Here is a 57671-nt window from a genome sequence, read left to right as displayed (position 1 = left end):
AATTAGTGCTAGAGTGTGACGTTGAGAAAAGTGAAAATATTGATTACGTCTTTGAACAACTTGAAAAAGAATGGAAAACAATTGATTTTATTGTCCATGCCATTGGTTTTTCAGATAAAAATCAGCTAAAAGGGCGTTACGTTGATGTCACAACACGTGAAAACTTTCAACGCACGATGGTTATTTCAGCTTATTCCTTTACTGAAATTGCCCAGCGCGCGGGTAAACTTATGCCCAATGGAGGAACACTTTTAACTCTTACCTATGGTGCTTCACAGCAAGTTGTGCCTAATTATAACATCATGGGTGTTGCTAAAGCAGCTTTAGAAGCTATGGTACGTTATTTAGCAGCGGACTTTGGTCCTCAAAATATCCGCGTCAATGCAATTTCCGCTGGTCCTGTTAGAACCTTAGCAGGTAATGGTATTGCAGCTGCACGGGCAATATTTTCACATCAACGCCGTAATGCCCCATTACGTCGTACCGTGAATATTCATGAAATTGGAAAATCTGCTCTTTATCTACTCTCTGACTTATCATCAGGTGTTACAGGTGAAATCCATTATGTTGATTCAGGCTATAACATTATGTCTATGCCAATACTTGAAGAACTAAAAAAAAGTGACGATTCCCAAGAAGGATAATTTTTATTTGCACTAAAAAATAAAATCAATCATGTACATAGTGCTTTAGTCGGGTATTGAGTACGTTCTCAACTATATAAAGTGTATTGACTTATAATAATATGACGTAAGGCATATGTGCAAATGTTTGTAAGAATAAGTGAACACAAAACCAGATGTACTATGCCTTGTTTCGCAAAATATTTTATAAAAGCCGGAATATTTCTTCAATCCATGGTTGATAAAGTGTGTATTTATGACGTTATTTACCTTACTAAAGCATACGCTTTTGCCATTGTTTATAAATCAATATCCAACCCTCATGCCACCCCAGTTTGAAACAGAGATTAGAGAATTATTAAAACCCTTAGTTTCAGCTTTTGTATAGCAAATTGAAAAAAATATTCCTACCGTTTGATTTATTCTTGAAACGCAAATACAATCTAATTTAGGAAGAATATGAAGGCGTAAAGAAATCAATCATTAATCTTACTATTATTCTTTAATGAGGCTTTACGATTTTAAAAGCATCTATATCAATGTTTTTTTAATAATGGAGGTTACGCTTTACCTCACACCTTTATTTTTCTCATTCTTTAATGAAAGCATTTCTCTAATGTATCAGTTAAAATAGAACGCCTAAAAATACTATAGCTGTTGCTCTTTCATGCATTTTTTTTAAAGATATCTCTCAATGCACGCCATTCCATTTCACAATGGTACCTGTAAAACATATAAAAATCCCTGTGAAGTACATAAAATCCTTTTTTCACCACCATTTTAATGTTTATACAGATGACAAACTGACACTGTCATTTTACTTGCCATGTTCTAATGTTGAAACAACCCTTGACACTTGAGATGATTCATTAGAAGTATTTTTAATAATTTTTATCCACATACTAACCCGCTTGTGACAAGCAAACACATATTTTTAATTAACTCAATACAAAAATAAAATGAATTATTCATATAAATCAATTTTTTATCTTTATAATCACATTATTTTTCAGCTTAAATGACAGCCACAAACAAGTACAATAATATTTTTTTCAATCTTAGACTTTCAAAGTTATAATTCCAAAAATCATTTCTTGCATATAAAAAACAAAATTGACATGTGAGAGAATAAAAGGCTTAAATATCTCTACTGAACAGCTTCAAGTGCCAAGAGCTGTCTCAACATTGGGAGGTGTAATGATGCTCGTCTTCCTCCTTCATAAACGTAAAGATGGGGATGCGCACAATAGCTTTATCGTTACACTATTCACGGTCACCGTCGCAAATTGGACTTGGGAATTTTAAGAGAGGTCTCTTTAAAACAAGCACGTGAGTATGCAACAGCAATCGTGTTTTTTTGGCGTTCTATTTTACCTGATACATCAGAGAAATGCTTTCATTAGAAAATGAGAAAATAAAGGTGTGAGATAATCTCCATTATTTAAAAGATATTGCTTTAAGATAGCATAAAACTGAATTTAAAAATGATTGTAGAAATGGGAACTGATTTTCAGCTTTAAAATTTCATCTTCTTCCCAAATTAGATTGTCTTCTTGTTTTAAAAAATTACAAAAACAGAGATTCACAATATCCCTTCCCCAATATTCTTAGCTTATACGTTACATAAATAAGATGCTTCTACCTAATGAGTCTTGTATTATTCTGTTTGCAAATATCATTGTGAGATGAATTTAAGAGACAATAAAAGTATCTTGTTCATTACATTACATAAACATGTGTAAGTGGAAACGATAATTTATCTTAAAAGAGATAGCTCTTAGACAAAAGCAAAAACTTTTATATTTCAGCCATGTTTCATAAAGAATCGAATGATATGAATCTATAATTTGCTGGAATATGACTGCCTTATACAACCATTAATACAATCTATTTTATATGTCTATCATAGCATGTTTCTATTTTTTACGATTGGAATTATTAATAAACAGGATATCATTGTATTTCGTCCTTGAGGGCGCGGCCTAGTAATGTGTTTGCCGCTTCAGTTATGTTTTTACCACAATAGAGAATTTGATAAATTTGTTCTACAATGGGCATTTCTACCCCAATACGCTGCGCCAACGTATGTACTTCCTTGGTATTTAAGTATCCTTCCACAACCTGACCAATTTGTTTTTCTGCTTCTTTTATATCTATTCCTTTACCAAGAAGTATTCCAAAACGGCGATTACGCGACTGATTATCAGTACATGTCAAAACCAGATCACCTAAGCCTGTCATTCCCATAAATGTGGCAAGCTCAGCACCCATAGCCCCCCCTAAACGACTGATTTCAGCTAGTCCTCGTGTGATAAGAGCTATTCGTGCATTTGCCCCAAAACCTATGCCATCTGATATTCCTGCACCAATAGCAATAACATTTTTGACTGCCCCCCCTAATTGAACACCAATCATATCTGAACTTTTATAAACTCTAAAACTTTTGTCACAATGAAAAAGTTGCTGCAATTCTTTACCAAACTCAACATCAGAAGCTGCTATCGTCATTGCAGTAGGCCAACCAATAGCTAGTTCTTGAGCAAAAGTTGGTCCAGAAAAAACAGCTAAAGGAATTTTTTCACCTAAAATCTCACGAGCAACCTCTTGTAAGAAACGTCCAGTCCCATGTTCTAAACCTTTTGTAGCCCAAATAACGCGTGAATGCTGATCTAAATAAGGCTGAATATTATACAAGACTTGATGAAATACATGGCTTGGAACAGCGATTAATATATTGTGACTTGCCGTTATTGCAATTTCAAGGGAAGCTTCAAGTAATAAATTTTCAGGAAATTGAATATCGGGTAAATATACTTGATTACAACGTTGTTCCTGTAATTCTTTGATATGTTGAGGACTATATCCCCAAAGTAAAACATTATGACCATTACGGGCAAGAGCTATCGCTAATGCAGTACCAAAAGAACCAGCACCTATAACTGTCATTGCAACGGTTTTCATTAAATTTTCTAATTATTCTCTAAATTTTTGATTTCAATTGCATATTATTATTACAAATAATTTTAATGCTATCTTTAATATAAATTCTTTAAATCTAAAAATATTACTGCTTCATAGCTTTTTTATCTCACACAATATAAAAACTTGTTGCGCACATTCTCTTTCTTTGTAGTAAAATTTTACAAACATCACTTTTTGTATATTCTACAGATAGCTATTTGTCTCAAAAATTAAAGATTGACTAAATACCCCACAGACTTTCTCTTTTAAATTAAAAGTATATTCAAAATAATAATACTCATTCCACTGATATCTTGTACTTATCTCCTGCTTTATATCCTACGAATTTCTTCTACGGAGCTGATACATGCCGCATCAGCTCCGTAGATATTTCTAACAACTACTCCACAGGAAACTGCTGCGTATTTTGATCTTGCCCCATGGGCATTTCTGAACCAGGTGCTTGATCTACAGGAGTTTGCGTACCTAGACTCTGCCCCGTGGGCATTTCTGAACCAGGTGCTTGATCTACAGGAGTTTGCGTACCTAGACCCTGCCCCATGGGCATTTCTGAACCAGGTGCTTGATCTACAGGAGTTTGCGTACTTAGACCCTGCCCCATGGGCATTTCTGAACCAGGTGCTTGATCTACAGGAGTTTGCGTACTTACACCTTGCTCCATCGAAACCTCTGAGCCCTGTATCTTTTCTGGCTGTTTTCTTACGGATATATCTTTATTTGATAACGGCTCAGATACTGAAGAACCATCTCTACTTGATATTTCCGGTTCAATAACACGTCCTGAGCCACCCATCATATTATAATTCAAATGAGAAATAGCCCACCATGTACCCCCAATAATAATAAAAACACAAATAGCAGCAAACCATAACGCATTTAAATTCCACTTGGCATCTGGACCAGAACTCAAGTGTAAAAAGAAAACAATTTGTACTACAATCTGAATAATCGCCATCCCAATAAGATATGCAACTTTTGTACTGACTGCCCAACTTTCCATCATTCCATACATCACAGGAATAAAAGAACCCAAGGTGAAAAATACAGCCAGAATAAAACCGACCAAATAGGAACCAGTACTGGGACCATGTGTTTCATTTTGCATGCTCATCACAACGCTCCTAATAGATAAACCATGGTGAAAACACCAACCCATACAATATCAAGTAAATGCCAAAAAATGGAAAGGCACGCTAAACGTGTTTTATTATCCTGATCCAAACCATTACGACGAAGATGACAAAACATCACGACCATCCAAAGAAGACCAACACTCACGTGAAGACCATGGGTGCCAACCAAAGCAAAAAATGCTGACCAATAAGCAGAAAGTATCTCCCGTCCAAAAAGCTGTAAACCTGTTGCAGGATCAATACCCGCATAAGCATTTGGATCGAAATAAAAAACCTCACTCAAAAGTTCATGAAATTCGTAAAGTTCCATACCAATGAAGCAACACCCCAATACAAAGGTAATAGCCATCCATAAACGCACACCACTGATGTTATTTTTATGTGCTTGTACCATTGCAAAGCCATAAGTGACGGATGAAAACAACAAGAAAGCAGTCTCAACCAAAACAAACTTTAAATCTATAAACTCACTGCCCGCTTTACCACCACCATAAGAAGCAGAAAAAACAGCAAAACTTGAAAACAGTGTCGAAAACAGGATTAAGTCTGAAAGAATATAGACCCAAAAACCAAACGTCATTACCGAGCTACTATCGTGGTGAAGTTCATCTATAGTACTCGCGTTATTCATTGTTACAGCACTCATACCGTCACTCCTTGTTCTTTAAGAACAGCCGTAAAGGCATCTTCAGTTTTTTGCACTTCTTCAGCTGGAATATAGTAACCATGATGATCACCTGTTAATGAATGACACACAAGCGTTACAATAAAACCAATCAGCCCAACAGCAGCAAGCCACCAAATATGCCAAACAAGTGCAAAACCAACAACTAATAAGAAGAATCCCGCAATAATTCCAGCCGATGTATTCGACGGCATATGAATTTTTGTGAATCCACTTGTCGGACGTTGATAACCACTTTTCTTCATATTCCAATAAGCATCATCAGACTGTATCTTTGGAAGGAGGGCAAAATTGTAGGCAGGAGGCGGTGAAGAGGTAAACCATTCAAGTGTACGTGCATCACCCCAAGAATCATTCAACGTTACCGGTAGGTGACCTTTATGCTTAATACCATACCAAATCGCCAAAACAACCTGTAACACAAAACAAAGGATACCAAGCAAGATAATAAAAGCACCTAGAGCAGCAATAATAAACATCGGCTGCCAACTAGGTTCCATGTAATGCTGGAGACGACGTGTTGCACCCATTAAACCAAGCGCATAAACAGGGAAAAACGCAAGGTAAAAACCAATAAACCAACACCAGAAAGATGCAATACCTAGTATGCGATTTGGTTTATAACCAAAAGCTTTTGGAAACCAAAAAGCAAGCCCTGCTAAATAAGCGAAAACCACACCTCCAATAATTGTATGATGGAAATGCGCTATCAAAAAGAGCGAATTATGAAACTGCCAATCTGCAGGAACAATAGATAATAAAACACCAGTTAACCCACCACCAACAAACGTAAAGATCATTCCCATGCACCAAAGCATTGGAGGCTCAAAGCGAATCCGACCTTTATACATCGTGAGCAGCCAATTAAAGACTTTTACACCTGTTGGAACTGCGATGATCATCGTAGCAATACTAAAGAAGGTATTTACAGCTTCACCACCACCCATTGTAAAGAAATGATGTCCCCAAACAAGAAGCGAAAGAATCAAAATAACCACCATGGCCCATATCATGGAAGTATAACCAAAGAGGCGTTTTGAAGAAAAAGTTGAGACAACTTCAGACACAATGCCAAAAGCAGGAACAACCAAAACATACACTTCAGGGTGACCAAAAACCCAAACATAATTAATCCACACCATTGGATTTCCACCACCAACGTTAGTAAAGAAATTCATGTTCAAATAACGATCACATGCCAAGAGCGCAAAAGCAACAGTTAAGACAGGATAAATAACTACAATAAGAACATTGCTGACAAAAGCGCTCCAACAAAAAATAGGCATTTTCATCATTGTCATTCCAGGAGCACGCATTTTAATCATCGTTGCAATAAAATTCACTGATCCCATTGTTGTTGCAATACCAGAAAGCTGAAGAGACCATAAATAATAATCTACCCCTGTATCTGGACTCGTTTGTAATTCTGTAAAAGGTGGATACATCAACCAACCACCACGACCAAAATTACCAACACCTAGGGATATATTAATCAAAATCGCCCCAGCTGCCGTAATCCAAAAACCCAGATTATTTGCAAAGGGAAAAGCAACATCACGCGCACCAATTTGAAGCGGTATAAGATAATTAAAAAGACCAAATAAAATAGGCGTAGCCATGAAAAAAATCATGATCGTACCATGCGCCGAAAAAATTTGATCAAAATGCTCAGGAGGTAAATAACCTGCTGTTTCACTCCCAAGAGCTAAAGCTTGATGCGTTCGCATCATAAGTGCATCCGCAAAACCGCGAACAAGCATAATAATTCCAAGAACTATATACATTATGCCTATGCGCTTATGGTCAACAGTTGTAATCCAATTTCGCCATAAAATTCCCCACCACCCAAGCGCTGTCAGAGCAACGACAGCAATTAAACCAACCAAAACAATCGCAATACATGTATACAAAACGATCGGTTCATGTGCAAGCGCATGAAAAGCACCTGCCGTAGGATCTGTAAGTCTTCCAAACATTTCTCAACCCATTTCAAATGAAATTTAAGTTTAAAAGAAACCTTATATTAAAAATATTAAAAGGGCTCTTTCTCTATTGACCCTTTAAATAACATCAGGATCAAATACTGAACACAGTGCACCCCATAGCGTCTGAGCAGCAGCACGTTTCATTAAATCTTCATTACACACCGTATTTTCATCGACACATCGATTAACAACACGATAGTAAAGCCGCTTCTCAACAGGTGCAAAATAACGAACTTCAGCATCTTTTTCCTTCGCAGCAATATCACCCATACGAGGCGCAATAGAAAGTTGACGATAAGATGTACGATCAAGTACTCGACCATTAGCCCGAGCTTTTACAATCCAATCCTCAAAATCCCGCGAAGACACAGAATGCCACTTAAACCGCATACCCGAAAAACCATCACCACTGTAATTTGCTGAGGTCCCTTTGAATACCCCTTGTTCTTCAGCGACCAAATGCAACTTAGCATTCATCTGCGGCATAGCGTAAAGAACCGTACCCAATTTGGGAACCCAAAAGGCATTGACAGAATTCTCTGACGTCAATTGCAATAAAACTTGACGTCCTTCAGGCGCGTAAATTTCATTAATCGATGCAACACCATATTCAGGATAAATAAAAAGCCACTTCCAATCAAGAGCTACAGCATCAATCTGCAATGGCTTTCCTTCACCCACCACCTCTACTGGAAGGGGATTTGTAGGCTCAAGCTTATAGGTATAATAAGTTGTTAATGAACCTAAAACCATTATGATTACAATGGGAATACTCCACATCAACGCTTCAATTTTATTTGAATGCGCCCAATCAGGAGAATAGTCCGCTTTCACATTCGATGCACGATATTTTATAGCTAAAAATACCACACTCACCATTACTGGAATGACAACGCAAAGCATAACAGCCACACAAACAACAATCAAAATTAACTGTTGACGTGCAACATAACCTGATGGCTGTATAACATCAATTTTACAACCAGACAAAAGCAGTGCTCCCCCTAAAATCACAAGCATCTCTAATTGTCTAACAAAGCTTTTCATCTTCATTTACCCCCGTCATACGCACTAAAAATTGTCATAATATAACACCTTAATATTGTACAGATTTGAAAATAATTATCAAGTGAATTCAATGCCAATACTACTCTTATCCAACGTTTGCTCTTTACCTATCACAAATTAATTATTTTGCTTAATTGTTTTGCAATATACTCAAGTGCAAACCGATATCCATCACCTCCACACCCAGTTATGATAGCGTCTACACCTGCAGATGTATAAGAATGGTGACGAAAAGCTTCACGCTGATAAATATGAGATAAATGAACTTCTACTTTCGGCCCTGAAAACATTTTTAGGGCATCGAGAAGTGCAACAGATGTATGACTGTAAGCCGCTGGGTTAATGATCAATCCAGAACTTGCCTCTATTGCTTCTTGTATCCATGCTACTAATTGCCCTTCACAGTTACTTTGATAAAAATTTATTATGATATCATTTTTTTTTGCCCATTCTCTGCATCTTTTTTCAATACCTTCTAGAGTTTCAGTTCCATAAATTCCTGGCTCACGTTGACCTAGAAAATTTAAATTAGGACCATTTAAAATCGTTATTATCTCTGACATAGCAAGCCTTTTCTTTCAGAGTCATCACTTATTAGAAAAATATTTAGCATGTTTTTTACAGCAATAAAGCTCCATTCTTAATCTCAAAAAATTCTGCGCGTCCTTTTAAGTCATCAAATAAAACACGATCTGTTCCTGTCATAAATGTTTGTACAGCTAAATCATCAAGAATATCAAATAGAGCAGCACGTCGATGCGAATCAAGATGAGCAGCCATTTCATCAAGAAGAAGAATGGGAGATCTTTCCGACATCATACCTGTTAGACGTGCATGACACAAAACTAAACCTGTTAGCAGCGCTTTTTGTTCACCTGTTGAACACGATGTTGCTGTTCTATTTTTATCAGAATAAAAAACCTGCAAATCTGCACGATGTGGTCCTTCTAACGTCCGACCAGCAGCACGATCCATTGCGCGATTATGCCGTAATCGATCACAAAATTGTTCTTCAACTTCAGTTGCTGATATTTCATTAAGAGCTGTTTCTAAAAAACCATCAATTTGCAAAAAAGCTCGTGGAAAAGGTATATGAGACGGCATTTGTGTAAACATGTCATTTAAAAGCCGAATAACATCAACACGCGCCGCAGAAATAGCTGTCGCCAATTCTGCCATTTGCTTTTCTAAAGCATCAAACCAAACACAATCTTCATTTCCATCTAAAAACAAACGATTTCGTGCGCGCATAGCTCTATCATAATCGGCTATGCGGCGCCTATGCAACGGATCAATCGCCAAAACCATACGGTCCAAAAAATTACGGCGCTCAAGTGAAGGACCTGTAAAAAGACCATCCATAGACGGTGTTAGGACACTAATATGACAATAATCTGTTAAGCAATCACCTGGTTCACTCACACCATTAATATGGACCTTTCGACTGTTATCGCTAACCTCCAAAGCTGTACCAATCTTTACTTCACCATAAAGAGCACATTCAAGACGTGCAAATACAACGAATCCTTCACCTCCGCCCTCTACAAAGCTAACATCAGAATAAGCAGCACGTCGCAAACCACGACCAGGAGAAAGAAAAGATAACGCCTCTAAAAGATTCGTCTTACCAGCACCGTTATGGCCAGTAAAAACCACATGCTGACCCGAAAAATGAATATTAAAAAAAGAATAATTACGATAACGTAAAAGCTTCAGCTGCCTCACTGCCACTTTGTGCACACGACTCGCCATGCATTGCAAAACAATTGCCCCTAAACGCGAATAGGCATCAGTACATAAAGCACATCCGCATCATCATTATCACGAATCAGAGCTGGTGCTCCAGCCTCAGCCAACATAAAAACCATCTCATCACTTGAAAGCTGCCCAGCAATATCCAAAAGATAACGTGAATTAAATCCTATCTCAAGCGGTTCAGATGCATAAGTTACTGATAACTGATCTTCTGCACTGCCCGAATCTGGGCTATTAACAACAAGCCTTAACTGTCCATGCTCAATCGTTAATTTAACTGCACGCCCCCGATCACTTGAAATCGTTGAAACACGATCAACTGCAGAAGAAAAGTCCTGCCTATTAACAATTAATTCTTTATCATTTCCAAGAGGGATAACACGTTGATAATCTGGAAATGTTCCATCAATTAATTTTGATGTAAAAATCACAGAGCCTATAGAAAAACGAATTTTTGTCTCCGAAAGCTCTATACATACATCGCTATCATTTTCTTCTGAAAGAAGTTTTTGCAATTCTCCTACAGCTTTACGGGGAACAATAACTCCAGGCATTCCCTCAACTCCCGAAGGAGCTTCCATCTCAACTTGTGCCAAACGATGACCATCAGTTGCAACCAAACGCAATTTCAAAACACCATCATTAATAATATGGAAATAAATACCATTAAGATAATAACGGGTTTCTTCAGTAGAAATAGCAAATTGTGTACAATCAAGTAAATGTTTTAAGCCTGATGCCGATAGAGAAAAACGATAACCAAATTGCCCAGGAAGCGACTCTGGAAAGTCTGCCTTCGGAAGACATTGAAGCTGAAAATGTGCACAACCCGAAACAACGGACATTGTACCTGCTTGATTCTCATCGAGGGATAATACAACTTCATTGCTATCAGGAAGTTTTCGAATGATATCATAGAGCAAATGTGCCGGAACAGTTGTTGCTCCAGCTTGTTTAACATTAACTGCAAAAGATTCCATAACCTCTAAATCAAGGTCTGTTGCTTTTAACTGTACACGGCCATTTTCTGCATCAATCAACACATTCGATAAAATAGGAACAGTATTACGGCGCTCTACCACACGGTGAACCCGACCAAGAGACTTGAGAAATTGACTGCGATCAACTGTAATACGCATAAAAGCCCCGTATGATTTACTAAAAACTATAAAAATTCCTTAGAATTAAAGAATAGATCCCTTTAGAGAATCGCCTGCTAGAGTTTATTAAACCTCTCTTAAAATGGCAAGTCACTCCTGTATAAGAAAAAATAAATCTTTTCATTAAATTCTTTAAAGTCTCTCCAAAGAAAGAAACGATAAACACTATACAGCCTGTTCTCCAATCAACCGCTTAAGCAACTCAAGTTCCTTAGCCAAGGTCTGATCACCACAAACCAAATCTTCAATTTTACGCACAGCGTGTAAAACTGTTGTATGATCACGCCCACCAAAACGGCGCCCAATTTCTGGTAATGAGCGAGGAGTTAATACTTTTGCTAAATACATCGCAACTTGCCGTGGCTTCACAACCGTACGTGTTCGGCGATTAGACAACAAGTCCTGTTTAGAAACATTATAATGGCGCGCTACCGTACGCTGAATTTCTTCAATCCGAATTCGCTTAGGTTCTCCAGGACGTGTCAAGTGACCTAATAACTCATCAATCCGTTCTAAAGATAAATTAGACTCAAAAGATTGACGAAATAACAACTGATTAAATGCTCCTTCAATATCACGTCCCGACCCTAAAACCGTTTTGGCAATATATTCCAAGATATCATCAGAGATTGATATCATGCCATCATCTTGTTGTGCCACCTTTAACCGCTGGCGCAACATTTGTAAACGCATTTCATAATCTGGTGCTTCAATTTCAAGTGCGACTCCTCCTTGAAGACGAGATCGAACGCGAAGATCAAGCGATTCTAATTCTGCTGGTGGACGATCTGCAGCGACAACAACTTGTTTTGCACTATCAAGCAACATATTAAGCAAATGGCAAAACTCATGTTGTATCGACTTTCCCTGCAAAAACTGCATATCATCAATAATCAAAAGGTCGATATCGCGAAGCTGTTCTTTAAAAGAAAGAGCATCATTATCACGAATAGCTGTTGCAAAACGCCACATAAAGTATTCAGCAGTTAAATAAATAACACGTGCAGATGTTAAACGCTTCAATGCAGAAGCCGCAATCGCTTGAAGCAAATGTGTTTTTCCCAAACCAACAGATGCGTGAATAAAAAGAGGATTAAAACGCAAAGCGCTTTTATGCCCCTCCGCAATTGAACGTGCAGCCGCTAAAGCAACACGATTAGAAGCCCCCTCAACAAAACTTTCAAAAGTATAGCGAGAATCAAGTGGAGATCCAAAAACCCCCGTTTGAGAATTCTTAACTGAATGCTCTGCACAACTCTCAACAAAAGATGAAGCCGCCTGCTCCTCTAGCACAACAGGAGGAACACTTCTTTTACAAACGACATCTCTTGAAACGCGTTCCATACCACGAACAATAACTTCAACACGAATAATTGCTGAATTCTCTTGTTTCCATAAATGAGTCAAAAGAGAACCATAGTGATTATTAATCCATGAACGTAAAAAAGCAGTAGGAACAGAAAGCTTTACAAGAGTATGACTATATTCAGCAAGCTTCACACGTCCAAACCAACTGGTATAAGCCTCAACACCAACCTGCACCTTTAACTGCGCCATAACACGGACAAAAGCCGCCGCACTTTCCTCCTCTGAAACAATAGAATGCCCTATAGAAGCATTTCTACAAACGTTCTCATCACTTTCCGTCATCCTATTCTTTATTATGTTCTCTGCCGACAGGATATTTACCGAAACCCTTTTAAAGGAACTAGCTTTAGAGTTCAATTTATCCACCATCTTCCATCCTGATAAAAATAAAATTTTGTCCTGCCAAACAACTAAAATAAATCTAGCGAAGGCAAAACGCCCTACCCCAAATAAGATTACTCACCCTCCCCTAGGATAGCCTCATCACAACCCCACTAACAAAGATGACCAATAAGATTTATTTGCACTCATGATATGACCCACCCTTCTAAAATGGTAAACATATCCATTAAGAAAACTAAAAAACCGCCAGAAACCTCTCCAACACAAAAGTTTCGAAAAACCTAAATCAAAACATCTTGTATTCAACAAAATACAGAATAATGCGCTGATGTGACCCCTTCATGCTTCTTAGTCTTCATAAGAACCATACAAAACAGCAGAGGTAAAATGCAAGAGGTCAAAATAAAATCAAAAAACCCGAAAAAAATGCTTATATTAATGAGGACTGAAAAAAATATTGATTCAATTCATTTTTTTTCTCTAAATTTACCAATAATTAAAGAATCTCTTCAGATTTAAAAAAAAAAATAAAATGCTTGACAAAAAAGACTCTGTACAAATCCACAAAGCTTGTGGATAACCATACCTCCCCCTATAAACTTTCTCTCCTTTTTCAAGTGGAGAATCATTATCGATTCTTATTTTCAATAGAAACTTTTTGAAATAATAAACAAAAAGCCAGCACCCTCATGGATACTGGCTTTGTTCTCAATTAAAGGAAAAAAAGCTTAAACGCTGAGAGCCTTCAAACGTTTAGCTAAACGTGATACTTTCCTCGCAGCAGCATTTTTATGAAAAACCCCTTTAGAAACTGCACGCATAATTTCAGGCTCAAAATTCTTAAATGCAATCTCTGCAGATGCTTTATCGCCACCCGCTAAAGCATCATCAAACTTACGTATAAAAGTACGAACGCGTGAACGGCGGGCCTTATTAACCTGTGTGCGCGCCGCAACCTTGCGCACCGCTTTTCGAGCAGAAGGTGTATTCGCCATAAATATAATCTCTCTTTCAACACCTTGGTAAAATGAGTCCCAATAACAACTCTACCAATATAAATAAATCCAACCCAAGCAAAACTATAAAGCTGCCTATAACTGTGTGGCTTATAGCGCAATCCCAAAGCTAACGTCAATTAGATTTTCAAAGATAGTCATAAAAAAACGAAGCTAAACTCTTTGATCCGCAACTTTATAGCTTAATAATAGATATTTCTTAACAAACAAAAGAATTTAAACGGCTAACTTACGTAAGACATATTGCAAAATTCCACCATGATGCAAATAATCTAGCTCATCTTCAGTATCAACACGGCACAATAATGGAACGGTTTTTACCGTACCATCAGAAAAAGTAATTTTCGCTACAGTCTTTTGACGAGGTTTCAAGTTATGAATCCCTTCAATTGTCACCTTTTCATCTCCCTTTAAGCCTAAAGATTTCCAACTTAGCCCCTCCTCAAAGACAAAAGGGACAATGCCCATACCAACAAGATTAGAGCGATGTATCCTTTCAAAAGACTGCACAATCACTGCTTTGACACCAAGAAGATTGGTCCCTTTGGCAGCCCAATCGCGTGATGATCCATTGCCATATTCAATACCTGCAAAAACAACGAGCGGAACACCTTCTTGTTTATACGCCATTGCTGCATCGTAAATGGTTTGTTCTACCGCTGACGGATAATGAACCGTATAACCTCCTTCTCGACCATTTTCCCCTAACATGAAATTACGAATGCGAATATTGGCAAAGGTCCCACGCACCATAACTTCATGATTCCCACGACGCGTTCCATACTGATTAAAATCAGCCACTTTAACACCATGATCCATTAAATATTTCCCAGCAGGAGAAGCTGCCTTAATAGAACCAGCAGGAGAAATATGATCCGTCGTGATTTTATCACCAAATAAACCTAAAATCTGTGCATCCTTAATATCTGGTAAGACATCAGGAGTTTTCTGCATAGCATCGAAATAAGGTGGATTGCGTACATAGGTGGATTGCTCATCCCAAGAATAGGTAGAACCTGTAGGAATCCGAACTTTTTGCCAATTTTCATCTCCCTTAAAGACATCTGCATACTTCTCAGCAAAAACTTTACGCGTAACATTTTCTTCGATAAATTCCTGTATTTCTTGAGAAGTTGGCCAAATATCTCTTAAGTAAATCGGTTGACCATCTGAATCTTCACCAAGAGGTTCCTTGGTTAAATCTTTACACACTGTCCCAATGAGCGCATGTGCAACAACTAACGGTGGTGAAGCTAAATAATTCGCTTGCACATCAGGAGAAACGCGCCCTTCAAAATTACGATTTCCTGAAAGAACCGCAGCTGCAATGATACCATTGTCATTAATCGTTTTGGAAATAGCTGGATGCAAAGGGCCAGAATTTCCAATACATGTTGTGCACCCAAATCCTACTAAGTTAAATCCTAACGCATCTAAATCTTTTTGCAGACCTGAATTTTGAAGGTAGGCTTCAACGACTTGTGAACCAGGTGCAAGAGAAGTTTTTACCCATGGTTTACTTTTGAGACCTTTTGCTACAGCATTTCGTGCCAAAAGACCTGCTGCAATGAGAACACTTGGATTTGATGTATTCGTACAAGAAGTAATCGCAGCAATCACCACATCACCGTGACTCAGCGTATATTCTTCACCTTCGACCTGATAGCGCTCACCTTGTCCAGAAGTTTTTTTATAGTCTTCGACCAATACCTTCTCAAAACCCTGCCCAACATTTTCCAATGCAATACGTCCTTCAGGACGTTTAGGACCAGCCATAGAAGGGACAACGGTTCCCATATCTAATTCAATTGTATCACTAAAAATGGGATGAGCCACCATTTCATCATGCCACATCCCTTGTGCTTTGGTATAAGCCTCCACTAAGGCAATCCGATCTTCATCACGCCCTGTCATATTGAGATAACGCACTGTCTCCTTATCAATTGGGAAAAAACCACACGTTGCTCCATATTCAGGAGCCATATTCCCAATCGTTGCCCGATCAGCAAGCGTCATATGCTCCAAACCAGGACCAAAAAACTCAACAAATTTACCAACAACACCCTTTTGGCGTAACACTTGGGTCACCGTCAACACGAGATCGGTGGCGGTTACACCTTCTTTAAGTTTCCCTGTTAGACGAAAACCAATCACTTCAGGTAACAACATAGAAACAGGTTGGCCTAACATTGCTGCTTCTGCTTCAATACCACCAACCCCCCAACCTAAGACCCCTAAACCATTTACCATAGTCGTATGCGAATCAGTTCCCACACAGGTGTCAGGATAAACTGTCTCACATCCCTCTTCCTTCTTCGTCCACACGCATTGTGCTAAATATTCTAGGTTAACCTGATGACAAATCCCTGTTCCTGGAGGAACAACACGAAAATTTTGAAAAGCTTGCTGCCCCCATTTAAGGAAACGATAGCGCTCACCATTGCGATCATATTCATGCTCAACGTTTTCCTTAAAAGCCATGGAATTGCCAAAAGCATCAACAATAACTGAGTGATCAATGACGAGATCAACGGGAATGAGAGGATTGATTTTTTCAGCGTTACCGCCAAGTTTAACCATAGCATCACGCATTGCAGAAAGATCAACAACTGCTGGAACACCTGTAAAATCCTGCATAAGAACACGTGCAGGACGGTAGGCAATTTCTGCCCCGGCACTTCCTTTGTCACTTAACCACTTAGCAACATTGAGGATATCCTCTTTTTTAACCGTGCGACCATCTTCAAATCGCAATAAATTTTCGAGAATAACTTTCATCGAAAACGGTAAACGAGAAACACCTTCAAGTCCGTTCTTCTCCGCTTCGATCAAGCTATAATAAGTATATTCTTTGCCACCAACATTTAATACTCTGCGACAATTAAAGCTATCAATTTGAGTCATGACTGTCCACCCTCATACTATAACCACCCAATTTCCAGGAATGAACAACACAAACTACGAGTCAAGGTCGCAGCTTGAGCGCAGACGCAATTACCTCCGCTATCCATTTCCCCCTCCACCCGCTCATAGGCAAATGCGGAAATCAGCGCCAGAAACCATTTTACACCAGATATTGATGTAAGGTACCCCTTATAGAACTATTTCTAGAACTATTCTAGGTACAATTGCATAAAAAATGTGTTTTTTATTCTATAATGCACTAAAGAATATGAAAATAAAAACAAAATAGGCAATCACATGGTGTTATCAGGCAAAGATCTAGCTGCTTACAGAAACGAGGAAATTCTGTTTCAAGGTCTTTCTTTTTGTTTATTTTCACAGCAACTTATGACAATCACCGGTCCTAATGGTATCGGAAAGTCTACATTACTCCGAATCATTGTCGGTCTTCTTGAAGCTGCTGAAGGTCATATAATCCTTAAAGACCATAATCAAACATACCCTGTTGCAACTGCCTGTCATTACCTTGGTCCTCAAAACGCTATGAAACCTCTCTTATCTGTCATTGATAATTTGCAATTTTGGGCAGAATTTTATGGTCAACATTTACGCTTTGTGCATGAAGCCCTTGCCGATATTGGTCTTTCTGATCTTGAACATTTACCCTTTAACACTCTGTCAACTGGACAACAAAGACGTGTCGCTATTGCCCGTCTTTTACTCTCCTATCGTCCTATTTGGATTTTGGATGAACCAATATCTGGTCTCGATAACCATGCTCAGAAACTCCTTGCCCGTATTTTCCAGCGTCATCTCAATCAAGGTGGTATGATTATCGCCGCGACTCATAATTCCCTAGGTATTCCAGAAAACCATACCATCGCTCTGGAAAAATTTTTACCTCTCTAGGAGAGAATAAAGAGAATAAAATGAAAGCACTGTTCTGGCGTGATCTTAAACTATTATTAGCGCTACAAGCTACTTCACTAACAGGATTATTGTTTTTCATCGCTGTTGTTGTCATAACCCCCTTTGCCATTGGACCAGATCCCAAAACTCTTGCACAAATAGGACCGGGTATATTGTGGTTTGGAGCCCTTCTTGCAGGGCTCCTCAATCTGAACAAACTTTTCCAAATCGATCGCGATGATGGTAATCTCGACCAATTTATCCTTTCAGAACAAAGACAAAGTTTTACACTAATTGTCTTTACCAAATGTCTTGCCCATTGGGTAGGAACAATGCTTCCTCTTATTTTTGCTACACCTATTTTAGCCCTCATGCTTCATTTAGATGTAGTAATAACTTTTACAACAATACTTACCCTTTTATGCGGAACACCAGCTATTATTTTTATTGGTGCTATAGGCGCTGCACTCGCAACCTCATTGTTGCACAGTACTTTGCTTATTTTTATCATTATCTTGCCGTGGATCATTCCAATTATGATTTTTGGTGTTTCCGCTGCTACAGCCCCAATAAACCCAAATACCTCTTTTCTCACTTCCCTAGCTCTTCTCAGCGCTTTTTCACTTCTTTTGAGTCTCTTTAGCTCTTTTGTTGCTGCGATAACGCTTAAACTTTTATCAGAATAATAAAAGTTGATTGCCGCATAGCAAAACTCTGCCTATTATGAATTTTATGAATGAAATAATGCGCACATATAAAATGAGATCACTCCCTATAAGTTTTACCCATTTCATGAAAATAAGCAAAATGATTTTGCCTTGGTTAGCCAGCATAACATTGTGTTTTCTTATCTTTGGATTGATTCTTGTGATGCATTCCCCTGATGACTATCAACAAGGGATTACTGTTAAGATTATGTACCTTCATGTACCCTTTGCGTGGTTGTCTACATTCTGTTATATAACGATGAGTGCCGCGGCATTAGGAAATTTGATTTGGAAATATCATCTTGCTGATGTGGCACTCAAATGTGGGGCGCCCATTGGAGCAATTTTTACCGCCTTGGCTCTCATGACAGGAGCACTTTGGGGGAGACCTACATGGGGAACATGGTGGGTCTGGGATGCTCGGTTAACATCAGTTTTAATTCTACTTTTTATCTATCTTGCTATTATCCTGCTTGGACGAGCTTTCGACAACCCAATAAAAGCCGCGCGCGCTACTGCAATTCTTACACTTGTTGGATTTGTTAATATCCCTATTATTAAATTTTCTGTTAATTGGTGGAATACATTGCATCAACCCGCATCATTGTTACGCACTGGAGGACCAACAATCGACAATGCTATGTTATGGCCCCTTATAACAATGCTCTTTTGTTTCATCTTTATGTTTATTACGCTCTATTTGATGGCTATGCGAAATGAAATCAATCATCGTTATATCCAAATACTTCAGATAAAAAAATCCCGTCGTGCACAACAATAGGCGCTTCATTATGCTCGACCTAAATGGCATCCACGGCGGACTTTTAGGAAATCTATCTCAGAAAATTGATTTTTTCCTGAGCACCCTTAAACACGAGCAAATTGTTGTTTTAAGCTATGTGCTTTCTGCAATATCCCTCTTATGTCTTATTGGATATATTCTTTGCAAAGCTCTCTACCAAAAAAAAATTCTCCAACAGCTAAACAAAAAAGAGCTGTCACAAAAAGATAAAGTATAATGAAAAACATCCCTCCAAAACTTAAAAAAAATATATCTTTGCCTGTTCTGCTTGTTTTTTTTGGACCATTTGTGCTTTTTCTTCTTCTCATGATGTTTTTTTTCAACTTTATGGATAAAAAACACCTTCAAGATTCTTCTCTTCTCCCAAACGCATTAGCTGAAAAACCTGCTCCCAATATTTATCTTCCTCTTCTTGATAAAGAAAGTTATCTCAATTCAAAACAGTTTAAAGGACGTGTCACATTGGTCAATTTTTGGGGTTCTTGGTGTTTACCCTGTCGCGAAGAGCATCCTCTTCTTATGAAAATTGCACAAGATAAACGTTTTGATCTAATTGGCATTAATTATAAAGATAACAAAGCAAATGCCCTGCGCTTTTTAAACAGTTTTGGTAATCCTTTTAAATTTATTGGCTTTGATGATTCAGGATATACAGCTATTGACTGGGGGGTGTATGGACCACCAGAAACCTTTCTCTTGAATAAAGAGAGTATTATTATTGCCAAACATGTTGGTCCCTTAACATGGCAAATTTATCAAAAAAAAATTCTACCAAAAATTGAACAAGCGATTATGACAGAAGAAAAATAATGGAGGTTTGTAAAAACATAACGTTTTATCATGCTATGTATTGCTATTTTATTTATACGGCCACTTATTCTTCTTAGAAAAATTTGACAAGAGTATTATCATTGTTGATTCAAAAACATATGTAAAGAAATATCTGTAGAACAAACCTCCCAAATATGACAAAAATTTTAAGTAGTTTTCATTTTTCCTTAGCGATTAAATATCTGTTTGGGAGCTTTAGTTTTGATTATTTAGACAAAACAATATTGCTATAGAACCATCGTTAGCTTAATGACAGCAACAAACTATTGTTTTCAAAATCATATAGTATTTTTTCTCCGCTTTTTTATCTGAAATACACATTGTTATGAGGGGACTTCACCACTATTCTCATCTTTATAAAATAATAAATCTGCTTTTTTGCAGCGTCATTGTTATATTTATTCCCATTACACTTATCTGTTCGTAATAGACTCCATAAAGCCTATATTGAATCTATACATTCTTATTCTCTCGATAATTTCCCTTATGATTATAACTAATAAGCTTTATTGAGTCTTAATAAGATAAATTCGAGTAAGAAAATATGACTACAATCAAAAAGTCTCATTTAACAGAGAAGATAAGTTATGAGTACATAATCAATTTATCAATGAACATTATAAAAGAATTCATTGTAAGAAATAAACTTTTGAGATGTAAAAAGTACAAAAGAAGCTTTTTCGAGAAGAGGAAATATATTTTACAGAGAACTCTTTTTTAAGCACTCTATGACGTAATTACTGATTTCAACAGAAAGATCACTCGTATACACTAAAAAAACTCTAAAACAAGAAATATTCTAGAAGTTCATATGAGCTTATGCGTAAACTTTTATGACGCAAATAAAATAGGCTTTTGTTGCAATCATCATTTTTTATGAAAAATATTTGATTATGTTTTTTCTTCTAGAAATTCTTGCGGTGTAAAACGATACGTTTTTGAGCAAAATTCACATGTGACTGAAATATAGTTATCTTTAACCATTTTATTGCGTTCATCAATAGGAAATCCTTCTAGGATTCCTTTAATTTTTTCGCATGAACAAGAACATTGATCGACAAGAGAAAAAGAATTAAAAACTCTAACACCTTGTTCATGAAAAAGACGAAACAATAACTGTTTACTACCCACTTGGGGATCTGTTAATTCTGAACTTTCAATCGTTTTCATGAGTATTTTAGCTTCCTGCCATTGGTTATCCAATTGGGTATGAGTTTTCGTTTCTTCTCGCTTTTGATGAGGAGCATCTATTTTATGATGAGACGATTCTTGGGGTAAAAGTTGGGTCAAAATACCTCCAGCTCGCCAACTTTTCTGCGGTTTTCCTTGTTGATCACGATTAATTAATATGGCAACAGCCAAACGAATATCGGTAGGAATTTGCTCTGATTGATCAAAATAAATACGAGAAGCTTCTTGTAAATTTGATCCCTCTAATGCAACTATCCCTTGATAGGGTTGCATGTGGGGACCTTGATCAATTGTGAAAGCTAAAGTGCCTTTTCCTAAAAGTATTTCTGAAAAGGTTTGACCATTGTCTATGGCTTGTTTAAGCTGTTCCTTATCAAAATGAGCATATCCACGTAAACTGGAAGGAGGCGAAAAATCGCACACCAACATATTAACCGGTCCATCGGAATGGGTTTGTAGAATAAATTTTCCCGTAAGTTTTAGAGAAGTTCCAATCAGAACCGTTAAAAGTAAAGCTTCTGCTAGAAGATAAGAAACCGGTTCAGGGTATTGATGTCTTGTGAGAATAGAATTTAAAGTTTCCCCAAGTTGTACGGCACGTCCACGGATATCAAGTTCTTCAACTTGAAAGGGAATAACACTATCATCTTCATGCAAGAAGTTGTTGTTGAGAGAGGCTTCATCCTTAGCTTGTTCACTCATAGCTTTACCTTTTTTATATAATTTGTTGTAGAGAGGCTATTGTGGAGAGAAAAATGCATCTTGTAAACACCAAGAAAGAATTGCTTTTTGAGCATGAAGACGATTTTCAGCCTCATCGAAGACAACGGAGTGCGGTCCATCAATCACAGAATCAACCACTTCTTCACCACGATGAGCAGGAAGACAATGCATAAAAAGAGCATCCGGTTTTGCTAATTTCATGAGAGCTTCATTGACTTGATAAGGCTGAAAAATAGAATGACTGCGAGCACGAAACTCTTGTCCCATGGAGACCCATGTATCGGTCATAATACAATCAGCATCTTGAGCCGCTTCTTGGGGATTATGGGTTAGCATAAGATGCGCTCCCCGCTCACGTGCCCAATGTACAAATTGTTCTTGTGGTTCACTGCCCTTTGGTGTGGCAACACGCAAATGAAAACCAAAAAGAGCTGCAGCTTCAATTAAGGAATGGAGCACATTATTACCATCTCCCATCCATGCAAATATTTTGCCAGCAATTGGCCCTCTATGTTCCTCATAGGTTAAGATATCTGCTAAAATTTGGCAAGGATGTGTATCATCTGTAAGGGCATTAATGACAGGAATTTGTGCATATTGTGCCAATTCGAGCATACGTTGATGTTTTGTTGTTCGTAATATCACGATATCCACAAAACGGGATAAAACTCGAGCCGTGTCAGCTATAGTTTCACTGTGACCAAGCTGCATCTCTGAGCCCGTGAGCATGATTGTATCTCCCCCAAGCTGGCGCATACTGATATCGAATGAAATACGGGTTCGTGTGGATGGTTTTTCAAAAATCATCGCGAGCGTTTTACCTATAAAAGGTTTTGAACCTTTTCCTGCTTTAAAAGATGCTTTAAGGATTTTTGCATAATCGATTAATGCACGTGCCATTGCTGGCGTTAAAATGGATAAATCCGTGAAATGACGAAGAGCATTTGTCATGTGTGTGATATTTGTCTGTCCTTATTTATTTTCGAAAGATAAGAAATTGCTTTTTCAATACGACGCAAACTTTCATCTATTTCTTCTTCCTTGATAATAAGAGGAGGCAATAAGCGCACAACGTTATTGTTGGCAGCAACACTTAAGAGATATTCACTTTCCAAAGCATTAACAACAAGATTTGAAGGCACAACACACTGAATGCCCATCATAAGCCCCATCCCCTGAACAGCGCAGATAATATCAGGATAGATATTGAGAATGTGCAAAAGTCCATTTTTTAATTTATCCCCCATACGCTGAATATGGTTGAGAAAACTTGGCTCTAACAAAATATCAAGAATACTATTTCCTACAGCCATTCCAAGCAAATTGCCTCCAAAGGTTGATCCATGCGTCCCAGGTGTCATACTTTTTGCAACTTTATCCGTTGCAAGGCAAGCACCTAATGGAAATCCACCTCCTAGTCCTTTTGCAAGGGTAAGAATATCAGGCGTGACATCACTCCATTCATAGGCAAAAAGCTTTCCTGTTCGTCCTACACCCGTTTGGACTTCATCTAAAATCAATAACAGACCATTATCATCGCATATTTTGCGCAAAAATCTTAAATATTCATGAGGGACCGTTCGTATTCCTCCTTCTCCTTGAATAGGTTCAATAAGAATAGCGGCGGTATTTTTATTAATAACGTTACGCAAAGCGGTTTCATCACAAAAAGGGACTTGAATAAATCCACCAGCTTTAGGTCCAAAGCCTTCAAGATATTTTTCATGCCCAGTCGCAGCAAGTGCTGCAAGTGTACGTCCATGAAATGCCCCTTCAAAAGTAATTATTTCAATGCGTGTTGAATGACCAGCGGCATAGTAATAATGACGCGCTGTTTTAAATGCGCATTCTAATGCTTCAGTGCCTGAATTGCAGAAAAAAACCTTATCTGCAAAACTATTTGCACAAAGCCGCGTAGCAAGAGCTGCTTGTTCAGGAGATTGAAAAAGATTGGAAACATGCCAAAGCTTTTCAGCTTGTATTTTGAGTGTATCAACCAATTTTGGATGTGAATACCCTAATGCATTAACAGCAATGCCAGATGTGAAATCAAGATAATGTTCTCCTTTATCGGAAATAAGCCATACACCATGCCCTTGTTCAAAATGCAAATTTCGTCGTGCGAAGCATTCATAAAGTGGTTGTACAGAGATGGTGTCCATCATAATTTCCTTTATATTTTAACCTTTTCAATATATATACAAAGCAACACTATAAATAAAACAACATGGTACATTTCGTTACGGTGCTTTCAACTTTCATTGCGATTAATGATTACACCTATGGAATAGATCATTACACCAATTGAAAAAAAGTCAATGAAGGTTCTACAAATAAGCATTTTGGAAAAAACCTTAAACAAAAGTGAAAGTTTAACCTATGATTGATTTGCAAGTTGGGGAAAACATTCTAAATAAACTCTTCAAGAGGTAAAGACTCTTGTCATAGAGTGAGTGCATATTGTAATTTACAATATAATAAGCAAGATGATGTGTTTTGATTTGTAAATCCACAGGTTGGATGATTTTTTTATGCTCACGTAGAGTGTAAAGTTCTTTCATTCAGCGTAATGAAAACATTATTTAAACATTTGAAGATGCAACGGGGGAGAGCATCTTAGTGACGTAATCGGAATGGAGTGCTGGTATGGGTTGGACATGTGAACGCGTTGAGCTTCTTAAAAAGCTTTGGAGTGAAGGATTAAGTGCAAGTCAAATTGCTGCTCAATTAGGTGGGGTCAGCAGAAATGCAGTCATCGGCAAAGTACATCGATTAAAGTTACCAGGACGTGGTAAGACAGCACAAGGAAGTACGCGTGCGCAAAAAACTCCCGTGGGAAGCAGCAGCCCATCATCTCCACGTGTGCGTCGCAACACATCTACGGTATCGCCAATAAACACATCAGCTGTAAGTATTGAAGAAACCGCTTTAAAGACAGAATTTGTAGTGGAAGATGTAAAAGAAGTTGATATGTCCACAAAATCCAATGTAGTTGTGCCTATATCACGTCAACTTAATCTTCTACAATTGAGTGAAAATACATGTAGATGGCCGGTTGGCGATCCATTATCAGCAGATTTTCATTTTTGTGGTGCAGATTCTGATGAAAATAGCCCTTATTGTGCCTTTCACGCTAAGCTAGCATTTCAACCAATATCTGAAAGACGTCGGATAAGAGTGTAATATCCTCCGATTGAATCTCGTATTCTACGTCTCATTATTTTTAATTATTGAATTATTATGAGAAAGAAATTTGTTCTTTAATGAATGAAAAAATTTCTTCATGAAAGCATTCATCGTAAATTGTATCTTTTGATGCGAGTGTGTGGCTACGTGTTGTAAAATGTCTATTGTTGTTTATTTTCACGATTCTCTTTAATTCAGTTATACAGTTTTTAAAACTATCCATAGTAGCAATATCTTTTGAAGAACGTAGTTTCTTAATTTCTCATGTTTTTATTTTTCATATACTTAATAGATTAATGCATTGATTTATAAAACAATTTATCATTTTACATCCTGAATTAGATCCGCAAATATGATAAGACTCTCTCATTTTAAGTCTTCTTATATTGAATTAATAAAAATCTTTCGTTTGCACATCACAAACGAGACGAGAGCCGTGTAGAGTAAAAACACTTAAAGAAAGACACACCGCTTATAAACTTTCTCAAGTACTAAGGAGGATTCAAGGGCTATCGCCATATTGGGAAGTGGTAAATCACGTTAGAATATCCAACCTTGCACTTTATATGTAAGTGTAAAGATGGTGGTGTACAATGAATTTTGTACACCTCATGGAGATTACTTTTTACACGCCCTTCCATAAAATGAATTTGAAAATATTAGGAGATATTTTTTTAATAAGCATGTGAATATGTAGTATAAGTATGTTCTGCCTGAAACATTCTGTTTTTCGTGAGTGCTGTTATCACATTAAATCTGTAAAAACAAAAGCATGAGGCAATGAGAGAGTGTAAAACAATGTCTTTATAAGAAAATTAAAAAATAAGGGAATATTGTATTTAAGGTTTTTGCGCAATATATGGGAAATAATTAATTATCGTTATTAATCAGTATATTATCACATCCTTTCTACAACCTGTAACATACGAGATCTTATAAAATCAATATTGAACCTGAAACGACCTCAATAACATCACATTTCTTTTCCCGATACGAAACGGCGCAACCAAACATAAAGCGCACCTTCTCCGCCATGTTGACGCGCTGCTTTTTCAAACGCATGGACATAATATCGAAAAGCTGGTGTTGATAACCAATACGGAACAAATCTATACAAAGCTCCATCGCTCCCAACGGATCGTCCTTTTCCTGTAATCACAAGAACATAACGCAATCCTCTCTGCTGAGAGGATTGTAGAAATTTTTTTAAGAAAAAATAAGCTTCTTCCTGCATATAACCGTGGAGATCAAGACGCGCCTCAAGAGGATAACGACCTTGGGAAATTTTACGATGTGCAACATGATCAAAGAAATGAACCTTTTGTGCTTGTGTAACTGCCCTCTTTTCTCTTTTAATAATTGTCGAGGGTTGTTGATTTTCCTGAGACAATAAGGAGATTTGAGTTACAGGCTGTTTTTTATCATTAATATTTGCAATAGTTTCTGAAGTAGAAGAGAGCATCTTACCGTGAAGCGGTGTTATCGTACGACAAACCATCTCCCATAAAAGGCGATCTTGTGAAGCCAATAAATCTCTTTTTTGTCTCCATTTACTTGAGGACATTTTAATTTCTCATAAATCATTGAATGCTTATGGAAGAAAAACAAAAAGTATTTTAATTTTCATTTTCTGTAGCAAAAAGCTTCCAGTTGGGATCTGATGATAAACTATTGCGAACAAAAGTCCAAATATCCCTGATTTCTACAATAGCATCAGGATCACCGTCTATACGCTCGCCCTGTTCATTATAAGTAACAGAAATCATCTCACTGACAATACGTATCGTTAAAAGTTCGTCTTTTTCTTGTATTGCCGCCGAGACAAACTCGATCTTATTAATTCCAACAAAAGTAAACTCTATTCTTTCTTTGTTTTTTTCTCGTTGTTCAATCGCTGTACAAAAGTTTTCAAAAACATTCTGACAAAGCAAGCTTTTTAGTTGACTGCGATCACCTTTGGCAAAAGCTGTTACAATCATTTCATAAGCAATTTGTGCACCTTTTATAAAAAATTGAGGAGAAAAATGCGGGTCAATTTTACGCAGTGCTCGCAAATTTTTATTCAAAATACTTCCCTCTGGTGCAATTTCATCAATTTCACTAAAATTGCCTTTTTCTGAATTTTTCTGATGAGGGAACGAAACAATATTATCTGTCGTTTCTGTCTCATCTTGTTTTTTAGAACGTCGTGAATAAGGATCAAAGGGTGGCTTTTCAAACCCAATTCGTTTCCCTAATACATTACGGAGTTGCACAAAAATAACAACCATAATAACAAGAGCGATGACAAGTATAACGTCAAATTCCATAGGCGCTGTCAATCTCCAAAGATTAAGTCTCTAATAAACATTGCAGTCAATACCATTTATCAATAAATATGTAAAATAAGGAATCTTATCATTCAAATATTTTTATAGATTTTATATTTAAACGGAGTTCTCTTAAGAATTTCTCCCCCTACTCATCCAGAAGGAAATTTTCATGTGATAAAACTTTATTCTATAAATCCTCGTTTTTTTGTTGTTATCTTTCTTTGCATTCTTTTAATCGAGATTGCTGGTTTTATCTTTGTTGGTCAAGAAATTGGTATTTTAGCAACCTTGAGTCTGGTTATTCTCACAACCATAGTTGGGGTTGTTTTATTGCGAATTCAAGGGATTAGCCTTTTAAAAAACATACAAACTGAACTTATCCAAGGACGCACATTAGAAAATAATATTATCAATGATGCTTTCATTATGTTCAGTGCGATTTTACTTATTCTTCCCGGCTTTATAACTGATCTCTTGGGAATATTACTTCTTATTAAACCAATTCGCTCTGTTGTTTGGCATTTCTTTTCATCATTAAAAAACAAAATGAATCAAAATACTAAAAGAAAAAATGACTCTGAAAAAATAATTGACCTTAACGCAGAAGATTACACAATTCATGATACGACAGAATCTCCATGGCGCAAAAATGATGATAACCATTGAAATGCCTAAAAAACCTGTAACAAACTAAAAAAATATTCAAGATAAAGAGCGCATTTCTTGCAACCTTTTGCAAGGCGTGATAACCAATCTGGTCTTTAGATCTAAAATAAATATACATATTATAATGAGAGAGGTTCGTCGTATGGCCGAAGGTGAAATGAATAACAGTGGTGGAGAGCCGGTTTTTGCTGTATTAACTCAATATTTAAAAGATTTATCATTCGAAAACCCTGGTGCTCCTCGTTCATTGCGTGCACGTGAAAAGTCACCACAAATTGATATCAATATTAACGTCAATGCTAACCCAATTGGTGATGATAATTATGATGTCGTTTTGTCTCTCTCCGTTAAAGCCAATGATGACACTGAAACCTTATTTCATGTAGAACTGATTTACGGTGGTGTTTTCCACCTTAAAAACATTCCACAAGAACATGTTATGCCACTGGTCTTTATTGAATGTCCCCGTCTTTTATTTCCATTTGCTCGCCAAATTATATCTGATGCTACTCAAAGTGGTGGTTTTCCACCTTTGTGGATTGACCCTATTGATTTTGCAGCACTCTTCCAAAAGCGTCTTTCTGAAGAACAAAAGGACAGTCAAATACAGCCCTCTTAAAAAATTTATTTTTTTTGCTATCAAAAAGCCCCTTGATATATTATTGGTATATTAGGGGCTTTTTTTCCTTTAGATGACTTTTTCGGCATGATAAGCCGCAAGCATTGCAATATTGACAACATCTGTATCGCTTCCACTAAATGGTACAATTTGGACAGATTTTTCCAATCCAATTAAAATAGGACCAATGATGGTTGCTTCACCAAGTTCTTGTAACATTTTGCTGGCAATGGAAGACGCGTGATATCCAGGCATAACTAAAATATTAGCAGTCTCTGTTAATCCCATAAATGGGTATTGCTGCATCAATTTGGAATTGAGCGCCACATCAGCGCTTATTTCTCCATCAAACTCAAAATCAACCTTGCGTTCGTGCAAAATATTAATTGCATCCTGAATTTGCTGCGTCGTCTGCCCTTTCATGTAGCCAAACGTAGAAAATGCTAAAAATGCTACCCGTGGTTGATATCCAAATCCACGCACAAACGAAGCTGTTTGTTCCGCTATATCAGCAAATTCTTCAGCATTAGGATTTTCATAAACAGCTGTATCGGCAATAAACACAGTTCGGCCACGGCAAATGGCCATTGAAATACCAATCAATCGTTCTTTTGGTTTTTCATCAATTGCCCGACGTATATCGATCAACGCTGTTTCATAATTGCGTGTCACCCCTGTAACCATTGCATCAGCATCTCCTAGTGCCACCATACACGCAGCAAAATAATTGCGATCATTATTGATACGACGATGACAGTCACGCAACAGCCAGCCTTGACGCTGCATCTTTTTATAAAGATAATTCGCATAAGCATCTGTACGGCAAGAAAGCTTGGCATTTATAATAGAAATACCTTCACGCTCCAAATCAATTCCAGCGATAACAGCTGCTTCTCTTATTTGCTCTTCCCGACCAACCAAAATCGCTTGTCCTAATTTTTGATGAACATAAGAAACGGCTGCCCGCATAACTTGTTCTTCTTCACCTTCTGCAAAAACAATTTGTTTTGGCGCTTGACGAACGTGGTTATAAACCCCACGCATTATCGAAGAAGTAGGATCACGCCTCGCATTTAAATCACGCTCATAGGCCTCTAAATCATCTATGTTCTTTTGTGCAACACCGCTTTCCATTGCTGCTTTTGCTACCGCTATTGAAACAACTGTGAACAAACGCGGATCAAAAGGAACGGGAATGATATAATTAGGACCAAATTTTAATCGCTTTCCACGATAAGCTTCTGCAACGCTGTCAGGTACTTCCTCATGCGCTAAATCAGCAAGAGCTCTTGCCGCAGCAATCTTCATGTCTTCATTAATAACTGTTGCACGCACATCAAGCGCACCACGAAATATATAAGGAAAACAGAGAACATTATTAATCTGATTTGGATAATCGGAACGCCCTGTTGCAACAATAGCATCATGACGCACTTGCATAACCTCTTCCGGCGTAATTTCTGGATCGGGATTGGCCATAGCAAAAATGATCGGCTGCGGCGCCATGGATTTTACCATTTCAGGGGTAAGAGCACCTTTAGCAGAAACCCCGAAAAATATATCTGCTCCTTCCATTGCTTCCATAAGCGTACGTTTATCCGTTCGAATAGCATGCGCAGATTTCCACTGATTCATTCCCTCTTTACGACCTTCATAGACCACGCCCTTTGTATCACATAATATGATATTTTCAGAACGAAAGCCCATTGCTTTAATCAGTTCAATACAAGCAATCCCAGCAGAACCAGCACCATTACAGACTAACCGCGTGTTTTGCATATCGCGCCCTGTTAAAGTCAAAGCATTGAGAACACCCGCAGCAACAATAATCGCTGTACCATGTTGATCATCGTGAAAAACAGGAATATTCATCACCTCGCGTAGGCGGCTTTCAATCATAAAGCACTCAGGTGCCTTAATGTCTTCAAGATTGATTCCACCAAAAGAAGGTTCTAAATGACGCACCAAATTGATAAAACTTTCCGTATCATTTATATCAATTTCTAAATCAATGGAATCAATATCCGCAAAACGCTTAAACAGCACTGCTTTGCCTTCCATGACCGGCTTAGAGGCAAGGGCACCTAAATTGCCTAACCCTAAAATAGCTGTACCATTTGAAATAACAGCAACAAGATTGCCTTTTGCTGTATAATCGTAAGCGAGTGCTGGATTTTGAGCAATTGCCTTAACTGGAACTGCAACACCTGGTGAATAAGCAAGTGCTAAATCATGCTGTGTTGCCATAGACTTTGTTGCAACAATCTCAAGCTTTCCTGGTCGACCACGACTATGAAAATCTAGAGCTTCTCTTTCGCTCGCACTGTAAACAGTTTGAGACATTTTCTGATCCTGCTCGCTCTTTTTCATCTCACTTTATTTTCTCCAAAAACAGTGTAAATTTTGCTTGATAATGCGTATAGTTATTAAATTTGATTCATATGTTAGAAATCGCTATTCTTGCCTTAGCAAATCTGATGATACGTTGCAATTTAGAGATAAATAAATATCGAAGTAAACAAAAAAGAGTAAAAACTTCACTTAAAGGAAACAGGCCTCGTACAAATGGATAAAAAAAACAATCATAAAAATAATTTAATTCCACAGCCTGCCTCCTCATCTGCTTCCTCTCAAGAACGTCTTACACCTATGATGGAGCAGTACATAGAAATCAAAGCCATCAATCATGATTCCCTTCTCTTTTACAGGATGGGGGATTTCTATGAATTATTTTTTAATGATGCAATTGAAGCGGCTCAGGCTTTAGGAATCACACTCACAGCACGCGGAAAACATTTAGGACAAGATATTCCTATGTGTGGTGTTCCCGTTCATGCGGCAGATGATTATTTGCAAAAACTCATTGCTTGTGGTTATCGTGTTGCTGTTTGTGAACAAATAGAAGATCCTGCTGAAGCGAAAAAACGTGGCTCAAAGTCTGTTGTTCGGCGTGATGTTGTTCGTCTTGTAACACCTGGAACAATAACAGAAGAAAAACTCCTTGATCCAACGCGTGCAAATTATTTGATGACGCTTTCCCGTATAAAAACCAGTGATGGAGAAGAGTTTGCTCTTTCTTGGATTGATATCTCAACAGGCATATTTCGTGTAACAGAAAGCCGCCAAGAAAAACTTTTGGCAGATATTATGCGTGTGGATCCACAAGAAATCATTGTTGCTGATTCCTTTTTTCATGATAAATCTCACAAATCGCTTTTTAATGTTCTTGATCGTATCGTTTCACCTCAACCTGCTTGTCTCTTTGATGCACTCACCGCTGAACGCGATATTTGCAATTATTTTAAACTCTCAACTCTTGAGGGTGTTGCCGATTATTCACGTTCCGAACTCTCTGCAATTGTGGCGGCTATTCGTTATATCGAAAAAACACAAATCACGCATCGTCCTCCCCTCATGCAGCCTGAGCGCCAAAATGAAAGTGCGACTCTTTTTATTGATGCTGCAACCAGATTAAGCCTTGAACTTATTCGTACGACATCAGGTCAACGGGATGGAAGTTTATTAAAAGCGATTGATCGCACTGTAACAGGAGGAGGGTCACGCCTTCTTATTGACCGCCTTATTGCTCCCCTCACCACTCCTTCAGCGATTGATACGCGTTTGGATTCTATCGATTTTTTTCTACGTAATCCTTCTCTTGCAGAAGCGATAAAGCTTATTTTAAAAGGGGGACCAGATATGCCCCGCGCCGTTTCACGTTTGGCTCTTGGACGAGGAGGCCCCCGTGATATGGCGACAATCCAACGCGGTTTTGAAATCATTCGTGAACTGCATCAACTCCTTAATAATGAGCTCCTACCTCAAGAAATAAGTGATGTACAGCAGATATTCTCAAACTTACCCACAGCTTTATACATTCATTTAGAGCAAGCATTAGCTGATGATCTCCCACTGCTTAAACGTGATGGGGGATTTATTCGCTCCAATTATCATAAAGAGCTCGATGAAATGCGGGCTTTACGTGACGAATCTCGCCGCGTTATCGCTGAACTTCAAGCGCAATATGCCCAAGAAACAGATATTAAGACGCTTAAAATAAAGCATAATAATATTCTAGGCTATTTCATTGAAGTAACCAGTACACAAGCATCTGCTCTCACAAATAATCCACAGGCTAAAGCACGTTTTATTCATCGCCAAACAATGGCAAACGCTATGCGTTTTACGACAACAGAGCTTGCTGACCTTGAAAGCCGTATTGCCCATGCTGCCAACCATGCATTGACGCTTGAATTAGAAATCTTTGATATTCTCGTTCAGGAAATTACCGAACAAGTTGACTTTATTCGTAAAGCCTCTGAAGCAATTGCCATTTTAGATGTCTCTGTCGCTCTAGCACATCTTGCTGAAGAACAAGGATATTGCCGCCCTAAAATTGATCATTCACTGACCTTTCATATTACAGCAGGACGCCACCCTGTCGTCGAGCAAGCACTCCGCAAACAAGCCGCAGAACCCTTTATTGCCAATAATTGTGATCTCTCTGTACAAAAAAATCAACAGTATGCAGCAATCTGGCTTTTAACTGGACCTAATATGGGAGGAAAATCAACTTTTTTGCGGCAAAATGCTCTCATTGCTATTATGGCACAAATGGGGTCCTTTGTTCCAGCAACTTCAGCGCATATTGGCGTCGTTGATCGCCTGTTTAGCCGTGTTGGTGCTTCCGATGATCTTGCACGAGGGCGCTCAACCTTTATGATGGAAATGGTGGAAACAGCAACGATTCTCAACCATGCAAGTCACCACTCCCTTGTTATTCTTGATGAAATAGGACGTGGAACATCAACCTTTGATGGACTATCTATTGCTTGGGCAGCCGTTGAATATCTCCATGAAGTTAACCATTGTCGTGCTATTCTTGCTACCCATTTTCATGAAATGACTGCGCTTACCGAAAAACTTGATAGACTGCATAATGTAACCATGAAAGTCAAAAATTGGGATGGTGATGTGGTTTTCCTTCATGAGGTCATACCAGGAGCTGCTGACCGTTCCTATGGTGTACAAGTTGCAAAGCTTGCTGGACTTCCCCCAGCCGTTATTACACGAGCGACAGATGTCCTCCATCAACTAGAACAAGGTGAAATGGCTGGAAAAGGGCATAAACTCATTGATGATTTACCCCTCTTTTCTCTTAAAGCAACATCTCCTGTCAATGAAGAAAGAAACAAACATTGTGTTCTTCACGAAGCTTTAAAAAATATCCATCCTGATGAACTCTCTCCTAAGCAAGCTTTAGAAACAATTTACCACCTCAAACAGCTTGAAGAGAGTACCCCCCTATAGAAAACAGATGTTATTTTTTATTAAATAAGCTTTCTTAATAGGAAATAAAGTGTCCTTTTTTGATATGTTTTGGTACAAATATTTGTTTACCTTATTCCTATTGCTTTTCTACGCAATATATTTTGATAAGTAGAATGCATCTAGAGGAAAAATCCTATGCATTATATTTCATATTTCCTTAGATCAATCTTGACGTTTATACAAAAAAATTGATCCACATCGATTCTTTTTACAAGACAATCATTTTTTGCAACGATTATCTTGAATTCTCCTCCACCTTGCCAACATGCATGTCTAATGAATTACGCTTTTTCACGCTCAATATTATCTTACTCATAGCAACAGCGTTGGTTTAAAGTTGTCTGTGTGTATCATACTACCCCATTTTGCATGATAAATTCACGTGCAATAGATTATGCTTTTTCTTTATATTTCAAATGATAAAGAACTCTTTTACTGTTTCCACATGAATCATATAATTAAGTATATCAATGATATTCTAATTGCATTTTATTTTCCTAAAAAAAGCTTTTGAAATCCTTCCCAACCTTAAACGACGAAGATTTCCACTCGAATTTGATCTGTAAACAGTCCCAATTCTAGCGGCTTCCTCTTAAGCTTCCCACTCATGTAATTAACTTACACAAGGACTTGACAAACAAGCCTAAGAATATTCACAACTCACGTTAAAAACACTTAAATGTTGAAAGCTTTCTTATATCCCACGTCTCAATGACAGTGTTTTATAGCCCAACAAAATAATATCACCAGTACAATAAATATCTTTCATAAGATGAGTAATAAGAGATCATAACCTTGCATAAAACTAGAATATGATATGAAAAGCGCTTGATACGACCTCACCTGTCTTACACAACTACTAAAAAAAATCCGCAGCAGCTTTTATAAATTTTATGCATCGCCTTTTAATCATACTTACGATAACTCAAAATATCCTGATAAGCTCATAAACTTATCCGCTTAGAATATCGTGCAAAAGATACCAAAAAATCTCTTAGAGGACTATCTTTCTTTTATAAGTCAATACATTGATTTATAATTAAAGTTTAGCGTTATTGAACTTGAATTAGCCCCCCCAAATATCGTAAGATTCTTTCATTTCAAGCCTGTTTATCTTAAACCAATCAAAATCACTTGCTTGCACATCACAAGCGGGATGAGTGTGTGGGAAAAACTATAATACAAATGCCTCTTATGAACCCCAAGGATTGTAGCAACATCCATGAGCTGGCAAAGTGTGTGATGGTGCCGGCTTGCTTCTTCTCAAGCGTAAAGATGGGGCTGTTCAATGGATTTATCGTTATACCATTCATAGGTACCGTCGCAAAATGCGCTTGGGAGCATTGAGAGATGTCTCTTAAAACGCATCCTTTATCTCATCAAATATTACGAACTGCACCCTTTGAAGCAGATGTGGTCATCGCTGCATAAGCTTTGAGAGCCTTTGAAATTTTACGCTGACGCTTCTCAACCGGTTGCCAAGCACCTTTTCCTTTTGCTTCCATCTTAGCACGACGCTGCCTCATTTCAATGTCATCAACCAATATATGAATGCTACGATTTGGAATATCAATTTCTATGATATCCCCCTCTTCTACCAACGCAATTTCTCCTCCTTCAGCAGCTTCTGGTGAAATATGTCCTATCGAGAGCCCTGAGCTCCCCCCTGAAAAACGTCCATCCGTAACAAGTGCACAAACCTTGCCCAATCCTTTAGATTTGAGATAACTCGTTGGATAGAGCATTTCTTGCATTCCAGGTCCACCACGAGGACCTTCATAACGGATTAAAACAATTTCACCTGTTTTAATCTTATCCGTTAATATAGCTGAAACAGCTGAATCTTGGCTTTCAAAAATTCTTGCTGGACCTTTAAAGGTTAAAATTGACTGATCAACACCTGCTGTCTTTACAATACAGCCATCTTTTGCAAGATTTCCATAAAGAACTGCCAATCCTCCATCTTGTGAATAAGCATGTTTCCTATCGCGAATCACACCTTTTTCACGATCAAGATCAAGAGTCTCATAGCGACTAGATTGGCTAAAAGCGGTTTGGGTTGGAATGCCACCTGGAGCAGCACGATAAAATGCACGAACTGTTGGTTCATTGGTTTGTTTTACATCCCAACGGTACAAAGCTTCTTTCATCGTTTTTGCGTGAACCGTATAAGTTGACGTATCAATGAGTCCCGCCGCATCCAATTCGCCTAAAAGCCCCATAATACCACCGGCACGATGAACATCTTCCATATGCACATTCGCAACAGAAGGAGCAACCTTGCATAAAACAGGAACACGACGTGAAAGATGATCAATATCCGTCATGGTAAAATCCACCTCACCTTCTTGCGCCGCTGCTAAAAGATGCAGTACTGTATTGGTTGATCCTCCCATGGCAATATCAACGGTCATTGCATTTTCAAAAGCCTTGCGTGAAGCAATAGAGCGTGGCAAAACTGTTTCATCATCTTCTTCATAATAACGCTTGACCAATGTAACAATCTGTTTTCCAGCTTCTTCAAAAAGCATCCGTCGATCTGCATGTGTTGCTAGCATTGATCCATTTCCGGGAAGCGAAAGCCCCAATGCTTCCGTTAAACAATTCATAGAGTTGGCCGTAAACATTCCTGAACAAGAACCACATGTAGGACAAGCAGCGCGCTCCATTTCAGCAACTTCTTCTTCTGAATTCTGTTCTGAAGCTGCTGCGACCATGGCATCAACCAAATCAACCATTAGATCTTGATCTTTCCATTTAATCTTACCTGCTTCCATAGGACCGCCTGAAACAAAGATTGTTGGAATATTCAACCGTAAAGCAGCCATTAACATACCAGGCGTAATTTTGTCACAATTAGAAATACAGACAAGTGCATCCGCACAATGTGCATTAACCATATACTCTACAGAATCAGCAATAATTTCGCGTGAAGGCAAAGAATAAAGCATTCCATCATGCCCCATCGCAATTCCATCATCTACAGCAATAGTGTTAAACTCTTTCGCAACACCACCAGCAACGGCTATCTGTTGTGCAACCAATTGCCCAAGATCCTTTAAATGGACATGTCCTGGTACAAATTGTGTAAAAGAATTCGCAATCGCAATAATGGGTTTACCAAAATCTGCATCTTTCATCCCTGTTGCACGCCAAAGACCGCGGGCTCCTGCCATATTACGCCCGTGAGTCGATATTCTTGAACGGTAAGAAGGCATTATTTTTTTCCCCTCAAATAATTCCATTTTTCTTGTTGTGCTGTAACTTCATTATAAAAACAAGAGCTTTAGTATTCAAAAGAGAAAAATACCTTGGACTGAGACATTTGAAGCACAAAATTAAAAGATTTGCATCAACTTCCTCATAAAGCTTTTGTTTTTTCTATTCCTTATCAATCAACATCTCATCTCTGCGTAACTCTATGTTTGAGAAAAATGTCAAGACGATTCAGTGCAGTATGAACTGTTCTAGATTTTTGTATGCCAGATTTGATGGCTATATTGCGTATATCTATTTGCGTAATTTCTGAAATTGGAAAGAATATAAAGGCATCGTGGTAAAAATCTATCATCTCCTTACAATTCAGCTTTACACCTTTCAAAAGCTTCCATAGTAATATCTTTTAAATAATGATGAGGCGCTGTCTCATACTTTTGTTTTTCACACTCTTCAATGGAGTTACCCCCTTAGGAAGAACAAAACACACCAAACAAAATACACTTGTATTGCCAATTTACGCATTCGTTTTAAAGAAACATTTCTCACTGCGCTCGAACTCAGTTCATGACAGCGTCCATAAAGGTATAACGGCCCTCGTGAATAATATAAACTTATGAGAAGCATCCTCACCACTTATGAAGAAGAAAACAAACACCATCATACATTTTACTCATCCCCAATGTTGCGAAGTCCTTGGCAATTAAGACAATTAAAAAGAGAGATTTTTATTCCTTTCTTCAAGTGTTTTTATCCACATGGCTCTCCTTGCTTATGACATCAAGCAAGTGACTTTAATTGTTTTAACATAAGAAGATCTCAAATGAGAGAACCTTATGATATTCGGGACTCTCATTCCAGTTGTAAAAAAATTAATTATGAATATAAATCAATGTCTTATATCATTATACCCTTTATGAGAAAAACGAATAGAATTTATAAAGAACTCCGTTTTTCTCGTAAGGAAATCTAGTGCAGAGTTACAATTTGTAGTTCATGCTCATTGGCTCCAGCAAGAGCGATAGAGCGTTCATCGGATAAAATGATAGGATAACCTGTTTCACCAAAGAGAGCCCATATGGTAATGCCTGGGGTCATTGGTGGAAGATCTGGAAAGTTTTTAGCCAAGTCATCTGTACAAACTTTTTTTAAATAGGCAATCTGTCCCGCATCAGAGTAGGCTGTGTTCTGAAACGATAAGTTTTGTTTATGTTCTCCCATTTCACGGTTCCTTTACGCCTTAACTTTTATGACTCACCACTACTGACTTTAATTGGAATCTGTTTTATTTCTTTTTTTAATCTTGGTTGATACAGATTAATTGATAAAAGACCATTTTTCAACTCCGCATTTGTGACATGCATCCCTTCCGCAAGAATAAAGATTCGCTGGAATTGTCGCGCAGCTATACCGCGATATAAATATTGATGATTTTGGTTGTCTGTTTGTTTACCATGAATAACCAATTGATTATCATCGAGCAAAATATTAAGATGATTAATCTTAAATCCAGCAACAGCCAAAGTTATCCGGATATGATTTGCATCATCGTTTTTATGTAAACGTTCAATGTTATAGGCTGGGTAAGCTTCATCAGCTTTACCGATACGTTGCAATGTTTTTTCTACGGTTTCAAATCCTAAAAGAAAAGGATTGGAGAAAGGCGTCACATGTGTCATTCATGAGTATCCTCTTTGAAAAGCGGCGTTACTTGACCAAACTCTATACAAAGTGTTCGCTGCATTCCTCTCATATGGCGAGCGTAAATGATAACTTCAAGAGAGAAAATTAAGAGAGTTCAATGACTCAACGTACCATAAAATTATCAAAAGCGCGAAATTTATCTAGTATATTATATAATAAAGATGAAGTTGCAGAAATATTTCGCCGTTTTTCTGTGCAACGCCCAGCGCCTAAGAGTGATCTTATCTATACAAATATTTTTACGCTTTTGGTGGCAGTTGTACTTTCAGCTCAAGCGACAGATGTAAGCGTTAATAAAGCGACAAAAGAATTATTTCGCCTTGCTGATCAACCGGAAAAAATGGTTGCATTAGGGGAAGAAGAAATAGCACTTCATATCCGTTCAATCGGTCTTTGGCGAGCAAAAGCACGCAATATTTATGCACTTTGCAACTGTTTAATTAATCAATATGGCGGTCAAGTCCCTGATACGCGTGAAGCACTTATGTCCCTCCCTGGAGTGGGACGAAAAACGGCTAATGTTGTTTTGAATGTTGCTTTTGGTCAACCTACATTGGCAGTAGATACACATATTTTTCGCTTAAGCAATCGTCTTGGTTTAGCGCCTGGCAAAACACCAGAGATTGTCGAAAAAAAATTATTAAAGATTATACCGATCTATTATCTTCGTCATGCGCATCATTGGCTAATTTTACATGGACGCTATATTTGTCAAGCACGTCAAGCAAAATGTGCGCAATGCATTATTGCCGATTTATGTAAAGCCGCAAGCAAAACAAATGCTATTCCGGCACCTCTGGTTGAAATTCAAGGCAATGGAGCGCCCATTTTTTTATAATACGGTCTTGCTATTTTGTGTATACTAGCTTATGAGAACATTTTTGGAACCGCCCGGCAGGGCATGCCGTGGCTGTTTAAATGCTTGTTCAAGCGTTGGTCCGCTTGATCAAATAAAATGTTTGATTGAATCAATTAATGTATGGAGTAGCAAAATGCCCAAGATGAAGACCAAATCATCCGCTAAAAAGCGGTTTAAAATCACTGCGTCAGGCAAAATTAAAGTAGCAGCTGCTGGTAAGCGCCACGGCATGATTAAGCGTTCGAATAAATTTATTCGCGATGCACGTGGAACAATGGTTTTGTGTGAACAAGATGCTAAAAAAGTCATTCAGCATTATTTGCCGAATGGTATTTAAACCTTACGCTTTTGATTTTGAGGAGATTATAATATGGCTCGTGTGAAAAGAGGTGTGACAGCACACGCTAAGCACAAAAAAGTTCTTAAACAAGCTGAAGGCTTTTATGGTCGACGTAAAAATACCATTCGTGCTGCTAAAGCAGCAGTTGATCGTTCAAAGCAGTATGCTTATCGTGACCGCAAAAATAGAAAGCGTACTTTCCGTGCTTTGTGGATTCAGAGAATTAATGCGGCTGTTCGTGCAGAAGGTTTAACTTATGGACGTTTTATTGATGGCTTATCAAAAGCTGGTATTGAAGTTGATCGTAAGGTTCTTTCAGACATAGCAATCCACGAGGCGGAAGCATTTTCAGCTCTAGTCGCTTCAGCAAAAAAAGCTTTAGAATATTTAAAAGACACAACACCTAATGCTTTTGAAGGCGCTGTCAAGTAAGCCAGTCGTGTTCTCTTAAAGCATTTATTTATTCGAGGTCCCGTGCTGGCTATTGCGAGTGCGGGTTTTTCTTTATTAGAAAATAGGCAAAAATATGAATGATATTGAGCGTCTGGAACAAGAAATTTGTTTAGCCTTAGAGGCAGCAGGTGATGAACAAGCACTTGAAACAGTGCGTATTTCAGCATTGGGTAAAAAAGGTAGTATCTCTGAAAAATTAAAAGAATTAGGAAAAATGGATGCTGGCGAGCGCCATAAAGTTGGACCTGTTCTTAATGGATTAAAAAATCGCATTTTAGAATTATGGGCACAAAAGCGTGATCTTCTGAAAAGACAGGCACTGGATGCCCGTCTTTCTCGTGAAACAGTTGATGTTACCTTGCCTGTTCGCTCTTCACCTATAGAACGGGGACGCATTCATCCTATTTCACAAGTGATTGAGGAAATTATTGCCATTTATACGAAGTTGGGTTTTTCTCTTGCCGAAGGTCCAGATATTGAAACAGATTATTATAATTTTACAGCATTGAATTTTCCTGAAGGGCATCCAGCGCGTGAAATGCATGATACCTTCTTTTTTGATGTTGATAAAATGGGAGAGAGAAAATTATTGCGAACCCATACATCACCCGTACAAATTCGTACACTAGAAAAACAAAAAGCACCGATACGGATCATTATTCCTGGAAAAACTTACCGCATGGATTCGGATGCAACGCATTCTCCTATGTTCCATCAGGTAGAAGGTCTTGTCATTGATAAAACCTCCACCATTGCCCATATGATGTGGCTACATGAAACCTTTTGTAAAGAATTTTTTGAAGTTCCTTCTGTAAAAATGCGTTTTCGTCCCTCTTTTTTCCCTTTTACCGAACCATCTATGGAAGTGGATATTCAATGTGATCGTTCTGGTTCAGAAATAAAATTTGGTGAAGGACAGGGTTGGTTGGAAATTTTAGGATGCGGAATGGTGCATCCTCATGTGTTGAAAAATGTTGGTTTAGATCCCGATGAATATCAAGGCTTTGCATGGGGAATGGGCATTGATCGTATTGCCATGTTGAAATACGGTATGCCTGATTTGCGGGCTTTTTTTGATGCTGACCTGCGTTGGTTAGACCATTATGGCTTTCGTTGCTTTGATATGCCTGCTTTTTTTCCTAATAGAAATGTGTGATCTTAGTCATCGCTTTCATGTGAGGTTTTAAAATGAAGTTTACATTGTCCTGGTTAAAAGATCACTTAGAGACAAATGCATCTTTGGATGAAATTTGTGAAAAATTAACCGCTATCGGTCTTGAGGTTGATCACGTTGATGATCGGTCTTCTTTAAAAGGTTTTGTGATTGCAAAAGTTTTAACAGCAATAAAACATCCTGATGCCGATAAACTCCAGATTCTGTCCGTCGATACAGGAACTTCCACACCTGTTCAAGTTGTCTGTGGAGCACCAAATGCACGTGCAGGTCTTATTGGTGTTTTGGCATTACCAGGCACTTATATTCCAGGACTCGATGTGACATTATCTGTAGGAAAAATCCGCGGGGTTGAAAGTTTTGGGATGATGTGTTCGCAAGCAGAGCTTGAATTATCAAATGAGCATGACGGGATTATCGAACTTCCAGAAGATGCACCTATTGGAAATTCATTTGCAGCTTATGCTGGTTTAGATGATCCGATCATTGATATTGGTTTGACCCCCAATCGTTCCGATTGTACAGGTGTTCGCGGTATTGCCCGTGATCTTGCTGCCGTTGGAATGGGAAAATTAAAAGAATTATCCTTGTCAAAACTTGAGCCTTCTTTTGAAACACCTCTCGATGTTTCATTAGATTTTTCGCAAGGTTCATCATTATGTTTAGGTTTCGCTTGGCGTGAAGTACGCAATGTTCAAAATGGCGAATCACCACAGTGGATGCAACAACGTTTGAATGCAATTGGTTTGAGACCGATTAATGCGCTTGTTGATATGACCAATTACATCAGTTTTGACCTTGGTCGTCCACTCCATGTTTTTGATGCAGATAAAATTAAAGGTAATTTGTGTGTACGTTGTGCTCGTGAGGGAGAACAGCTTCAAGCACTAAACGGAAAAGTCTATCATCTGGGCGCTAAGAATTGTGTCATTGCAGATGACGAGGGGGTTGTTTCGATTGCCGGCATCATGGGCGGTGAAAGAACGAGTTGTGATGAAACAACACATCGCGTTATTATTGAATCGGCGCTTTGGGATGCGCAAAGCATTGCACAAACAGGAAGAGCATTAGGTCTTATCAGTGATGCACGTTATCGATTTGAACGAGGTGTTGATCCGGCTTTTATAGAAACAGGGCTTGAAACTGCAACAGAATTGGTCTTACGTCTTTGTGGTGGTGAAGTATCTAAAAAAAGTATCGTTGGCTATCAGCAACAAGAAATCAAACAGATCGCTTTTCCTTTTTCTGAAATTAAACGTTTAACAAATTTGGAAATAGAACCTGAAAAAGTCAGCTCTATTTTAACAAAACTTGGATTTTTCGTTGAAGGAAAAGGAGATGTCGTTACGGTAAAAGTACCATCATGGCGCCCTGATATTATGGGTAAAGCCGATTTGGTGGAAGAGGTCATGAGAATTTATGGGTTAGATAAAATTAAACCTATTCCTTTGGAAAACTTTGCAGAAGGAAAAGATCAAATTTTAACATGCGCACAAATTCGTTCACGTGCTACACGTTTGGCTTTAGTACAACGTGGTATGAAAGAAGCGGTAACATGGTCTTTTATTTCTGAAAATCAAGCTCTTGCTTTTGGAGGAGGTCAAGAAGAGCTTAAATTAGTTAATCCTATTGCTGCTGATATGTCAGTAATGCGTCCTTCCCTTTTACCTGGTTTGATTATGGCGGCACAGAGAAATGCTGATCGTGGTTTTTCCGATCTTTCTTTGTTTGAAGTTTCAAGTATTTATGAGGGTGACACCCCTGATAAACAACACCGTGTTGTTAGTGGAGTTCGTCGCGGAACAGAGCAATTTAAAGGGGCAGGGCGTTTTTGGAATGGAAATGCAACCGTCGTTGATGTTTTTGATGCCAAAGCAGATGCTTTAGCTGTTTTAGAAGCATGTGATATGGATGTTGGGAAAGTGCAGATTGAAGTTGGGGCACCTGATTGGTATCATCCAGGTCGTTCAGGTGTCATAAAACTTGGATCAAAGATTATTCTTGGTTTTTTTGGTGTTTTTCATCCTGCTACATTAGAAACGTTAGATGTCAGTGGTCCTTTATGCGGCTTTGAAATTTTTCTAGACCGAATTCCAGAATCAAAGAAAAAAACGACCAAAAGCCGTCCTCCTTTGAAACTCTCACCTTTTCAAATGGTGCGGCGTGATTTTGCCTTTATAGCGGATAAAACTGTTGCCTCTTCTCTTATTATTCGGGCGGCAGGTGGAGCTGATAAAAAACTTATTCATTCAGTGCAGGTTTTTGATATTTTTGAAGATTTAAGCTTTGGTGAAGATAAAAAATCTGTTGCAATTGAAGTAACTATTCAGCCCATAGAACGGACTCTAACAGATGAAGATTTAGAAAAGCTTGCCTCAAAAATCGTGGATAATGTTACCAAAATGACAGGCGCATATTTACGCTACTGAGTATTCTCATTTTTTATGAGATATTTTACATGAAGTGGGAGCATTTTTGAGTGCTCCCTTTTTGTTTGGCATTCAAGAGCTATAGAACTTCTTGAAAGGGGATCTCTTTACTAAAACAAGCTGCTTAAATTATCAATTTTTTCAATATGAAAAAACTGTTTTTAAACATCTTGAAAAGTTATTTTTTCTCTTAATCCTTCATTGCAAATGTAAAAGATAACTGCTATTGCTAAATGATAATGCAAATTATTTGCAATAAAAAGAAGACATATAAAGGAAAGAGAGCATCAATGAACGTAAGAACATTTTTCACCATAGTTTTTGGAAGTGTTATTTTTTTTACACCCAATTTTGCTTTGTGTGCTGGTAAATTTAAAGCTGTTACGACATTTACTATCATTGCTGATATGGCACGCAATGTAGCAGGTGATGCCGCTGATGTTGAATCCATTACAAAACCAGGTGCGGAAATTCATGAATATCAACCCACCCCACGCGATCTTATGCGTGCTCAGGGAGCTAACCTTGTATTGTGGAATGGTTTAGAGTTAGAGCTTTGGTTTGAAAAGTTTTTTCAAAATATCAAGGATGTTCCAAGTGTTGTTGTTTCAAAAGGTATTCTACCCATTAAAATTGGTGAGGGCCCTTTTAGCGGTAAACCCAATCCTCATGCGTGGATGTCACCGACCTCTGCTTTGATTTACGTTGATAATATTCGCGATGCTTTTGTAAAATATGACCCTGAACATGCTGAAATTTATAAAGAGAATGCTGAAATTTATAAACAGAAAATTCGTGCAACGATTGATCCAATTAGAGCTGAATTAGAAGCCGTACCGCAAGATAAGCGTTGGCTTGTGACCAGTGAGGGGGCTTTTAGCTATTTGGCGCGTGATTTTGATCTAAAAGAACTTTATTTATGGCCCATCAATGCTGACCAACAAGGAACACCACAGCAGGTCAAGCATGTTATTGATATGGTTCGCAAATACAATATTCATGCAGTTTTTTCTGAAAGCACTATTTCCCCTGCACCTGCTAAGCAGGTTGCCAGAGAAACAGGGGCTAAATACGGTGGTGTTCTCTATGTTGATTCTCTGAGTGAGAAAAATGGTGAGGTCCCCACTTATATTGATTTATTACGTGTCACGAGTGGGCGTATTAGCAAGGCTCTAGCAGAGGGAGTAAAAAGCCAATGACGGAATGTGGAATATTTGCCCAAGGGGTAACGGTAACTTATCGTAATGGACATACAGCTTTACGCGAAGTGAATTTTGAAAGTCCAAAGGGTTCTATTACGGCATTGGTTGGTGTTAATGGATCCGGTAAGTCAACGTTATTTAAAGCGATTATGGGGTTTGTACGCCCCTCAAAGGGAAAAATTCGCATGTTTGATTTGCCCGTTGATGTAGCTTTGAAAAAAAATCTTATTGCTTATGTTCCTCAAAGTGAAGATGTCGATTGGAATTTTCCTGTCTTGGTTGAAGATGTTGTATTGATGGGGCGGTACGGTCATATGAATTTCTTTCGCTATGCCCGTACACAAGATTATGAAGCCGTTCGTATTGCCTTAGAACGTGTTGATATGCTGGCTTTTGCTAAGCGCCAAATTGGAGAACTTTCTGGTGGACAGAAAAAGCGTGTTTTTCTAGCACGCGCTCTTGCACAAAAAGCAAAAGCTATTTTATTAGATGAGCCGTTTACAGGGGTTGATGTTACAACAGAAGATAAAATCATTGCTTTGTTACAAGATCTTCGTAAAGAAGGAGCTGTGATCTTGGTTTCAACGCACAATTTGGGCTCTGTTCGTGAATTTTGTGATCATACGGTTTTAATAAAAGGAACAGTGTTAGCTTCCGGATTAACTGAAAAAATCTTTACAAAGCAAAATCTGGAAAAAACTTTTGGAGGGTCTTTGCACCACCATATTTTTGATCTTCAAAGCACAAAAAAAAATGATGTTTTCATGGGAAGAAAGCAGTCTGCAGTTTGTGAAGATATTGAAAGAGTGGAGCACGTTGCATGATTTCTTGGTTGCTTGAGCCACTGAGCTATCAATATATGGTGAATGCAATGTGGGTTTCTGGGTTAGTTGGGTGTGTTTGTGCCTTTCTTTCGGCTTTTTTGATGTTAAAAGGTTGGTCATTGATTGGTGATGCACTTTCCCATTCGATTGTTCCTGGTGTAGCAGGAGCTTACCTTTTAGGGTTACCTTTTTCACTCGGCGCTTTTTTTTCTGGTGGTCTTGCAGCAGCAGCAATGCTCTTTTTTAACCATCGAACAAAACTTAAAGAAGATACCATTATTGGGCTCATTTTTTCTTCCTTTTTTGCCTTTGGGTTATTTCTCAAATCATTAAAACCAATGGCTGTTAATATTGATACGATTGTTTTGGGAAATATTTTAGCAGTTAGTTCAACAGATATTCTACAATTGGCTTTTATCGGCTTTTTTTCTTTGCTTATATTGCTTTTGAAATGGAAAGATCTTCTTGTTTCATTATTTGATGAAACGCATGCGCATGCCATTGGATTAAACGTAAAGTTTTTAAAGATTCTCTTTTTCACATTACTGGCCGCTTGTACCGTTGCTGCCATGCAAACCGTTGGAGCGTTCTTAGTCATTTGTCTTGTTGTGACACCTGGGGCAACAGCCTATCTTTTAAGTGATCGTTTCGTAAATGTCTTGATTATTGCAGTTATAATTGGAACATTCACAAGTGTCTTGGGTGTTTATGTAAGTTATTTTTTGAATGCGCAAACAGGCGGGGTCGTAGTACTTTTTCAAGCATTTTTATTTATTTTGGCTTTTGTTTTTGCTCCTAAACACGGGTTTATTGCTGCACGCTTACGTATAAATGCGGCAAAAAAGGGTGTGATATTATCATGATTGATCAATTACTGCTTCCGTTTCAATTTTCTTTTATGCTTAAGGGTATGTTTATTGTCATGATTCTTTCTGTTCCAATGGCAATGCTTTCCTGCTTTCTTATCTTAAAAGGATGGGCACTGTTAGGCGATGCCATTTCCCATGCAGTTTTTCCCGGTGTTGTTGTTGGTTATATGACAACACCATGGGTAATTGCATTTTTAACTTCTTTGCCATTTGCTTGGATTCAGCATATGCGTCCCGAGAATATTACAATGACTTTGATTACTTGCGGTGCTTTTGTTGCAGGAATGGTGTGTGCACTATTAACGGGTTTTTTAGGAAGCAATAGCCGTATCAAACAGGACACGGTGATGGGTGTGGTCTTTTCTTCAATGTTTGGTTTGGGGCTTGTTTTAGCCACATCTATTTATAGTAGCTTAGATTTAAATCATATTCTATTTGGTAATCTCTTGGGTGTTAACTGGCTTGATATTACGCAGACAGCAATCATTTCTGCTATTGTCACTTTTATTTTAGCAGCAAAATGGCGCGACTTTATGCTGTATATTTTTGATACAGTTCAAGGACGTGCAATGGGTTTACCAATATCTCTACTCCACTATACCCTTCTAACAATGATTTCTCTTACAATTGTTGCAGCCTTGAAAGCTGTAGGTATCGTGCTCGTTATTTCTTTACTGATAGCACCAGGAGCAATTGCCTATCTTGTCACAAAGCGGTTTTCTTTTATGTTAATGATCGCAATACTTGTTGCAGCTTTTTCTGGTTTTTTAGGGATTTATCTCAGCTTATTTATCGGCTCTGACTCTGCTTCCACAATTGTGTTGATCTTGACGTTGATTTTTATGGCTACTTTCATGATGATTTTCTTTCGTCGAAGCACAGTTCAAGAGACTTGAAAGTGTTAAAATTCATGCATATCAGCCATGCATTTTTATGTATTGTTTCTCGTGCCTATTTTAGTTAGAGATTGGGTTGTTAGGTTATTTTTCCTCCTAATGCCTAGCAACTGAATGCAGTGTATATTCTCCCCCCCCCCAAGACTGCATTTTAATTAAGAGGCTGCATTGATTTATTCTGCAGCCTTTTTATTTTTTTCTGAAACTTTTTCTCATTTCTTGAAATCATTTAAAATGATTATAATATTGTGTAAGCTATTCGGTATTTTCAAGGAACTTATAACAGCAAAGACACTTACGCATGAAGGGATAGAGCGTAATTGTACACTCAGACATGTAAACAGAAAAAAACAGATACAATGTTTTTGTATAGGGTTTTGCGTAGAGGAAAATAGTACGAGAAAATGAAAAAAGATTTGAAGATATCGCACCCTTTACGTATCTGCTATTATATAGCAGGGTGGGCGATGGTTATATTAGGTATTATCGGTATCGTATTACCTATTATGCCAACTGTGCCTTTTTTATTGGTTTCCTCATGGTGTTTTACGCGTTCTTCTCCACGTTTTCATCAATGGTTGAATAATCATCGTATTTTTGGTCCCCCTATTAAGCGATGGGAAGAAAAAAAAGCAATCTCTCCATTCGTTAAAGTTTTTGCAATGATGAGTATGACAGGAGGATTTTTATCCTTTTTTGTAATGCTACACCCTCCTTTATGGATTTCTTTACTTGTTGCGGTTATATTATTGCTGATTGCCATTTATATTGTAACACGTCCATCTTATTAATGATAAAAAAGACTTTATGGGATACTCTTTTTAGCTTCGACTTATTTGTAAAAACTATGAGAACTTTTAAGTTTTGAATATAAGCTCTCCATTCCCAAAATGCATATGAAATAGCAAGCTTTTTGAACGCAATTAATTAATAATATGTCTGTGAAATAATTTTTATGAACAAAGAAAGTTGTTTATGAATACTCAAAATGTTCTTACTTGGTAAACAATGATAAATCACATTCATGGAAGAGAGTCATTATTTTTGTAAAGCATGTTTGTATGAATCTCTACATATACATCATTGAAAAGTCATTGATATGATAGTCATTTCTTTCTAAAAGACATTTCGTTTTTTTTCATATCTCTTAATGAGGATATAATACAAAGCTTACTAAACACCATCATTTTATACTTATACAGTTAAGAAGCCGGTCCATTATATCAATCTTTAATGTTACATCTGTTATTAACTGAAGAATAATTCATAAGAAACAACAGAGCTTTTCAAATTGTTTTATACATACACGCATTCTTATTATAATATGCGAATAAATAATTTCTCTGTCTTTGTATAAAGCTTATTCGAAATAAAAATATTATTGCATTCTCTGTTTTTTAATGAAGTCATGCCCCTCACGTAAAACAAAAGGTCTCCCAAATCATGTTATTTACACATTTATTTTAATGAAACATCTCTCAACGCTTTACTCATTTCATAATAGCAGACCATACATGGATAAAGTAAAATCTCCTGTAAAGTGTATAAAATCTATTTGAGCACCATCATCCTTGCCTTTCAAAATGCACACCAATAGTCACCATGCTATTTGTCATCCTCCAATGTTGCCTTAGTAATTCCTAATGCTACAATTATAGCTTGTCATCTGGTTTTGTATATTTTGGCACTAGATTTTGTACCAATTTATTTTTTTCAAAGAGTTTAAAGGTGTTCTCAAAGGGTTTTGAAAGTCTTTTCTTATTTTTACTTATGGAAACGCACTTTTTTCTGATTTTCGGTCATTTTTGCAATTTTAGGTGTCAAAATCTATTTTGATAAAACGCGCATTTAATGGCTAAAATTGTACATAAAAACAACAAATTACCACGTATTCCTACTTAATCCAACCTCTTCCCACTTAGTATAAAACCTACTGTCAAACTACAACAATAACCCTTAGAACTTGAAAACCTTCATACATGCAAGGAGATGAGTGTGCTTGATTTAACAGGGTTAAAATGAGAAAATCTCCTTGGCTAAACTTCCTTGGCACGTTAAGTATTTTTTTAATGCGTCGTAAATACTTTTAAGTCTTATCTATCGCGCCTTATGTAAGTGAAGCGTATGCGTGGTAGGCCAAGTAGAATCTGCTCAAAAACAGCCGAACTGTTTACAGACCAGCAAAGGTTAAGAATCCTCATCCTTAGGGGAGGACAAAAATCAATCTTATAAACAATATGATGAGTCAATATACTTGTTTTAAAGAACCGGAAACTATGTCTTTATAGGTCCAGCAATTCGCTTTTTATTACCAAAAAAATTGAGATAACGTTGTACTTCTTTTGAATCACCGATCGTTTTTTTAGGATTATCTGAAAGTTTTACGGCTGGTCGACCATTGGCATAGGTCACCTTACAAACAAGGGAAAGAGCATCAAGTGTTGCAATTTCTTGAGGTGCACAGCCCGCAAAGTCGTTGGTAAGATCAGTTCCCCATCCAAAACTCATGCGCACTCTTCCATGAAAGTGATGATAGGTTTTTTCGATTGTATTGACATCAAGAGCATCAGAAAAAATTAAAAGTTTTTCGCGTGGATCTTTTCCTTTTTCTTTCCACCATTGAATAATACGTTCGCCACCTTCAATAGGGGGTGCACTATCAGGTCTAAACCCCGTCCAATCTGCTACCCAATCTGGAGCATCGCGTAAAAATGCTTCTGTACCAAAGGTATCTGGTAAAACAATGAGAAGATTTCCACCATAATAACGGTTCCAATCTTGCAAAACTTGATACGGAGCTCTGCGTAATTCATCATCGTTGTTGCTAAGAGCAGCAATAACCATGGGCAATTCGTGAGCATTGGTTCCAAGAGCTTCTAAATCTGTATCCATGGCGAGAAGGACATTAGACGTTCCAGTAAAAGAATTACCAATGCCTTCTTTTAATGCTTCCACACACCAGCGCTGCCATAAAAAAGAATGGCGGCGCCTTGTCCCAAAGTCAGATATTTTAATATCAGGCAATTTTTTGAGACGTTCAACTTTACTCCACATTTTTGCTTTAGCACGCGCATAAAGTACATCAAGAGCAAAACGATCTAGTTTTTTGAGAGCAGCACGTGAACGTAATTCACTAATAATAGCAAGGGCAGGAATTTCCCACATGGAACTATGGGCCCAGGGTCCATGAAAATGAAGGATATATTGGCCATCTTTGCGGGTGAGTTCATATTCTGGAAGTTGAAAATTCTCAAGCCACTGAAGAAAATCCGGTTCAAAAATTTGTTTGCGTCCATAAAATGTATTACCAGAAAGCCAAATCATTTCTTTTTTTGTAAAGCGCAAACTAAGAGCATGATCAAGTTGGGCACGCAATTCACTCTCATCAATATCATCGGCAAGACGTATTGTTTTAGAGCGATTTATGAGGGAAAAAGTAACATTAACATTAGGATATAACCCCCAAATCATCTGCACCATTAGAAGCTTATAAAAATCCGTATCAAGAAGTGACCGAATAATGGGATCAAGTTTCCAAGTGTGATTGTAAACACGTCTAGCAATATCCGGATGATTCATAACCTTTTTCTTTCATTTTCATAAAATCTAAAACATTATGCACCAACACGGCTAATATAGGCGGTGCAATATAACAACTCTACAGTTTTGAACAAGAATAAAAAGTCTGCTCTCTTTTTTCATCTTTCATCTTTAAGATTTGACAATACGTATAATTTCATGCTGACCTGTTTTTTGTAACTTTATCCCTGTATGAAATTCGGTATATTCTTTGCTATTAACATAGAGCATATTTTTAGGTCCCCATTTTACTTTAATGCTATAAACGGCATCATAAAACTTCATTGTTGCTTCATATTTTGGCCAAATAGAGGGTAAATGTGGCTGCAAAAACAATAGGTCTCCCTGACGCTGTATTCCAAGAATTGCTTGTGTTGCGGCACGATAAAACCAACCAGCTGAACCTGTATACCAAGTCCAACCGCCTTGACCACATCGTGGTTCAACAGCATAAATATCTGCCGCCATCACATAAGGTTCAACACGATAAGTTTCAGGATCTTGTCCATGATTAATAGGGTTAATCGCGGAAAATAAAGCATAAGCTTCATCGTTTTGTCCCATTTCAGCCAATGCTAAAATACTCCAAATGGCACCATGCGTGTATTGACCACCATTTTCTCGAATTCCTGGAGGATAACCTTTTATATAACCAGGCTCGAGTGTACTTTTATCAAAAGGCGGCCAAAAAAGGCGAATGAATCCGCCTTTTTTATCATAGAGATGCTCCAACATTGATTTCATCGCTTGTTTTTGACGTTCAGGCGATGCCATTTGAGAAATGACAGCCCAAGATTGAGCAATGGTATCAATTTGACATTCATCATTGATTTTAGAGCCAAGAGGTGTTCCATCATCAAAATAACCACGTCGATACCAAGCACCATCCCAACCGTTTTTCTCTAGGGATTTTGTTAAACGTTCAAGATACGTACTCCATATTTGCATATGGCTGTTGTCACCACGTTTCTTTGCTAAAGAGATAAATGCTTGTAATGTGTACCCAAGAAACCATCCTAACCAAATGCTTTCGCCTTTTCCTTCCACACCCACCAAATTCATGCCATCATTCCAATCCCCACCTAACATAAGAGGGAGACCATGTGGTCCGCAGCGTTTAATGGCAAGGTCTAAAGCTAAAGCACAATGTTCATAAACTGTTGCAACCTTTGAGGATTGGGTGGGTTGAAAATAAGCATCCTGTTGCCCACTTTTGAGAACATCACCTTCAATAAAAGGAATGAGCGTATCAAGAAAGGCATCATCGCCAGTGGTATTGACATAAAAAGCTGTTGCATATGCAAGCCAAACGATATCATCAGAAATCCGCGTACGAACACCAGCATTTGTATCAGGCAACCACCAATGTTGCACATCCCCTTCAAGAAATTGGTGCGCTGCAGCATTTAACAATTGGTCATGAGCCAATTGTGGTTCCAGCAATAACAAAGACAAGCTATCTTGTAGCTGATCACGAAAGCCAAATGCACCACTCGCTTGGTAAAAGCCTGCGCGTGCCATGATGCGGCATGCATAAATTTGATAGGGAAGCCAGTGGTTGACCATAAGATTAAAAGAAGAGTCAGGTGTTTTGACTTGGAAAGGAGAAACAAAATCACTCCATTGTTGTTTTTGTTTTGTGAGCAGAATTTCAAAATCGCTTGCACGTGCTTGATCAAGTAGTTTTTCAGCTTCTTGCCTATTTTCAGCACTGCCAAGATAGAAGATGATTTCTTTTGTTTGCCCTGGCAAAAGATCAATATCATAGGCAAATGCTGAACAAGGATCACATCCTGCTGCAATGGTATTCGAAAGAGCACCAGCTTTATGGATCGCATTTGGATGTGTTACGGTTCCCGTTGCACCGATAAATTCAGCGCGATTGGTGGTCGTACTGGTTGGCATTTCGGAGGCTGATAAAAATGTAACTTGTTGAGATTTCTCGATGTGATAGGGATTTTGAATAAAATGCGCCCCCCATCTGGCCTCATAAGAGGAAACAATAAAGGGAGCATATTTTGTACGGACATTTCCCAAAACCCATTCAACATAATTATAAAGGCGTAAACTGCGTGGTTTTTTCCCTTCATTCGTAAGGATAAGACGTGAAAAGCGAATAGGTTTTTCAGGATCAAGTGTATGGGTCAGTTCTAATGCGATTTCTGAATGTGTTGATTTAAAAGTTGAGAATCCAAACCCATGACACGCCTCATAGACAATATTTTCGTCACATTCAACAGTAGAAACGGGTGAGAAACGTTTTAAAGACTGGCGATCAACCAAATAAAGTGCTTCTCCTGGTCGGTTAAACGTTGGATCATTCGCCCAAGGAGTTAGTTGATAATCGCGGCTATTGTTAGCCCAAGTAAAAATTGCACCTTCAGCAGAGACATGAAAACCAAACCTGTGATTAGCAATGACATTAATCCACGGATGCGGTGTATTGGTACGTCCATGAAGACGTATTACATAATGATTATGCTGATTAAAACCACCGTAACCATTCCAATATCTTAGATCTTCTCCATTCGTAGGGAAAGAAGATGGTTTTTGTTGGCTAATAAGACCAATGGAAGAAAAAAGATTTTGTTCAGTTTGTGTTGTAAATTGCTGTCCTTCGTTATATCTTGGCAAGTCTAATTGATCATAAGATTCTTGATAATTTTTATGAATTGTGAGATTAAAATCATTCTCATCAAGCCGTTTAAGTTGTTCAGATAAAGAGCCATTTTGGGCATCAAGAACGATACGCGCTGATGCAAGAAGCGTTTTAAAACTCTGTTCACTCATTTGATCGCGTCGAAGCATGAAAATATGTTGGCATCCATCTGCTTCTTGCGTGTGGCGACGATAAGATTCACAGACCCACTCAAGAGCGCGTTGTGTATTTTGTATATAGGAAAATGCTTGTTCATTGAGAATGACCAAATCAACAATAAGACCGCGCATACGCCAATATTCGTGTGCTTTAAGAAGCTCACGCAGTACAGCTATATTTCCCTCGTTATTTAATCTAAGAAGACAGAGTGGATTGTCTCCTGAAATGGACATGGGCCAAAGATCAGACTGTTTTCCTAGCGTTTTTGCTAATATTTCAGAAGGAAGACGCCACGTTCTTTCTGGATAAATAAGCGGTGTTGCATATTTTTGATAAACAATAGCTTCTTTAAGCTGAGTTCCACTCTGATACAGTGCAACTTGTGAGCGCGTCCATGCCATTGAAAGTTCTTTTTGAAACATATCAGGTTGTCGATAATGTTTAATATGATTATTTAGCGCTTCTTTTGTACGAGCAGCGAAAGTCCAAAAAATAAGTTCTGCTTTGCCATGGGCTGGAATTTGTACACAGCAGCGCAATGACATAATAGGATCTAGAACACAACCTTGACTGTTACTAAAACGAGTATTTTGGTCAAATGCAGCGGGACGATGAATAGATCGCCCCCGACCAATAAACAGAGAGCGATCTGTTTCAGCTTCTGTCTCTTGGAGAGTATCTGTTGTACTAGAAACAAAATGAGCAATATGAATATCAGGGTCGCTAGGTGAGCGTTTACGCCTTTTGGCAAAAATTGTTTTGCCTTCCTCAGCAATTTCTGTCTCTATAAACATACGAGAAAAAACAGGATGAGCACTATCTACGTCCATTGTTGCGAGTGCCAGTTCACCATAAGAAGTAACTTCAATAAGACAATCTTTATGTGTCGTATTCATCAGTTGAAGACGTCTCCCTTCGCCACATCCTTCAGATGTAATAAGACATTCAAGTGTTGATTTAATACCATCAACTATTTTTGTATATTCAGCCTTTTCATCTGTAAAAATGCTGACAGCTTCTTCTTCAATAACGCGTGTTGGTTCACCAGTAACAGACCACCAGCGTCCACTATACGTATCACGTAAGAAGAATAAAGTACCTTGTTGATCTTCTGTTGCATCAGGAATAAAGCGCGTAATCGCATAATCGTGCCAACGGCTGTAACCAGAACCATTAGCTGTTAACATGGTAGAATAAGAGCCATTAGACAAAAGTAAAGTTGCTCGTGGTTTGAGCAACGGATTTTTAATAATACGCAAAAGGGCAGCGTCAAATGCTTGAGACTTATTGCGCATACTATTAACAGCTTTGGTATGAATAATAGGAATGAGATGAGGCGCTCTTTCCTGTAAGAGCAATTGTGTTGCTTCAATAACGGGATCTCTGTGAAAACGATCACGCATTCGCCCTTGAAAAATAACATTGTTAAGAGCAAGGATAGACATGCCATGATGGTGCGCATAATAATTGCGTACAATGGCGTATTTTTCCCCTATCTTCACGCGTGAAGGAGTAAAATCAATAGAGTCATAATAACCATATGTCCCTAAAGCTCCAAGATCACGGAGTCGTTTTAAATTAGCGACAGCGCAAGAAGGTGCATATTGTGCCGCTAGAAGACTGGCATAGGGAGCAATGACAGCATTGCGTGAGAGTCCACGTTGGAGGCCGAGACTTGGAACACCAAAATGAGCATATTGATAGTTCATTAAATGATCGCGAGCATTAAATGCGGCCTCTGAAATACCCCATGGCAATTCTCGTTTATGGGCATATTGTATTTGACATCGAATAATTAATCGATTTGTTTGATCTAGTAGAGATCCTAACGGTTCATGCATCACAAGAGAGGGCATAAGGTATTCAAACATGGAACCAGACCATGATAGGAGCGCACCTTTCCAACCTATCGGTACAAGGAGTCGACCAAGATGAAACCAATGTTTAAGTTTTATATCTCCCTTTGCGATAGCAAAAAAGCTTGCAAGACGTGCTTCTGAAGCAAGCAGATCATAACAATTTTCATCGAGTTTGTTTTCTTGCACACGATATCCAATGGATAAAAGGTGCCGTTTAGGCTGTTCTAAAAAGTCAAATTCCATCTCAAAGGCTATTTGCCGTGCTGCTATAGCCAACTGGTTTAGTTTTTTACATAATTTTTCAGTATCACAATTATCAGTAGCATCATGATGATGAGCGTTGCAGGTGTCGAGAAGGCATTTAGCCCAAGAGAGCGCACGAGCAGATTCTATCGTTTGAATTTTTTGATCAAATTCACCGACTAAGTGCACAATATCGTGAGCTGCCTGTGAAAGCTCCATGACGTGAGAAGAGATCGTATTTTCTTGTTCTATAAAAGTGAAGACAGAATCATGAAAACGAGTAATGTTTTCTTCGATTTTTTGGCGTAAAGATCGTAAACTGGGTTTATGATCTGGAATTTCTCTGACAGTTTCTTCAAGGATAGCAAGAACATCCGATAAGCCTTCTCGGTCACTTTGAAAAAAAATATGAGGTTTTTCAGCCCATTCACTTAAAGCAGAAGAGAGTGTTACCAAATGACCGGCAAGATTCCCTGAATCAACGGTTGATACATAAGTAGGTAAAAGAGGTCTGAGTGTATCCGTTTCATACCAATTATAGAGATGACCACGAAACTTTTCCATTTTTGCAAGAGAGTGTAATGTACATTCAATACGTGTGATGGTCTCTTCAAAACCAATCCAGCCAAAATCACGTGCTGCAATAATAGAAAGGAGATAAACGCCAATATTCGTAGGCGATGTACGTTGAGCAACAAGAGGTTCAGGATCTTCTTGAAAATTATCAGGAGGCAAATGGTTGTTTTGTGCATTGACAAAAGTTGCATAATAAAGCCATGTCCGCCGTGCAATAGAACGGAGTTTTTTTTCATCTTTTGAAGAAAGATAAAGGCTATCTTGAAAGGTTGAAGGTTGACTCACAATCCAAGCAATGAAGGGTGAAAAAAACCATGCTATCCCAAAAGGCA

40 protein-coding genes and 3 pseudogenes (2 of these 43 only partly in view) are annotated in these 57671 nt (G+C 38.0%); 21 read left to right on the top strand and 22 right to left on the bottom strand.

The features are described 5' to 3' along the window. Positions 1–644: the 3' portion of an enoyl-ACP reductase FabI gene (gene fabI / locus ACFIMU_RS03295; RefSeq protein ID WP_375606194.1), read on the top strand. 175 nt of this gene lie to the left of the window's left edge; only the last 644 of its 819 coding nucleotides appear in the window; the start codon falls outside the window, past its left edge; its stop codon occupies positions 642–644. Between the two features lie 1932 nt (positions 645–2576). On the opposite strand, the gene gpsA is transcribed toward fabI, so the two are convergent. The 11 genes from gpsA to acnA all read right to left on the bottom strand — a co-directional run bounded on the left by gpsA (position 2577) and on the right by acnA (position 17021). Further along, positions 2577–3584: an NAD(P)H-dependent glycerol-3-phosphate dehydrogenase gene (gene gpsA, locus ACFIMU_RS03290; RefSeq protein ID WP_375606193.1), complete on the bottom strand. Its 1008-nt coding sequence runs from the start codon at positions 3582–3584 to the stop codon at positions 2577–2579. A gap of 400 nt (positions 3585–3984) precedes the next feature. Then, on the bottom strand, positions 3985–4716 hold the full coding sequence (gene cyoD, locus ACFIMU_RS03285) for a cytochrome o ubiquinol oxidase subunit IV (RefSeq protein WP_375696812.1): 732 nt from the start codon (positions 4714–4716) through the stop codon (positions 3985–3987). Next, entirely contained in the window at positions 4716–5384 is a 669-nt protein-coding gene (locus ACFIMU_RS03280; RefSeq protein ID WP_375606191.1) for a cytochrome (ubi)quinol oxidase subunit III, read from the bottom strand. The genes cyoD and ACFIMU_RS03280 overlap by 1 nt, the downstream gene beginning before the upstream one ends. After that, the gene (gene cyoB, locus ACFIMU_RS03275; RefSeq protein WP_375606190.1) at positions 5381–7399 is read right to left on the bottom strand and encodes a cytochrome o ubiquinol oxidase subunit I; all 2019 of its coding nucleotides are present in this window, start codon (positions 7397–7399) and stop codon (positions 5381–5383) included. Before cyoB ends, ACFIMU_RS03280 begins: the two co-directional genes overlap by 4 nt. A gap of 84 nt (positions 7400–7483) precedes the next feature. Then, positions 7484–8455, bottom strand: coding sequence for a ubiquinol oxidase subunit II (cyoA, locus tag ACFIMU_RS03270; protein WP_375606229.1), 972 nt, complete (start codon positions 8453–8455; stop codon positions 7484–7486). A gap of 131 nt (positions 8456–8586) precedes the next feature. Further along, the gene (gene aroQ, locus ACFIMU_RS03265; RefSeq protein WP_375606189.1) at positions 8587–9039 is read right to left on the bottom strand and encodes a type II 3-dehydroquinate dehydratase; all 453 of its coding nucleotides are present in this window, start codon (positions 9037–9039) and stop codon (positions 8587–8589) included. Between the two features lie 55 nt (positions 9040–9094). Beyond that, complete coding sequence (gene recF, locus ACFIMU_RS03260) at positions 9095–10228, bottom strand: DNA replication/repair protein RecF (RefSeq protein ID WP_375606228.1); 1134 nt, start codon at positions 10226–10228, stop codon at positions 9095–9097. Between the two features lie 20 nt (positions 10229–10248). Next, a complete protein-coding gene (gene dnaN / locus ACFIMU_RS03255; protein WP_375606188.1) occupies positions 10249–11370 on the bottom strand; it encodes a DNA polymerase III subunit beta in 1122 nt (373 codons plus the stop codon). Positions 11371–11556: 186 nt separating this feature from the next. Then, positions 11557–13128, bottom strand: a complete 1572-nt coding sequence (dnaA, locus tag ACFIMU_RS03250) for a chromosomal replication initiator protein DnaA (RefSeq protein WP_375614899.1) — start codon at positions 13126–13128, stop codon at positions 11557–11559. 701 nt (positions 13129–13829) lie between these two features. Then, on the bottom strand, positions 13830–14096 hold the full coding sequence (gene rpsT, locus ACFIMU_RS03245) for a 30S ribosomal protein S20 (protein ID WP_273790272.1): 267 nt from the start codon (positions 14094–14096) through the stop codon (positions 13830–13832). A 237-nt stretch (positions 14097–14333) separates the two neighbouring features. Beyond that, positions 14334–17021, bottom strand: a complete 2688-nt coding sequence (gene acnA / locus ACFIMU_RS03240) for an aconitate hydratase AcnA (RefSeq protein WP_375696811.1) — start codon at positions 17019–17021, stop codon at positions 14334–14336. Between the two features lie 297 nt (positions 17022–17318). On the opposite strand from acnA, the gene ccmA reads away from it, so the two are divergent. The 5 genes and pseudogenes from ccmA to ACFIMU_RS03215 all read left to right on the top strand — a co-directional run bounded on the left by ccmA (position 17319) and on the right by ACFIMU_RS03215 (position 20249). After that, positions 17319–17930, top strand: coding sequence for a heme ABC exporter ATP-binding protein CcmA (gene ccmA / locus ACFIMU_RS03235; RefSeq protein ID WP_375606185.1), 612 nt, complete (start codon positions 17319–17321; stop codon positions 17928–17930). Positions 17931–17950: 20 nt separating this feature from the next. Further along, on the top strand, positions 17951–18616 hold the full coding sequence (ccmB, locus tag ACFIMU_RS03230) for a heme exporter protein CcmB (protein ID WP_375606184.1): 666 nt from the start codon (positions 17951–17953) through the stop codon (positions 18614–18616). A gap of 46 nt (positions 18617–18662) precedes the next feature. Then, positions 18663–19441: pseudogene (locus tag ACFIMU_RS03225) on the top strand (heme ABC transporter permease). Continuing rightward, positions 19429–19681, top strand: a pseudogene (locus ACFIMU_RS03220) (hypothetical protein). Before ACFIMU_RS03225 ends, ACFIMU_RS03220 begins: the two co-directional pseudogenes overlap by 13 nt. Beyond that, positions 19656–20249, top strand: coding sequence for a DsbE family thiol:disulfide interchange protein (locus tag ACFIMU_RS03215; RefSeq protein ID WP_375606183.1), 594 nt, complete (start codon positions 19656–19658; stop codon positions 20247–20249). The pseudogene ACFIMU_RS03220 and the gene ACFIMU_RS03215 overlap by 26 nt, the downstream one beginning before the upstream one ends. Before the next feature lie 912 nt (positions 20250–21161). On the opposite strand, the gene ACFIMU_RS03210 is transcribed toward ACFIMU_RS03215, so the two are convergent. The 3 genes from ACFIMU_RS03210 to ACFIMU_RS03200 are packed head-to-tail and all read right to left on the bottom strand — an operon-like array spanning position 21162 to position 24346. Beyond that, entirely contained in the window at positions 21162–22163 is a 1002-nt protein-coding gene (locus tag ACFIMU_RS03210) for an Hsp33 family molecular chaperone (protein WP_375607861.1), read from the bottom strand. 36 nt (positions 22164–22199) lie between these two features. Then, positions 22200–23135 (bottom strand): ornithine carbamoyltransferase, encoded by a 936-nt coding sequence (argF, locus tag ACFIMU_RS03205; RefSeq protein ID WP_375607862.1) that lies wholly within the window; start codon positions 23133–23135, stop codon positions 22200–22202. Then, positions 23132–24346, bottom strand: coding sequence for an aspartate aminotransferase family protein (locus ACFIMU_RS03200; protein ID WP_375607982.1), 1215 nt, complete (start codon positions 24344–24346; stop codon positions 23132–23134). Before ACFIMU_RS03200 ends, argF begins: the two co-directional genes overlap by 4 nt. Before the next feature lie 484 nt (positions 24347–24830). Here ACFIMU_RS03200 and ACFIMU_RS03195 point away from each other — a divergent pair, with 484 nt between their 5' ends. After that, positions 24831–25367: a GcrA family cell cycle regulator gene (locus tag ACFIMU_RS03195; protein WP_375606180.1), complete on the top strand. Its 537-nt coding sequence runs from the start codon at positions 24831–24833 to the stop codon at positions 25365–25367. 976 nt (positions 25368–26343) lie between these two features. On the opposite strand, the gene ACFIMU_RS03190 is transcribed toward ACFIMU_RS03195, so the two are convergent. After that, positions 26344–26934 (bottom strand): Smr/MutS family protein, encoded by a 591-nt coding sequence (locus ACFIMU_RS03190; RefSeq protein WP_375607863.1) that lies wholly within the window; start codon positions 26932–26934, stop codon positions 26344–26346. 52 nt (positions 26935–26986) lie between these two features. Then, positions 26987–27679, bottom strand: a complete 693-nt coding sequence (locus tag ACFIMU_RS03185) for a Tim44/TimA family putative adaptor protein (RefSeq protein ID WP_375606178.1) — start codon at positions 27677–27679, stop codon at positions 26987–26989. A gap of 174 nt (positions 27680–27853) precedes the next feature. Here ACFIMU_RS03185 and ACFIMU_RS03180 point away from each other — a divergent pair, with 174 nt between their 5' ends. Both ACFIMU_RS03180 and secB read left to right on the top strand, forming a co-directional pair. Further along, positions 27854–28348 (top strand): FxsA family protein, encoded by a 495-nt coding sequence (locus ACFIMU_RS03180; RefSeq protein WP_375606177.1) that lies wholly within the window; start codon positions 27854–27856, stop codon positions 28346–28348. 142 nt (positions 28349–28490) lie between these two features. After that, positions 28491–28967: a protein-export chaperone SecB gene (gene secB, locus ACFIMU_RS03175; protein WP_375606176.1), complete on the top strand. Its 477-nt coding sequence runs from the start codon at positions 28491–28493 to the stop codon at positions 28965–28967. Positions 28968–29036: 69 nt separating this feature from the next. Here the strand turns inward: secB and ACFIMU_RS03170 are convergent, their stop codons facing one another. Further along, the gene (locus ACFIMU_RS03170) at positions 29037–31337 is read right to left on the bottom strand and encodes an NADP-dependent malic enzyme (protein WP_375606175.1); all 2301 of its coding nucleotides are present in this window, start codon (positions 31335–31337) and stop codon (positions 29037–29039) included. A 195-nt stretch (positions 31338–31532) separates the two neighbouring features. Between ACFIMU_RS03170 and mutS the strand changes: the two genes are divergently transcribed. Both mutS and ACFIMU_RS03160 read left to right on the top strand, forming a co-directional pair. Beyond that, on the top strand, positions 31533–34277 hold the full coding sequence (gene mutS / locus ACFIMU_RS03165) for a DNA mismatch repair protein MutS (protein ID WP_375614904.1): 2745 nt from the start codon (positions 31533–31535) through the stop codon (positions 34275–34277). Between the two features lie 1256 nt (positions 34278–35533). Then, positions 35534–35656, top strand: a pseudogene (locus ACFIMU_RS03160) (integrase); the annotation flags it as partial. Positions 35657–35677: 21 nt separating this feature from the next. Here the strand turns inward: ACFIMU_RS03160 and ilvD are convergent. From ilvD to ACFIMU_RS03145, 3 genes are all read right to left on the bottom strand, one after another. Beyond that, on the bottom strand, positions 35678–37516 hold the full coding sequence (gene ilvD / locus ACFIMU_RS03155) for a dihydroxy-acid dehydratase (protein ID WP_375607865.1): 1839 nt from the start codon (positions 37514–37516) through the stop codon (positions 35678–35680). A gap of 967 nt (positions 37517–38483) precedes the next feature. Continuing rightward, complete coding sequence (locus ACFIMU_RS03150) at positions 38484–38735, bottom strand: DUF1150 family protein (protein WP_375606172.1); 252 nt, start codon at positions 38733–38735, stop codon at positions 38484–38486. 26 nt (positions 38736–38761) lie between these two features. Then, positions 38762–39193: an Hsp20 family protein gene (locus ACFIMU_RS03145; RefSeq protein ID WP_375606171.1), complete on the bottom strand. Its 432-nt coding sequence runs from the start codon at positions 39191–39193 to the stop codon at positions 38762–38764. A 122-nt stretch (positions 39194–39315) separates the two neighbouring features. On the opposite strand from ACFIMU_RS03145, the gene nth reads away from it, so the two are divergent. From nth to ACFIMU_RS03095, 10 genes are all read left to right on the top strand, one after another. Then, the gene (gene nth, locus ACFIMU_RS03140) at positions 39316–40056 is read left to right on the top strand and encodes an endonuclease III (RefSeq protein ID WP_375606170.1); all 741 of its coding nucleotides are present in this window, start codon (positions 39316–39318) and stop codon (positions 40054–40056) included. A 154-nt stretch (positions 40057–40210) separates the two neighbouring features. After that, positions 40211–40414 carry a 50S ribosomal protein L35 gene (rpmI, locus tag ACFIMU_RS03135; RefSeq protein WP_183193590.1) on the top strand — a complete coding sequence of 68 codons (204 nt, stop codon included), beginning with the start codon at positions 40211–40213 and terminating at the stop codon, positions 40412–40414. Between the two features lie 33 nt (positions 40415–40447). Continuing rightward, positions 40448–40849, top strand: coding sequence for a 50S ribosomal protein L20 (rplT, locus tag ACFIMU_RS03130; RefSeq protein ID WP_012754515.1), 402 nt, complete (start codon positions 40448–40450; stop codon positions 40847–40849). Between the two features lie 94 nt (positions 40850–40943). After that, positions 40944–42026 carry a phenylalanine--tRNA ligase subunit alpha gene (pheS, locus tag ACFIMU_RS03125; RefSeq protein WP_375606169.1) on the top strand — a complete coding sequence of 361 codons (1083 nt, stop codon included), beginning with the start codon at positions 40944–40946 and terminating at the stop codon, positions 42024–42026. Positions 42027–42058: 32 nt separating this feature from the next. Continuing rightward, positions 42059–44473, top strand: coding sequence for a phenylalanine--tRNA ligase subunit beta (gene pheT, locus ACFIMU_RS03120; protein ID WP_375696810.1), 2415 nt, complete (start codon positions 42059–42061; stop codon positions 44471–44473). 290 nt (positions 44474–44763) lie between these two features. Further along, positions 44764–45672, top strand: coding sequence for a metal ABC transporter substrate-binding protein (locus ACFIMU_RS03115; protein ID WP_375606167.1), 909 nt, complete (start codon positions 44764–44766; stop codon positions 45670–45672). Beyond that, positions 45669–46499, top strand: coding sequence for a manganese/iron ABC transporter ATP-binding protein (locus tag ACFIMU_RS03110; RefSeq protein ID WP_375607867.1), 831 nt, complete (start codon positions 45669–45671; stop codon positions 46497–46499). The genes ACFIMU_RS03115 and ACFIMU_RS03110 overlap by 4 nt, the downstream gene beginning before the upstream one ends. Next, the gene (locus ACFIMU_RS03105) at positions 46496–47362 is read left to right on the top strand and encodes a metal ABC transporter permease (protein WP_375614908.1); all 867 of its coding nucleotides are present in this window, start codon (positions 46496–46498) and stop codon (positions 47360–47362) included. Before ACFIMU_RS03110 ends, ACFIMU_RS03105 begins: the two co-directional genes overlap by 4 nt. Beyond that, complete coding sequence (locus tag ACFIMU_RS03100) at positions 47359–48264, top strand: metal ABC transporter permease (protein ID WP_375610018.1); 906 nt, start codon at positions 47359–47361, stop codon at positions 48262–48264. The genes ACFIMU_RS03105 and ACFIMU_RS03100 overlap by 4 nt, the downstream gene beginning before the upstream one ends. A 404-nt stretch (positions 48265–48668) precedes the next feature. Further along, positions 48669–49055 carry a YbaN family protein gene (locus ACFIMU_RS03095; protein WP_375614909.1) on the top strand — a complete coding sequence of 129 codons (387 nt, stop codon included), beginning with the start codon at positions 48669–48671 and terminating at the stop codon, positions 49053–49055. Between the two features lie 1483 nt (positions 49056–50538). On the opposite strand, the gene pncB is transcribed toward ACFIMU_RS03095, so the two are convergent. Together pncB and ACFIMU_RS03085 are read right to left on the bottom strand one after the other, a co-directional pair. After that, positions 50539–51843: a nicotinate phosphoribosyltransferase gene (pncB, locus tag ACFIMU_RS03090; protein WP_375614910.1), complete on the bottom strand. Its 1305-nt coding sequence runs from the start codon at positions 51841–51843 to the stop codon at positions 50539–50541. 132 nt (positions 51844–51975) lie between these two features. Continuing rightward, on the bottom strand, positions 51976–57671 hold the 3' portion of the coding sequence (locus ACFIMU_RS03085; RefSeq protein ID WP_375696809.1) for a GH36-type glycosyl hydrolase domain-containing protein. It continues 2869 nt past the right edge of the window; only the last 5696 of its 8565 coding nucleotides appear in the window; its start codon lies beyond the right edge, outside the window; it ends in the stop codon at positions 51976–51978.

Origin of the sequence: Bartonella sp. AC70YNML (assembly GCF_042196545.1) — a bacterium.
Classification (GTDB): Bacteria; Pseudomonadota; Alphaproteobacteria; order Rhizobiales; family Rhizobiaceae; genus Bartonella.
This window is presented reverse-complemented; position numbering and strand designations above follow the sequence as displayed.

Bases quoted from the DNA above. Each gene is read 5' to 3' on its own strand.
- ACFIMU_RS03105 (WP_375614908.1), top strand. From the start codon at position 46,496: ATGATTTCTTGGTTGCTTGAGCCACTGAGCTATCAATATATGGTGAAT.
- gpsA (WP_375606193.1), bottom strand. From the start codon at position 3,584: ATGAAAACCGTTGCAATGACAGTTATAGGTGCTGGTTCTTTTGGTACT.
- pheT (WP_375696810.1), top strand. From the start codon at position 42,059: ATGAAGTTTACATTGTCCTGGTTAAAAGATCACTTAGAGACAAATGCA.
- rpsT (WP_273790272.1), bottom strand. From the start codon at position 14,096: ATGGCGAATACACCTTCTGCTCGAAAAGCGGTGCGCAAGGTTGCGGCG.
- aroQ (WP_375606189.1), bottom strand. From the start codon at position 9,039: ATGTCAGAGATAATAACGATTTTAAATGGTCCTAATTTAAATTTTCTA.
- cyoD (WP_375696812.1), bottom strand. From the start codon at position 4,716: ATGAGCATGCAAAATGAAACACATGGTCCCAGTACTGGTTCCTATTTG.
- ACFIMU_RS03115 (WP_375606167.1), top strand. From the start codon at position 44,764: ATGAACGTAAGAACATTTTTCACCATAGTTTTTGGAAGTGTTATTTTT.
- ACFIMU_RS03215 (WP_375606183.1), top strand. From the start codon at position 19,656: ATGAAAAACATCCCTCCAAAACTTAAAAAAAATATATCTTTGCCTGTT.
- ccmB (WP_375606184.1), top strand. From the start codon at position 17,951: ATGAAAGCACTGTTCTGGCGTGATCTTAAACTATTATTAGCGCTACAA.
- ACFIMU_RS03190 (WP_375607863.1), bottom strand. From the start codon at position 26,934: ATGTCCTCAAGTAAATGGAGACAAAAAAGAGATTTATTGGCTTCACAA.
- ACFIMU_RS03280 (WP_375606191.1), bottom strand. From the start codon at position 5,384: ATGAGTGCTGTAACAATGAATAACGCGAGTACTATAGATGAACTTCAC.
- argF (WP_375607862.1), bottom strand. From the start codon at position 23,135: ATGACAAATGCTCTTCGTCATTTCACGGATTTATCCATTTTAACGCCA.
- secB (WP_375606176.1), top strand. From the start codon at position 28,491: ATGGCCGAAGGTGAAATGAATAACAGTGGTGGAGAGCCGGTTTTTGCT.
- dnaN (WP_375606188.1), bottom strand. From the start codon at position 11,370: ATGCGTATTACAGTTGATCGCAGTCAATTTCTCAAGTCTCTTGGTCGG.
- recF (WP_375606228.1), bottom strand. From the start codon at position 10,228: ATGGCGAGTCGTGTGCACAAAGTGGCAGTGAGGCAGCTGAAGCTTTTA.
- rplT (WP_012754515.1), top strand. From the start codon at position 40,448: ATGGCTCGTGTGAAAAGAGGTGTGACAGCACACGCTAAGCACAAAAAA.
- ACFIMU_RS03170 (WP_375606175.1), bottom strand. From the start codon at position 31,337: ATGAAAAAGAGCGAGCAGGATCAGAAAATGTCTCAAACTGTTTACAGT.
- ACFIMU_RS03095 (WP_375614909.1), top strand. From the start codon at position 48,669: ATGAAAAAAGATTTGAAGATATCGCACCCTTTACGTATCTGCTATTAT.
- cyoB (WP_375606190.1), bottom strand. From the start codon at position 7,399: ATGTTTGGAAGACTTACAGATCCTACGGCAGGTGCTTTTCATGCGCTT.
- ACFIMU_RS03200 (WP_375607982.1), bottom strand. From the start codon at position 24,346: ATGGACACCATCTCTGTACAACCACTTTATGAATGCTTCGCACGACGA.
- ACFIMU_RS03195 (WP_375606180.1), top strand. From the start codon at position 24,831: ATGGGTTGGACATGTGAACGCGTTGAGCTTCTTAAAAAGCTTTGGAGT.
- acnA (WP_375696811.1), bottom strand. From the start codon at position 17,021: ATGACTCAAATTGATAGCTTTAATTGTCGCAGAGTATTAAATGTTGGT.
- ACFIMU_RS03150 (WP_375606172.1), bottom strand. From the start codon at position 38,735: ATGGGAGAACATAAACAAAACTTATCGTTTCAGAACACAGCCTACTCT.
- ACFIMU_RS03210 (WP_375607861.1), bottom strand. From the start codon at position 22,163: ATGAGTGAACAAGCTAAGGATGAAGCCTCTCTCAACAACAACTTCTTG.
- pheS (WP_375606169.1), top strand. From the start codon at position 40,944: ATGAATGATATTGAGCGTCTGGAACAAGAAATTTGTTTAGCCTTAGAG.
- ACFIMU_RS03110 (WP_375607867.1), top strand. From the start codon at position 45,669: ATGACGGAATGTGGAATATTTGCCCAAGGGGTAACGGTAACTTATCGT.
- mutS (WP_375614904.1), top strand. From the start codon at position 31,533: ATGGATAAAAAAAACAATCATAAAAATAATTTAATTCCACAGCCTGCC.
- ccmA (WP_375606185.1), top strand. From the start codon at position 17,319: ATGGTGTTATCAGGCAAAGATCTAGCTGCTTACAGAAACGAGGAAATT.
- ACFIMU_RS03185 (WP_375606178.1), bottom strand. From the start codon at position 27,679: ATGGAATTTGACGTTATACTTGTCATCGCTCTTGTTATTATGGTTGTT.
- ACFIMU_RS03145 (WP_375606171.1), bottom strand. From the start codon at position 39,193: ATGACACATGTGACGCCTTTCTCCAATCCTTTTCTTTTAGGATTTGAA.
- cyoA (WP_375606229.1), bottom strand. From the start codon at position 8,455: ATGAAAAGCTTTGTTAGACAATTAGAGATGCTTGTGATTTTAGGGGGA.
- dnaA (WP_375614899.1), bottom strand. From the start codon at position 13,128: ATGGTGGATAAATTGAACTCTAAAGCTAGTTCCTTTAAAAGGGTTTCG.
- pncB (WP_375614910.1), bottom strand. From the start codon at position 51,843: ATGAATCATCCGGATATTGCTAGACGTGTTTACAATCACACTTGGAAA.
- ilvD (WP_375607865.1), bottom strand. From the start codon at position 37,516: ATGCCTTCTTACCGTTCAAGAATATCGACTCACGGGCGTAATATGGCA.
- ACFIMU_RS03100 (WP_375610018.1), top strand. From the start codon at position 47,359: ATGATTGATCAATTACTGCTTCCGTTTCAATTTTCTTTTATGCTTAAG.
- nth (WP_375606170.1), top strand. From the start codon at position 39,316: ATGACTCAACGTACCATAAAATTATCAAAAGCGCGAAATTTATCTAGT.
- rpmI (WP_183193590.1), top strand. From the start codon at position 40,211: ATGCCCAAGATGAAGACCAAATCATCCGCTAAAAAGCGGTTTAAAATC.